Genomic DNA, 57,671 nt, shown 5'->3' on the forward strand with positions numbered 1-57,671 from the left:
GGCCTCCGCGACGACTTGCCGGCACACAGCCTCCGGCGTGTCGGCACGCGCGGCGATGTCCACCACCGCGTCGCCGGCACGTGCCACCGCAGACTCGGCCGCGGCCACGTAGGACCTGGCCGGTGGAGACTGGCGCAGCTCCGCGGTGTGACTGATGAACACCCGCCTGGGCGGTCCGCCCGCTCGGCCTACCGACACCTGACCATCACCCGTTCCCCATCCCGCCGAGCATCACCGAGTCGCTCACGGTCGTCGTGAACACCGCGAGGTGCGCTGACGACTTCTCCGCCGGTCATGGGTGTGGTGTTGATCCACACCCATATCGCGACGAGCACCGCACTCAGTACGCCGAGGCTCAGGAGATGTTGCCGGGCTCGTGACGTCGACCATGTTCGTACGTCGCCACACGCATGGCCCGTGCTACATCGTGACCACGTCGCCCAGCTGGGTCCAGCCCGACCTGGTCGGCGAGATCGTCTACCGACAATTCACCCGCGCCGGCCGCGTCCGCCACACCGCCTGGCGCGGCCTTTCGCGCCGACAAGAACCTGCCGACGTTCTCGCCCCTCGATCTGTCCACGCGCCCGCCGCGGCGTCAGCCGCAAAACCCGGTCCAGCCGAGTCAGCGTCCCAGGCACCGGTCGGCCGGCGCATCACCGTTCAAGCGGGCGATCGACGCCTCACCTCGTCCAACCTGGGCAAGCCGCTCTACCCAGACGGCTTCAGCAAGGGCGAGGTGATCGACTACTACTCCCACATCGCCAACGTTCTGCTGCCCCACCTGCCGGGCCGGCCGGCGACCTTCATCCGGTTCCCCGACGGCGTCGGCGGGGCAGCAGTTCGGTGAGGTCGCCGTGGGTGACCGCCGAGTGCGCCACCGCCCGCAAGGACAGGAGGTCGTCGAGGGTCAGCCGGCCGACGATCTGCCGGTATTCCGCCTGCTCTTCGAGCGTGTACAGGAGCTGGACGAGAATGGGCCCGAGGTGGCCGCGCTGGACCGGGCCGGCGAGCCGAGCCAGGAAATCCGTCCGGTCGGCGTCGGCCTCCGCCAAGTACCGCGCGATCACCCACTCGGCGAACGTCTGGTGGAAGAAGCGCGGCGGCAGCGAAGAACTTGTGCGCGACGCCGGCCACGGCCAGCTGGGGATGTTCTCGGGGTCGATCTCGTCGATCACTCCGGGAGTTTGACACTGATCAATCGTGTGACAATCAGATCGAAGAAATCTCCGAAGTAGTCGAACATGCGGCTGCTTGTGAGAATTTACGGTCGGTCGATGGCAGCGATAGCCAGCCGGCACCGAAACGGGTACCGCCGTTCGGCTGCTTACTCGGGCCGACAAGCCGGGTTACGTGAACTCCCTTTGTCGCATATCAAAGATGTGAACCTCACGCTCGGTACTCAATTACGACGAGTGGAGCAGCAGGCTAGACCAGTGGCAAGGCAGTGCTGCGCATCGCTCTCCTGCATGTTGATTTTGCCCGTTGTGAGCGAGCTGTCACCGCCTCTACAGTGGCCCGCGTGTCTCTGGAGATCGAGTCACACTTCCATCGGATTCGGTTGACGAACCGTCACCCCATTTCAAGGAGCAGGCTTTGCTTGGAAACGCCATGAGCAGCGGCCGGGTTGGCACTCGCCGCGCCGCGCTCGGGCTCGCCCTCACCGTCGTGGCCGCCGCAGCCCTCACCGGTTGCAGCGCGCTCGGCTCGGCCCCCTCGAACGCCTCGTCGGCCGGGGGCGGTGGTCCGGAGAAGGCGAAGATCAGGGTCGCGATCTTGCCCACCGTCGACACCGGACCGTTGTGGCTGGCCCAGGACAACGGCTATTTCAAGGCAGAGGGTCTCGAGGTCGAGGCGGTCATGGCGGCGAGTGGTCAGGCGGCCCTGACGAAAGTGGTTTCCGGCGAAGTCGACATTGCGATCTCGAGCTACTTTCCGTTCTTCCTCGCGAAGAGCACGGGCACGGCCGATATCCAGCTCGTTGCGGACGCGACCTCGGTCAGCCCCAAGTCCGTCGCGATCGTCGCCGCGCCGAATTCGCCGGTGAAGACGGTCAACGACCTGCAGGGCAAGCGGATAGCCATGACGGCCAGGAACACGGCGAGCGATCTGCTGGCCAAGTCCCTGATGAAGGACCACGGCGTCGATATCGACAAGGTGAACTGGGTCCAGAGCGCGTTCCCGAACACCACAGCGGCGCTGGCGTCGGGGCAGGTGGACGCAGCGTTGCTGCCCGAGCCGTTCCTTTCGCAGGCCGCCAAGACCCTCGGCGCGATCCCGGTGATCGACGTCAACTCCGGTGCCACCCAGGACTTCCCGCTTTCCGGTTATGGTGCCGTCACGAAGTGGGTGCAGGCGAACCCGAAGACCCTCACTGCCTTCCAGCGCGCGCTGCAGAAGGCCACCAGTGACACCAACAGCGACCGCTCCAAGATCGAGCCGCTGCTGGTCAAGTACGCGAAGATCGACGGAGACACGGCCAAGCTGCTCAGCTTGCCCAGCTTCAGCGCCAAGCTGGACGCCCGGCGCCTGCAGCGGGTGCCCGACCTGATGCTCCAGATGGGCGCGATCGCGAGCAAGGTCGACGCCGCGGCGATGATCGCGCCGCAGGCGAACAGCTGAGGAGCGGTCGCTGTTGCGCTGCCGGGTCGGCTCGCTCCCGCATTGAGAGAGTTCGCCTCCCGACCGAATCGGCCGGCAAGGCGTTCGTTCCCACCGGACGTGCGTGACGCCCGTGCCCGTCGTCAGCTGCAGCGGGTCCAGGACCTGATGCTGACGACGGGCGTCCCGGCGAAACCGGTGGTACCGGAGTGTCAGTACAGCGACTTTTCCGCAGATGTGACGCGGATGTGCACCAGTGTCGGACGTTTGTCGTCCAAGGCTGCCGTCAAACCCGGGGCGAGGCTCGACGGCTCCGTGATTGTCACACTGTGGCAACCCATGCCGGCGGCCAGCGCCGCGAAGTCGATGCCACCCAGTTCCGTGCCGGGTAGCTTCGCGCCGCCGATCGAGTCGCCGAAGATGCGGACCGCCGCGTACTCGGTGTTGTCGAGGATCAGGATCGTCACCGGGAGGTCATGCCGCGCGGCCGTCCACAGTGCCTGGATGCCGTACATGCTGGAGCCGTCGCCGATGACGCCGACCACCTTGCGGTCCGGGCGGCCCAGTGCCGCGCCGACCGCGCCGGGGACGCCGTATCCCAGCGTGCCGCTGGCGACCGTCAGGAAGCCCGTGTCGGTCGCCGTGATCGGCAGGTGGTCGTGCAGCACTCCGCGGTGGCTGGGCGCTTCTTCGACGACGATCGCGTTGTCCGGCAGCAGTTCCGCGAGCGTTGCGTAGACGAATGCTCCGGTGAGCGCCTGCCCGCTCGGCGTCGTGGGTCGCGTGCGTGGCGACGGCGCGGGCCGGTCGCTTCGGACGACCGCGTTGAGCAGGGCGCGGATGCCGAGCTTCGGGGTGGCGCGGATTCCGGTGCCGTCGAAGGCGCGCGCGAGGATCTGCTCGTCGTCGCTGACGATGAACAGCGGCGGCATCGCAGCATCGCCGCGTCCGCGGTCGACGTGGTAGGTGAAGGCCGGCGCCCCGAGGACGACGACGAGGTCGTGGCCCTTGAGGCGGTCGGAGACCGCGCCGCGTTCGGGCTCCAGGAAACCTTGGAACAGCGGGTGGTCTTCGGGGAACGAGCACCGGGACGACATCGGCGCGACGTACACGCCGGCGTTGGTGCGCTCGGCGAACGCGACGGTCTCTTCGACCGCGGCGTCCTGGTCGACGGCGCTCCCGACGACGATCGCCGGCCGTTCGGAGCTTGCGAGCGCGGTGGCGAGTTCGTCGACGGCTTCGGGATCCGGCGCGAAGCCGCGGACACGCGGCCGGGCAATGACGGGCCGCTCGGTGGTGGCGGTCCAGTCGTCGGCCGGGACGGACACGAAGACCGGACCGGGCGGCGCTTGCGTCGCGACGTGGTAGGCGCGCGCCAGTGCGGCCGGAACGTCCTCGGCGCACGCCGGCTCGATCGACCACTTCACGTACGGCTTGGGGAACTCGGGCGCGGCCACGGCGCCGAGGAACGGGTCGTGCGGCAGGAGTGCGCGGTTCTGCTGCCCGGCGAGGATGATCAACGGGGTTCGGTTGCGGTAGGCGGTGAAGAGGCTGCCGAGCCCGTGCCCGACACCGCCCGCGGAGTGCAGGTTGACCAAGACGGCTTGGCGGTTGGCCTGCGCGTAAGCGTCAGCCATCGCCACGACGGCGGATTCCTGCAGACCGAGGACGTAGTCGAAGTCGTCCGGCCAGTCGGTGAGGAACGGGACCTCGGTGGTGCCGGGGTTGCCGAATACTGTGGTGAGGCCGAGTTCGCGAAGGAGTTCGCGGGTGGCGTCCAGGACCGTGCGCTTGTTCATGTCCACAGAGTAATGCTTAGTTTTGCGAAGGAAATCCCCCAAAGGGCCGCCCGGACCTGCGACGGACACGGCGCGCCACTGGAAAAGAAGGACCCCGCGAGCCACCGTCAAGGACACACGGGGTCCGGCCGACCGCCGAGCTCAACACAATTGAGGGACGGCGAGCAGCCCACGGCCGCGGCGTTTCCGCCAGCAGGTTCGGCCGAGGGCACGAGAATAGCGATCATCCGGCGGGCGCGGAAGGGGTTCCGGCCGACTCACGAAGGAACGTGTACCGGCCGGATTCACCCGCGGCCGCCCGGCTTTGCGGCTCCTCGCGGTCAGCGTGCGCGCCGGGCCTGCTCAGCCGCGGCGGCCACGCGCCCCGACCGTCATCCAGCTGTAGTCCACAAAGGATGACGTCTCGTACGCCGCGTACGCCTCGTCGAGAACCTCCCTGGTGACCAAACCGGAGGTGAGTGCGTGCTCCTCGACGAGCTTCGTGGTGTTCTTGAGCCACGCCGCCAGCGGTTGCCCGCCTCGCGCCGGCAGGACCACACCCTCTGCGGCACAGTCGATCAGGCCGGCTGCCTCCAGTGGAACCGGCAGGGACCGGGCCCACTCCGGCGCAGTGCCGACCCGGTCCGTCATGACCTTCGCCAGAGCCGTCAGGGTCTGGCGGGTCGCCGGGTGCGAAGACAACCCGGGCAGCGGGGTGCCGATCTCGATGAGCAGCCACCCGCCGGGCGTGAGCCACGTCGCCAGCCGCTTGATCACGGCCTCGCGCTCGGGCAGGTGCTCCAGCACGAACCGGGTGTGGATGACGTCGAATTCTCCGGGCGCGTCGTCCGTGGTGACGTCGTGGTGCAGGACGGTCACCCCGAGGTCGGCGAGCGGGTCGAGGAACGTGAGGCTGAGGTCCGTCGCCACCACGTTCTCCGGGCCGGCCAGCTCGGCCATCCTGGCCGCCACCGAACCGGCTCCGGCACCGACCTCCAGGCAGCGCCATCCTTCCCGAACTCCCAGACTGTCGAGTTGCCGGAAGCTGAACGGATCGAAGGCTTCTTCGAGCAGGCGGAGCCGACGGTGCTCGGCCTGCGCGTGAGTGTCGACGAAGGTGTTCCAGCCGATGGTTTGTGACATCCGGTTTCCTCATTCGATCAGATCGGGCGACGACGCATCGTACGGGTCGCCACACCGCGTCCGACAGGGGCAAAACCCCACTTTTTTTCGCGGCGAACAACTCGACCACACGAACGCGCGGGACGTGATGGGCGTCACAATGTGTCCACTCTTTGCACAGTCCACGCCGGACGGTCAGACCGGAACGTCCTGTCGAGAGCTGCGACGAAGCCTGACATGAGACATTTTGCCGACCATCATTTGAAATGGTGTCAATCGTCAGCGAATCTGCCCGGCTCTGAGCTGATCGGGTTATCCACCCTGACGCGAATGGCCCAAATTCGTGCTCTTCCAACGCATTCGGAGCAGTGGCACGGGGGTGGAGCCCGGCGAGACGAACAAGGTCGATCACCTTCGAGCAGTATTGCTTCGGACGCGATCTCACCGTAACTTCTCCAGCGATCAGTCGCCCTTCCCGGCCTTGACGGTCAGCCCCCTTGTCGACGAACGCGCCGGGCCGCCCTTCGTCGGTTTCCTTGTCGCGTCCGAAAGAATGGATTCCAGCACGATGACGGATCTCGCGTTGCCGGTGAACGCCGCCCGGAGCAGGGGCATCGGGTTGCTGGAGGCCGTCGTCGAGCGGTGGGCGGCCGAGCGGCCCACGGCCACGGCGTGCTCCGCGCCGGACGGCGTCCTCGACTTCGCCGGTTTGGCCGAGCGGACGACGGCGATCGCCGGGGCGCTGGCGGCCGCCGGAGCGGGGCCCGGCACCACGGTCGCGCTGACCACCGGACGGACCCGGCTCGCCGTGGCGAGCCTGTTCGCCGTGTGGCGCCTCGGCGCCACGGCGGTGCCGCTCGACGAGCGGCACCCGGCTGCCCGAATCGCCGAGGTGCTCGACGACGCGCGTCCGTCCCTGATCCTCGGGCAGCGGCCGCCGGGCGCGCCGGCCGACCTGCCCGCACTCGACCCGGAGAGCGCCCGGGGCGAGCCGTTCGCCGCGGCCGGGGGTGAGATCGCCTACCTCATCCACACATCAGGCAGCGCGGGGCGGCCGAAGGGCGTCGAAGTCACCTACGCGGGTTTGGAAACGGCGCTGGACGCCATGCGCACCATCCACCTCGGACCGGGTGGCCTGGGGATCAATCCCCTGTCACCGGCGTTCGACGGCTGGCTCTGGTGCGTGCTGCTGCACCTGCTCAACGGTGTCGGCACGGCCATCCTGGACCTCGCCGACGATGGCGAGCACGTCGACCTCGCCGGCCGGATCGCCGCGGTCGCGCCGCGCACAGCCAGCCTCACTCCCTCACTGCTCGCCTCCTGCGCCGACGCGCTCGCCGGTGCCGAGGTCGTGGTGGTCGCCGGGGAACGCTGCCCCCGCGGGTTGCTCGAGGTGCTGCTGGCCCGGCACCGGGTCTTGAACGTCTACGGTCCCACCGAGGCCACGATCGCCGCGACCTGCGCCGACAGCGCCCGCGGCGACGACGTCACGACCATCGGGCGCCCGCTGCCCGGCTACCGGGCCCGAGTGCTCGACGACGACCTGCAGCCGGTGCCGCCGGGCATCAGCGGCGAGTTGTGCCTCGGCGGTCCCGCGCTCGCCAGGGGCTACCGCGGCGACCCCGCGCTCACCGCGCGCCGCTTCGTCACCGTCGATGGGGAGCGGCTGTTCCGCACCGGTGACGAGGTGCGCGCCCGTCCGGACGGACAGCTCGAGTTCCTCGGCCGGCTCGACACCCAGGTCAAGGTGCGCGGGTTCCGGATCGAGCTCGGCGAGCTCGAGCGGGTTGTGGAGCAGCTTCCGGCCGTGATCGCGGCCACCGCGTTCGTGCGAACCGCCGGCGGCACCCTCGGCATCGCCGCGGTACTCGCCGACGGGCACGACCCGGTCGCCGGAGCCCTGCTCGTGCGCGAGCACTGCCGGACGTTCCTGCCCGATCACATGCTGCCGTCCACTGTGGACTTCGTGCCCGTGCTGCCCTGCAACGACCGCGGCAAAATCGATCGGGAAGCGCTCGCGGTGGCCGCCGACGCGGCCCGGCCCGCCGGCCGCCCGCCGGCCACCGCCCGCGAACACGAGGTCTGCGCCGTCTTCGCAGAGGTGCTGGACCAGCCGGTGGCCGACGTGGCCGCCGACTTCTTCGAGCTCGGCGGCCACTCGCTGCTCGCCGCCCGGATGGTCGCGATGCTGCGCAAGAGGACCGGGCTGCGGGCGTCGATCCCGCTGCTGCTGGGCAATCCCAACCCGGCCGCCCTGGCCGCTGAGCTGGACCGGCTCGCGGAGGTGTCCGCTTGAGCGCCTGGGTGACGCCGTGGCACCCGGCGCCCGCCGGCCGCCCGACTCTGGTCTGCGCCCCGCCCGGTGGCGCCGGCTGCAGCCGTTTCCGTGGCTGGCAGGCTCGGCTCGGGCTCGCCGTCTCGGTGGTCGGCGTGCAGCTGCCCGGGCGGGAGAACCGGTTCGCCGAGGAACATCCGGCGACGTTCGCCGAAGCCGTCGCCGCCGTCGCCGCGGACCTCGCCGAGCTCCGGGCGGGCGCGCCGCTCGTCATCGTCGGCGAGAGCTTCGGCGGCCTGCTCGCCTACGAGCTCGCGCGGGCGGTGAGTCCGGACGCCCTGGTGCTCGCGGCGACCGAACCCCCGGGCAACCGGTCGGCCGCCGAGCACCTGATCATCGACGAGCAGATTCTGCGCGACCTGTTCGTCTCCGGGCCGCCCGAGCTCCGCGACCTGGACGAGGACAGCCAGGAGTTCCTGCTCGACGTGCTGCGCCGGGACGACAAGCTCGCCGACACCCACGTCCTCGCTGAACAGTTCCGGGTGGACTGTCCCATCCACGCCTGGTCCGGCGACCTGGACCCGGTGGTGCCCGGGCACCTGCTCGACGGCTGGGCCGGCTACAGCACCGCCGGCACCAGCCGCCGGTCCTTCGCCGGAAGCCACACCTTCCTGACCGACCTCGCCGACGAGACCGTGCCCGCACTGGGGAGCCTGCTGTGCTGATGGACCTGACCGACGACCTGAGCTTCGCCGGTACCGAGTTCTGGCCGCACTTCGCGTGGCTGCGCGAAAACGATCCGGTGAGCCGGCACCCCGACGCGAACGGCGGATTCTGGGTGGTCAGCCGGTACGCCGACGTACTGTCGGTCTACCGCGACGCGGCCGGGTTCAGCTCCCGCCACGGGATGCGACTGGGCACCAACGCCACCGCGGTGGACGCCGTGACCGGGCAGATGCTGATCGTCTCCGACCAGCCGGACCACGCGCAGCTGAAAACGGTTCTGGCCAAGGCATTCTCCCCCGCCGCGATCCCGCACGCGGAGGAACTGGTGCGAGCCGTGGTACGCGGCCTGCTCGACGATGCCCTCGCCGCGGGTGAGGTGGACATGGTGGAGACAGCGCGCCGGCTGCCGACTCGCGTGGTGTGTGCGCTGATGGGCGTGCCGCAGCAGGAGTGGGACTGGCTCGGCGGCACGATGAACGACGCTTTCGAAGGCGAGGACGAACAGAGCCGGCTCGGCGCGCACGCGGAGATCTTCCTGTACTTCTCGGAACTGGTGCTGGACCGCCGTGAGAACCCGGGCGACGACTTCGTCAGCCGCATCGCCACCGACCGGCGGTCCACTGCGGACGGGACGAAGCGGCCGCTGACCGACACCGAGATCGTGGTCAACTGCAACGGTGTCCTCGCCGGCGGCAACGAGACCACCCGCTACTCCGCAGCCGGCGCCGTGCTCGCTCTGGTCGAGCACCCGGACCAGTGGGCCGCACTGCGCACCGACCGCGCGCTGCTGCCGGGCGCGGTCGAGGAGGTCCTGCGCTGGACCACCCCCGGTGTGCACGTGCTTCGAACCGCGACCGCACCCACCACCATCGGCGGTGTCGACATCGCCGCCGGCGACCGGGTGACCCTGTGGAACGTCTCGGCCAACCGCGACGACGCCGAGTTCGGCGACGCCGGACGCTTCCGGGTGGACCGCACGCCCAACCGCCACCTCGCCTTCGGCGGCGGTCGCCACCAGTGCTTGGGGGCGCGCCTGGCCCGTCTGGAGCTGACCGTGTTCCTGGAGGAACTCCTGGACCGGGTGGCCGCGGTGGAGATCACGGGCAAGCCCCGCTACACGGCGTCGAACTTCACCTGGGGCGTACGCGAACTGCCCGTCCGCTTGCGCGGCGCCTGACCGTATTGCCGGCGCTACACCCGGCTGAACGGTTCAGCTGGTCGATGGGGCCGGGCAAGCCCGAGGAGGGGATGCGGGCCATGCGACAGCTCCCCGACGTGCTGCGCGAAAGGAGGCGCGGTCAAGTTCAGCGTAGCCGAGATCGACTGAGGCTGAACACGAGAAGACCCTCGGCAGCGGGCCAGTTACTCCGTAGTTCGGGAGAACTCCCACGTGTTTGTGTTCGAGGGGGAACTTGAACCCCACGCGTGGGATATCTCCCGTGTTCGGGGAGACCATCGCATAGGTGCCTAGCTCAGAGTCACAGCGTTTCGCATCCTACTTTCCGCGCACGACCGGCTGACCGCAGAAGTCGACCACGGGTCAGAGGCATCACCCGTCGCCTGTGCGACGACTGCCACAGTGGCCGGTTGGCTACAGCGCGAAGCGGAGTTCGGACACGAAGACGCCCCAGGTCGCTGGCCTAAATGACTGCTCCCCACAGGGACTCGCTCATGCGCTGATTCGGCGTCAATCGACGTCGATCATCGCCGTTTATGGAGCATAAATGCTCCCTCATTTGTGAATCATACGGCCGGCAGCAGGTTGCGATCCTCGCTGGTCGCGGACGATCAGCGCTGGCCCCTCCCCCCTCGCCCAGGCGCAGGTTAACGTCCCTCCGCGCCGTCGCTGTGGTTACCGCAGCGTCGTACATGCCGGCGGTACGCCGCGATGAAGGATCTTCATATTCTTCGGCGAAGGCGTGTGGCGGCCGCGTCGGCGTTTCTTGCTCCATTCAGGTAGATCTCCCGCTATCGCCGTTCATGTTTGCGCTGCCCGTGCTTCTCCTTGATCGAGGGTATCGTCGCGAGCGGTCGGAGGGCGGAACATGAATGGTCTCGACCCGCTGTTGCGGGAAGTGCGCGAGCTGATCGACCGCCCGCGCTGGAGGTGGTCCGAGAAACACCGGGACCTGCGCGGGGAACAGGCTCTGCCGTTGCTGTGCCTGATCGGCGAGCCGGGCGCCACCGAAGCCGTGGCCGAGGCACTGGCCGCCCGGCTCAACCCGGATCCGGCCCGGCTCGACCGGGTGCCGTCACGGCTGATCCCGTCCGCCTCGGTCGACGCCGCCTCGATCACCGTCGATGCCGGGGACGGCCGTCCCGTGCTGCCGTTGCTCAACCACCTGGTCAAAAACCTGAGCTCGGACCGGTTCGGAGCGGGCAAGGAGATCCCGTTCCACACCTTCCGCCTGGTGGACTGGCTGACCCGGCACCGCCAGTCCACGCTCGAACGCAACCAGCAGGCCCCGCTGCGCTCGAAGCTCCTCGAGTGGTACGCCCCGACCTCACCCGAGGGCGACGGCACCGAACTGCTCAGCCGCATGGTGACCGCGGTGGCGCCGGAGAAGGCGCTCGACCTGACCAGGCTGATGCCGCAGCTGCTGTCCCGCTTCGGGCGGTGGCTGTGGTTGCGGGGGCTTCGCGGCGGTGAGCCACGGTGGCTGATGCGGCAGCGGTTCATGGTGCCCAAGCATTCCGCCGATTTTCTGGGGTTCGCCCGGCGGCTCACCACCGACGCCCGCGAGAACGAGAATCCCGAACAACTGAAACTGCTCCTGGTCCGCGCCTTCCTGCGGGATCTGCGCCGGTTCTACGGCACTCGCACCTGGTGGCTGCGCCGGTGGCGGCGCACCGCCTACCTCACCGCCGTCCTCCACGGGATCACCGAGGCCAACGGCGGCTGGGAGCTCCTGCACCTGATCAACGACGTGCGCAACCAGACCGGCGAGCATGACCCGTTGCTGGTGATCGCGACCGCGACGGACCTGCCGGACAGCCTTGACGTCAAACCCGGCTCGGTTCGCACGATCGAGGAGGACGTGGCCAGCTGGAAGAAATACCTGCCACGGCGACGGCAGCAGTTCCGGCCGGCAGCCCGGTTCCTCGTCATCCAGCTCGGCAGCGAAGACCCGGCGTCCTGCCACGACGCGGACAGTGGCCAGCACTGGGAGCCGAGGAAGATCCCCTGGTTCGCTCGCAAACCGGCCGTGGTCGCCGCGGTGCTGCTGCTCCTGGCCGGGGCGGGCGTGAGCACGATGGCGATGCTGCCGGCGCCCGCCCCCGACCCGTGCGGGGTCGCCGGATTCCCCGAGGCCGGCGCCGTCCTCATGCCGGAGACCGGGGAATGCGTCGGGGTGAGTGCCGGGGGTTACGTCTTCGGCAGCACGGGCAAGCTGCGCAAGGCGCAGGAGGCGGTATTCGAGCAGAACGAGATCGCGGAGCATCTGCACGACACCAACCCCGACCGCTCGATCGTCACGCTGGTCTACTTCGCCGAACTGACCCATCCAGACACCCGGGAAGGCACCGACGACGCCGAGGCGGAGGAGATGACCGGGCTGCTGATCCAGCAGTCGCAGTACAACACGGTGGGCAACTCCACCGAGGACGCCCTGAACCCGCTGCTGCGGATCGTGGTCGCCAACGGCGGCTACCAGATGCGGCATGCGCGGCGCACGGTCGATCGGTTCATCGCGCCGCTCGCCGAGCGGGACCCGACGGTGATGGGTGTCGTGGGCGGTGGACGGAGTGTCACCCAGACCGAGAGCGCCATCGGCGCGCTCGGGGCGTTCGGCATTCCCATCGTGGCCACGACGCTGACCGGGGACTCGTTGCCCGCACTGTCACCGCTGTACTTCCAGATGGTCGCGGGCAACCGCCCGCAGGCACGGCTGGTCGCCGAGTACGCCGCGGCCACCCGGCGGACAGTGACCGTCTACCATCCCGACCTCGTCCAGGAGCCCGACCAGTACCTCAGCACGCTGCGCGACCGGTTCGCCGAACTCGCGCACGGACAATCGTCGATCCGGTTGCGCCAGTGGCGCACGCCGTCGACGGTGGAGGTCGACTGCCGCGCGGACGATGTCGCCTTCTACGCAGGCCGCGAGACCGGCTTCACCGACTTCCTCAACCACGTCCTCGACGACTGCCCGGCGACCGGCAAGCCCACCATCATCGGCGACGACGCGGTGACCCGGTTCATCGCCCAGGGTGAGAGCCGCCGGTCCGACCGGTTCTCCAACGTTTCGCTCGGATACGTGTCGCTGGCCAACCGGGTCGTGCTCGCCGGCAGTTCCTGCGTCTCCGAGGGAAAGCCCGCCGTGGGCAGCGACCCGGACAGTCAGCGGCCGCTGACCATCTTCTGCGCCGGGCTGAGAGGGCTGTACTCGCCGCGGGACGACCGGCCGGCCGGCTGGCAGGCTTTCGGGGCGGAACTCGCCGCGCACGGCGGTGACCGCCGCTGGACCGGGGAGCGCGTCGGGACCGCCTACGATGCGGCCGGGCTGTACCTCACCGCCGTGAACCGCAACAAGCTCCGGGCGGTCCCCGAGGCGGGCAAGCTCGCCCCGAACCGGGCGACGGTCGCCCAGGAGTTCCGCGAGTTCGACTGCTCCGACTCGATGAGCGCTGCCTGCTTCAAGGGCGTGTCGGGCCGGATCGACTTCCGGGCCGGCCGCGACGGGGCCGCCCGGCCGCTGGCCGTCGTCACCATCAACGACATCACCGCCGTCGACGCCAACCCCGTCTGCACCTTCCGCTTCCAAGACAGCGCGCCCTGCCCTTGAGCGCGTCCACAGCTCAGTTCGCCGTGGTCAGGGCGTCCTGGAGCAGGGCCGGCGCCTGCCTCGCGACGACGTTGAACAGGCCCATGGTCGTGTCCGGCCGGGCGAAAACGACCAGCAGGACGGAACCCTGCACGGGGGAGACGCAGATGTGGCCGCGCGAGCGCCAAGTAGTCGAACTGTGGCTCGACGAGTTGAGCTATAAGCCCACTGCCGCATCGAATGGTTCCCGAGTGATGTCCGGCGAGGCCGTTTCCTCGGTGGCGGGTGGGTGACGGTGTCCACCCGCGTCGCCGTCAGTGCACTGTCGTGCTCCTCGCGGTTGCGCGGCTGCCGGGCCGGGTCCGCTCCCATCGCAGTCTTCGCTCGGGACGAGAAGGCGCGGCGAGGCCGTTTCCACCGTCTCCGTCACCACCGCCGGAGGCGGTGGCCGGCGTCACCCCAAAGCGAAGCGAGCCGGACTCCGTCTTCGGCGAAGAAGAACATGGCTCCCAGGACCGCCGCGCCGAGACCGGATACGGTGGTCAGCAGCGGCAGCACGTAGAGCTGCGGAGGTGCGCCGCCGAGCGCGTCCAGCGCGCTCAGGCGGATGGTCGACGGCGTGGCAACCGCCGCCCCCAGCAGGAACAACCCGAACCAAGCCAGCTTCCGCCGCCGGCGCCCGGCGGGGCTGAACACCCGCACCGGCACTTGGCTCTCGCACGAGCCGCAGCTCACCGTGGCTTCGAGGAAGCCGGTGGCGGGCCGCGGAACCGGGATGTCGCTCAGCGAGTACCGGACGATGGTCGCGTACCTGACGAGGTATTCACGGTGCTGTTCACCGCGGATGCAGGCCAGACGCACCTGCGGATACTCGCCTGGCTTGGCCACGGCTCCCCTCACGACTCCCCTATGCTGCGTGACGCGTCCGCAGTATCAGGCGAGATTCCCGGGACCGGTCCCGGGAACGGGCCTCGCGGCCGGAGTTCTGGTACTTCTTCCTGGTCTACGTGCCGTTGGTGCTGGCCCTCGGGGGCATCGAGAGCGTCGTGGACGAAGACTGGCTCTACACCGCCGGCACGCTGCTCTACCTGCCGTGGCTGGTGCCGTTCGCCAGCGTCGGGGTCCGGCGGCTGCACGACCTCGGGCGGTCCGGCTGGTGGTGTGTCGGCGTCATCTCCTGCATCGGCTGGATCGTCCTGACCGTCCTTGGAGCGAGCAGGGCCAGCCGGGAGGGAACCGGTTCGGCCCGCCGCCGAGGTGACGCGGGGTTAGCGGTCCGACACGCAATTTCGTACACTCCCGGGGTGGCTAAGGGGAGGGTCGTGGCCAACCGTTACCGGTTGGAGGAGGAGCTCGGCCGGGGCGGCATGGGCGTCGTGTGGCGGGCCGTCGATCTCGAACTCGGCCGTCAGGTGACACTCAAGCGGGCGCTGGGCGAAGACGCCGGGCAGATCCGCCGTGAGGCGCGGATCGGCGCCGGGCTGCTGCACTCGAACGTCGTCACCGTCTTCGACACGGTCACTGACGGCGACGCCCGGTGGCTGGTCACGGAGTACCTGGCCGCCCGGAGCCTCGAGGAGCTCGTCGACGACGGCGGACCGTTGCCCGAAGACCGCGTCCGGCGGATCGGCGCGCAGCTCGGCGAGGCACTCGCCGACATGCATTCCCGTGGCATCGTCCACCGCGACGTCAAGCCGGGCAACGTCCTGGTGACCGCGGACGACGTCGCCAAGCTGACCGACCTGGGCATCGCGCGCTGGACCGAGGTCACCCGCACCGGCGGGGCCCAGCTCACCGGCACGCTGGGGTACGTCGCGCCGGAGGTGGCCGACGGCGCCGAAGCCGGACCCGCCTCGGACGTCTTCTCCCTGGGGGCCACGCTCTACGCCGCGATCGAAGGCCGCTCGCCGTGGGGCTCGGGTGAGGACGGCCCGTTCGCGCAGATGCGCCGCGCCGCCGGCGGACGGTACGCGGCCGCCGAGCGCGCCGGGCGGTTCGAGCCGGTGCTCGCCGCGCTCATGGCGCGGCACCCGGCCGACCGGCCCAGCGCCGCCGAAGCGGTCACGCTGCTCACGGCGGACGCGCCCACACCCCGGCGGCCGCGACGCCGGCTTCGCCGGCAGTTGCTCGCCGGGGCCGCGGTGGTGGCGGTGGCCGCGCTGGTGGCCGGGTTCGTCCTCGCCCGGCCGCTGTGGACCACCACCGGCGGCGCTCCGGCCGGGGCGAACACCCTCGGCGCCGACCCGGCCGCGACGGACCCGTGCGCGGCGATCTCGCTCAACTCGCTCACCGGGTTCGGAGAGCCGTTCGTGGATCCCGAGGTGGCGAACTTCGGCACCTGCGTCGTCACGACCACGCTGACCGGCAAGTCCGGGCAGGTGCAGACCCGGCTCGATCTGACCGGCCCGCTGCGGTACCCGCCCCGGCCGCCGGTGCCCGGCAAGATGGGCGAAATCGAGTATCCCGAGATTCACGACGGCTCGTGCGAGCGGGCCATCTCGCTGGCCGACGCCAACCGGATCGTCGTCACCTCGCGCGCGGTGACGGACGCGAAGGACGCGCCGGTGTGCTTCTACTCGGAGTCGGTGCTGTCCGGCGTGCTGGCCAAGCTCGCCAACGGACCCTTGCCACGGCGTGCCCCGCTCCCGGGCTGGTCACTGGCGCACATCGAGGCCTGCAGCCTGCTCGACGACGCGACGACGTCGGGCGTGCTGGGCAAGGTCAAGAAACCGGATCGCGGGTTCGGTGGCTGGGACTGCACCTGGGAACACGATCCGCGCACGATCACCGTCGAGTACAGCCGGGAATGGCCGATCGAGGCCGACGAGGACGTGCCGGGCAACCGGATCCGCATCGGAAACCGCAGCGCCGTCGTGGCGCCGGTGCCCGGCGGGCACCCGGAGTGCGCCGTCAAGGTCGTGCACCGCTCCTACACCGCGGCCCTGCAGATGATGAAGGGCACTCCGCAGACCCGGGAGGAAGTCGCTGTGGTCACCGTCGAGGACACCTCGGCAGCCGGTGGGGACGCGCTGTGCGCGACCGCGCGATCGCTGGCGGAGGTCCTCGTCCGGCGGCTGCCGTGAACCGGGGACCGGTCCCCGGCGGTCCCGGCTAGAAAGGGAGGGCCGAGGCCGGGTTCGCGGGCCGGAGGAGACGGGACGGGAAAGTGGCGATACGGGTGCTGGCCGGTGTGGCTCTCCTGGCGGTGGCCGTGGCCGGTCCGGCAGCCGAGGGGGCTGCCGGACCGGTGCCGCGGACCTGGCGCGTCGGCCCGCACGGGAAGTACGCCACGGTGCAGGCCGCTGCCGACCTCGCCCGTCCGGGTGACACGATCGCGATCGAGGCCGGCACGTACCCGGGCGGGCTGACCATCCGCCGCGACGGCGCACCCGGCCGCCCGATCCGGTTCGCCGGCATCGGCGGCACCGCGGTGCTGACGGGCGCCGGCGGCCTGGCGGTGGGCGGACACGGCTGGCTGGAGTTCACCGACGTGACCGTGTCCGGCTCGGCCCGCTTCGGCGTGTACGCCGAGGGCGCGCACGACCTCGTGTTCGACCGGTTCGGTGTCGACGGCTCCCGCGACGGCGGGCTCGTGCTGGTCGGCACCCGGCGGGTACGCGTGGCGAACTGCGACATCCGCGGCACCAACGCCCGCGGCACCGCGGCCGACCACGAAGCGCTGAGCATCGCCTCCGGCTCGTCGGAGGTCGAGGTGTCCGGCTGCCGCGTGCACGACAACGGCGAGGAAGGCATCGACGTCAAGTACGACGACGCCGCCCGGGTGAAGATCCACCACAACGTCGTCACCGGCAACCGCGGGCCGGACGTCTACGTCGACTCTTCGTCCACTGTGGACGTCTACGCCAACGTCGTCGGCGGCACCCGCGAGGCCACCAAGGCCGGGATCGGGCTCGCCGTCGAGGACTACTCGAAAAGCCGGCTGCTGTCGAAGATCCGGGTCTTCGACAACCTGTCCACCGGCAACGCGCAGGCCGGGCTGAGCCTCTGGGCAGAGTCGACCGGGACCATGCGGGACCTGACGATCGTCAACAACACCTTCGCCGGCAACGCCCGCGGCTCCCTGCTGATCGACGCCGACCGGTTCGCCGGGACGAACACCCTGCGGAACAACGTGTTCGGTGACGGGCCGGTCGACGCCGGACCGTTCGCTGCCGACCACAACTTCGCCGGGGAGCCGGGGTTCGCCGATCCGGCCTGCGGCGACTACCACCTTGCCGCAGGCTCGGTCGCGGTGGACGCCGGCAGTCCGGAGCACGCGCCCGCGTTCGATCTCGACGGCGTCGCCCGGCCTGCCGGCGCGGGCTTCGACATCGGCGCCTACGAACGGAGGTGGCCGTGACCACCGGACGCCTTGACCCGCACCGCCAGCGCAGCCTCCGGCACGGCGTCGCCGGCGCCGTGCCGGGGACGTTGAGCGCGCTCACCGTCACCGGCGGCGTCGCGGTGCCGCCGTCGCCCGGGAACCGGCTGACCTTCGGGCGCAACCGGCTGGAGGTCGACGTCTGTGTCGGCGAGGAAGACGTGCGGATCAGCCGGGTCCACGGGCTGCTCGTGCGCGAGGGAGACCGCTGGTGGCTCAGCAACACCGGCCGCTCGCCGATCCGGCTGTCCGACAACGTCCTGCTGCACCGCGACAGCGAACCGCTGCCGCTGGCCGACGGCTACACCGCGCTGTTCCTGCGCGGCGCCCGCGAGCACGTGCTGGAGCTGCTCGTCTCCGACGGCGAGCCCGGTGTCGCCACGCGTCGCCCCACGCACCCGACAGCGCCGCCGAAACGCTGGCGGCTGTCCCCGGAGGAGCACCTCGTGCTGGCGGTGCTCGGGCAGCGTTACCTCGGCTACGACCCCCACCCGCTGCCGCTGTCCCGTCAGCAGGCGGCCGCCGAGCTCGCCGAACGACGGCCGCGCGAGAACTGGACAGTCAAACGCGTCGAGCATCTCGTCTCCCGGGTCCGGCAACGGCTTTCCGACGCCGGGGTGTACGGGCTGCGACGGGAGGAGGTGGGCGAACCGGTGGGGCTGACCTTGACCGTGAACCTGCTGCGGGAGCTGGTGCTTTCGACGACGCTGGTGCCGATGGACCTCGAATGGCTCGAGCTTGCCGATCAACCGCTGTTCCCCGGATGAGGCCGCGCCACCCTGTGCGACGTCGGTCCGGCGTGGACACCGCCTGAGGAGAGATGATGTGGCTGAATCGGCTCACCGAAGCGCTAGCAGAAGATTCGTATATCCAAGCTTCGCAGCAATCCCATTACCGTATGCTGGCCGAAGCGATCCTCGACAATGAGCCTGGGTGGGTCGAAGCCCAGCGCCTGGTCGCCGTGTACGAGCAAGCGCTGTCGGTGGCTGATCAGCTTCGGAGGTTCACCGGCCAGGTCGCCCTGCATTCCGTGGACGTGCAGATCATGAACCTGCCCCGGCTGGGCCCCAGCGAATTCGGCCAAGGATATGCCGCGGGACTGCTTTCGGCACGTCGGCATCACCTGCTCGAGCGACTCGGATCTCCTCCGTCACCCCCCGCTCGCGTCCCGGACTATCTGCTGCAGCCCTATGACCACGATATTGAACTGCCCGATCCCGAAACAGCCGCAGCAGGGGTCACCGAATTGCTGTCAAGCTGGCTGCGCGGCGGTCGGCCGACGGACAGCGCCAAAGCGGCCGTACGACTGGCATCGGTGACCACCTCGGTGGCCCACAAGTCCCTCAGCGTCGCCCAAGCGCACATCAGTAGGGTCCAGACCGAGATCGCGGACTTGACCGGCGCGCTCCGGGCGCCCGGTGATCTTGTGGTTACGAACCGATCGGTCAGTTCGTTCCTCTGGAGCGAACTGACGACTTTGAGCACGGCCGTGAGCCGGTCTGCAACTCCCGGCAGCGGATTCGGCGGAGGCTTCTACACCGCCTGCGAACACGTGAGCCGGCTGCTTGACTCCCGTGCGGTCAGCCTCCGCTTTCCCCGCGCCGGGAACCGAGCGAGCATTGAGTGGTGACCGGTGGAACCGACCGAAGTCGACCACGACATCGCGGTCGGCAGCGTCCGACTGGCGCTGAGACTCAACCGGCATCGGCGCTTGGCGCTGCCCGGTTGGCTTGAGTATCAACCTGCCCGGCGGTTCCGATTCGCTCAGGTCGACGGGCAACGTCATTGCCGAAGGGCGACCGTGAGCAACAGGCCAACCGGCTCGTCGCCCACGCCACCATCCAGGTCGGCCGCGACGAATTCGTCGACGACATCGCGGCGTTCGCCGTCATCACTACGGGCCCATGTTCCTGCCTCCGGCTGATCTGGACCCCAGCGGGTGGAGCAGCTGTGGATGGCCCTCCGCCGAGGCAGCACCGATCCCCACGCTCGTTCCGGCCGGCCACGCTGATCGTCGCGAGTGCCCTGCGCCGCGGCGACCGCCATCTCACCGCCTGTGCCCTGGTCCACGCCCACGGCGCACCGGGCGACCACCATCGGACTGCTGATCCAGCAACACGCCGGCGCCGACACCCAGCTCGGCCGTCGCGTCCCGGACCTCCTGTTCCATGGACGGCACGCGCGGAAGCTGCCTAACCTGTTGTTTTCCAGCGCCACGTTGCCGCCCGACAACCGGCCGACGACCCATGCATTTGCCCACTTCCCCGCGGGGGCAACTCGCACTGTTGCTTCCGCGACACTCGAGGAAAAGACCTGCGCCGGCTCCGTCCGCGAGCCGCGCGGCGAGGCCGTGGTCACAGCTGCTGCCGCGCAATACGCCGCCGCGCGAGTTCGCATCAGGTAAAACCTTCACATTACCAAGAAGTCCTGGGGATCGGTCCCCGGACAAGCAAGGCATGATGGTTCCGAACGTGCTGGTATCGCACACAACCTCGGGGAGAGGTACTCAATGAAGGGCATCATCCGCGCAGTCACAATACTCACACTTGCCATCACCCTATCCGTCACCACGATCGCGACCGGCAGCGCCAGCAGCACCCTGATCACGCCCAAAGCTGCCGGCGTATACGCGAAGTTGATAAACAAGAACTCCGAAAAGTGCATGAACATCCCTGGCGGGAGCACGGAAGAGGGAGTCGGGGTAACACAGTTCACCTGCGGAGACTGGGAAGATCACAAATGGACGTTCGATCAGGTATCCGGTGGATGGTACTGGATTCGAAACGCCCATAGCAATCTGTGTCTCGCCATTGAAAGTGGATCGCGCGGCGAACAGCTCGTCCAGCTTCCATGCACAGCCATTCAATGGCGCTTATGGCGATTCGAAATTGCCCCGGATGGCCGATTCCAGTTGATCAACCAGTTCACCGGGATGTGCATAGGCGTAGCAGGTGGAAGCGAGGTCGACAATGCCGCCGTCATCCAGTGGCCTTGCGGAGACTGGGCAGATCACTTCTGGGGATACGTAGTCTGAACACACGAAGAGCACGAACCCTTTTGAGGCAGGGTCAGCGTCGAAGTCCCCGACAGCATCACCACCCCCGAAGGCCTGGAGTTCCAGCCCAACCGGCTGGCCTGCTCCAGCCACGACGGCAGTTTCAATATCGGCTTGCGTGAAGACGGCCAAGAAGTCGCCGTCGTCCACAAGCGCAACAGCACCCTACGGCTCCTCACGTCAGCCGACGGTACGGTCGATCGGTGGGCCGGTGGTGACCTCGGGCAGCAGCTTTCCGAGGGACAGGCGCCAGGCGGACCGGTAACGGCCGTCCTGGTAGCTGCGCTCGAGGATGTCGTCGATCCCGTCGGCCAATTCGTGCTGATCCTTCCGCACGGCGAGGCCATAATAGCTGTCGGCGAAGGCCGGTCCTACGAGCTTCGCCCGGGTACCGAGGGCGAGGAGGTAGCCGAGCAGGACCGAACGGTCGGCGCTCACCGCCGTTGTCCGGCCCTGCAGGAGCAGCTGGAGGCAGTCGGCGACGGTCCGGCGGGTGAGCAGCTGCCCGGGATTGTTCGAGTACGGTCGCAAGTTTTCCGCCGCCGAGCTGCCGTCGGCCGCGCAGACGGTCAAGGCCGGGTCGCGGAACGAGTCGCGGCTGTCGATCGACGTGGTAGCGCCGGCGGCCATGAGCGACTGGCTGGACTCTTCGTACGGACCGCCGAACCGGAGGCGCTGCCGACGGGAATCGGTGATCGCCATGCTCCCGGCCACGATGTCGACGCGGTACGTCTGCACGGCGGAGAGCCGTTCCCCGGCAGCCAGGTCCAGCCAATGGACCTGCTCGGGCGGATATCCGAGATCGGCGGCCACCAGCTGGCCAATCGCGACATCGAAGCCACGCAGAGTTCCGTCAGGACAGCGTTCCGCGAGACCGGGCCGTGCGAGCATCGTGCCGATGATCAACGTCGACCGGCCGGCCAGTGATGCCGTCGCCGCGGCGACGGCCGGGGTGCGGGTCAGCGGGCCGGCAGGCGGCGGGGCGAGCGGCTCGCTGCCTCGGCAAGCCACCATCGCGACCGGAGGCGAGAGTGCGGGGAGCGGCACAGTGTCGGCCGCGGTGAGCAAGGTGGTGGCCAGTACCGCGGCCGCCGTGACCCGGGCTTTCCGGCTGGGCCGGGCCGCCGGCGGAGGGGGCGGGCCGGCGAGGTTGCGGACGAGCGGGATCCGGGTGCCGGCGTTGCGGCTGCGCAGCTGCGGCAGCGGGCGTCCCTTGGCCCGCAAGCCGGCCCGCAGGTGCGCGTACACGGTGTCGATGTCGAGGATGGCCGGCCCGCCGGGGACACCGCGGGTCAGCGTCGTCAGCAGCTCGCCGGTGAACGCGGTGAAAGGTTCGCCGCGCAGGGCCAGCGCGGTCTTGGTTTCAGCGCTGGCGGTCAGCACGCAGACGCCGTCGACCGCGGCGTGGTCGGCAGCGTCCGCGGCCAGTGTCCCGCCGAGGGCGACGCCGCTGTAGCAGCAGTCGAGCACGATCAGCTTGCGTTTCGCCCGGACACCGGGGTGGCGCAGCGCGCGGCGGATCCAGTCGTACGGCAGCCCGGTCCACGGCCGGGTCCGGTCGGTGGTGGGCAGGGCGAGGAACAGTTCGTCGGACTCCAGGTCGATGAACCCGTGCCCGGCGAAGCAGAAGACGAACAGGTCCGTGGCCGCCGCCGCGCTGTCGCGGATGCGGTCGAGTACGTCCCCGGCCGATGCCGGGTCGGTCACGGTGGGACAGTGCGCCGACGGCAAACCCCACAGCCGGGGATCTGTCAACGCCGCCTGCAACCCCTGCACGCCTGCGGCGACGGCCGGTACGTCGCGCAGGTGCCGGTACTTGCCGCAGCCCACCAGGAGAGCGCGCGACGATCCCGGGTCCGCCAAGCTCAGCACCGGTCAGACCGCCTGATCGCCGTCCACATCCGCCGGTTCGGCGAGCGCGGCCGTGATCGCCGCGACGGTGTCCGGGGCCGGATCCCGGACGACGATGCTGACGCCGTTGTGCTCGATCCGGACCTCGTCCGTGCCGGTCGGGCGGTGCGAACGCCACGCGAGGACCGACAGGTCGAGGACGCTCTACATCCACGAGGACCATCTCATCGACTAGACCAAACTGCGCGCGGGTATGGAGCCGTCACCTCCAGATGGTCGCTGCCACGTTCAGCGGGTCGGCCGGGTCGAAGACCGTCTGCAGCGTGTAGATCGGGCTGGTCCCGAGGTCGCCGAACACCACCCCGAGCGCGCCGATCACGAGCCCGAGCCGGACCGTGTCCCGCGCGGACGACGTCTCCACCTCGGCCGTCCCGTCACTCACGCCTGCCTCCTCCAGCCGGACAGCCATCCGTCCGGCACACCGAAACCGGACCATATCGGCCCGCCGCACCGGGCTCGTTCCGGCGCGATCGTCAGCGCGGGTAGTCCCTCGTCGGAGCGGCAGAGCAGCGCATCCCAAGACCGGCCCGGATGTCGGCCGGCCCAGTTCGTCACCCTACGATCACCATGTGCATCTCGGGGAACACACTCAGTACACGATTTGCGTGCGACACAGCGGGTCCGAACGACGCTGCGTGGTCGTCTCCAGATCTTTCGGCGCAGCCGCCCCACCCTTTACGGGCCAGTGCCCCCGAACCCCCTGACGCGCCTCTCCTGCGTTGCTAAATTCGATCGGAGAAGTCGCGAAATCCGTGGAGGTAATGATGAGGAAACTGCCGTCCTTGGCTGCGGCAATTGTACTCTGTACGGTACCGGTCTTCGCGGGGCCGATGGCTTTCGCGGAGCCCACCACGGCGAATGGTCGAGTCGTCGTGTTTTCCACGGAATTACAGGAACTTGACCGGTGGGAAGACCCGGCGGGTTGCCAGAAGCTGCCGGCCGCCGCGCACGTGCTCATCAACGAAACCGACGAGGTGGTCAACACCTACAGCGATCCCCTGTGCCTAACGCCGAGCGTCTCGGTGCAACCCGAGTACGGCACGCACGTCGCGCCGGGCACCGGCTCGTTCTCGGTCGGCACGTGAGACCCGGCGTCGATCTGGTCGTGGTCGGGCTGGGCTACGCCGGCCTGCCACTCGCCGAGCTGGCCTGCCGCTCAGGGCTTCGCGCCGCCGGTTTCGACGTCGACGAAACCGTGGTCACCACGCTGGCCGCCGGCCGGTCACCCGTCTCGGGAGTTTCCGACGCCGACGTCTTCGCCATGCTCGGCTCCGGGTTCACCGCGAGCACTGACCCGGCGCAACTCGGCGCGGCGGACGTGGTCGCGATCTGCGTGCCGACCGGCCTGACCGGCGATCGTGCCCCGGACCTCGGCCCGCTTCGCACGGCGTCCGCCACCGTCGGCGACCGGCTGCGGCCGGGCACGCTGGTCGTGCTCGAGTCGACCAGCTTCCCCGGCACGACGGAGGAGGTGGTGCTGCCGATCCTCGAGCGGCGCAGCGGGCTGCGCGCGGGTGAGGACTTCTACCTGGCGTTCGCCCCGGAACGGATCGACCCGGGCAACACGCGATTCGGTCTCGCCGACACACCCAAAGTCATCGGCGGCCACACACCGCTGTGCGCGAAGTACTGCGCCACGTTCTACAGCCGGTTCGTCGACGCGGTGGTGGTGGCCAGGGGGACGCGGGAAGCCGAGCTGGCCAAGCTGCTCGAGAACACCTACCGGTTCGTGAACATCGCGCTGGTCAACGAGTTCGCCCGGTACTGCGACGCAGTCGGCATCGACGTGTGGGACGTGGTGCACTGCGCGGGCACGAAACCGTTCGGGTTCGCGTCGTTCAGCCCAGGCCCCGGCGTGGGCGGGCATTGCATTCCCGTCGACCCGGTGTACCTGACCACGCGGGCCGCCCAGGAGGGTTTCACGTTCACGCTGGTGGAAGCGGCCGCCCGCGTCAACGAACACCTGCCCACCCGTGTGGTGGACCGGGCGGAAGCGCTGCTCGGCAACCTGCGAGGCGCTTCCGTGTTACTCCTGGGGGTGACCTACAAACCGGACGTGCCGGACGTTCGCGAGTCCCCCGCCCGGGCGATCGCGGCGCAGCTGCTCGCGCGGGGGGCGGACGTCAGCTACCACGATCCGCACGCAGCCGACGTCGGCGTGGGCGACCGGCCGCTGCGCCGGGAAACCGATCTCCGCACCGCCGCGGCGGCCGCGGACCTGACCATTCTGCTGCAGGACCACCGCGATTACGACCTCGTCCTGCTCGCGAACGCGTCCCGGCTGCTGCTGGACACCAGGGGAAAGATTTCCGGCAGCTCCGTCCGGCATTTGTGATTCTTCCCGGTCCACACCGGGCCGGGCTGTTTTCCATCCGAAAGAGAGGATTCCACCGGCATGACGACCGCAATCACCACCGACCGGCTCCGCCAGCGATTCGCCAAGTGGGACGTCGACGGCAGCGGCACGCTGGAACGCGCCGACTTCGAACGCGAGGCGGAGCGGGTCGCGGGCGCGTTCGGCGCCCAGCCCGGGTCCAAGGAGGCCACCGCGCTGCGCGACGCCTTCCGCAATCTGTTCGACTTCCACGCCCGGGAGGCGGGCGTTCCGCCGAACGGGTCGGTCAGCGAGGACCAGTTCATCCGGATCAACGAGAAGCTCATGTTCTCCGAGGGAGAAGCGAGCTTCAACCGGGTCCTGCGGCCGGTCATGCAGGCGATCGTCGGCCTGTGCGACCGCAACGCCGACGGCATGATCAACCAGGAGGAGTTCATCGCGTACCTCCAGGGCGTCGGGGTCGACCAGTCCACCGCGCAGGACGCCTTCCGGCAGATCGACACCGACAACAGCGGTGAGCTGACCGTCGACGAGTTGCTGGCCGCGGTGCGGAACTTCCACTACGGCAAACTGGACGTACCGCTGCTCGGCTGAGAGCCCGCGACGAAGCGGGGTGGCCCGAGGACGAGCCACCCCGCTTTCGCGCGGGCCGCTTCAGGTCACCGGCCGGAAGGTGACGGGCAGCTCGGGGGCCAGCGCGAGGTCACCGCCCGAAACCGGCGCCGGGGCGGCGATGAGGATGTTGTAGTGGTTCGGGAAGTGGCAGGCGTCGAACCCGTGCACGGTCCCGACCAGCCGGCCGCCGATCCAGACTTCGTCGCCGCGGTCGATCACGCCCGCGTTGTGCAGTTCGGCGAACCCGAGGAAGCCCACCCGGTCGATCCGCGCGCCCGGCGCCGTCTCGGTGTGGTCGGTGGTCACCAGTTCATGCACCTCCCCTTCGCGCACGCACCGGCTCGCGTGCGGTTCGAGGGTCATGCCGCGCTCCTCGCGCCGGTGCAGCAGGACCTTCACCAGCGCACCCCGGATGGTCCGCTTCGCGCCGTTCTCGTTCGTCACGCGCGGGTCACCCGGCTTTCCTCGCGGTAGCAGGACTCCACGAGCTCAAGTGCCGCGACACCGTCGCCCGGGGCGCTCCCGCCGGTCCGGACGAGTTCAGCGAACTCCGCGACTACGCCGCGGTATTCGTGTTCCAGCGACTGCTTGAACCCGGGGTGGCCGGCGAGCAGATCCGCGTACCGGACGGCACCGCCCGCCGACTCGATCCGCACGTCCTTGACCTCGCCGGGGAACGACCAGTCGAGCTCCACCCGCGCGGTCGCGCCGCCGGGCGCCCGCAAGGCGATCACGGCCTGCCGGTCCACCCCGCCGGTCCGCGCGATCTCGACGCCGGTGACGGCGACGTCGCCGAGGAACGACCGGACGAGGTCGAAGGCGTTCGGCCCGTTGTCGGCCACGCACCCGCCGCCGCACCGCACCGGGTCGAGGTACCAGGCGTCCACCCCGACGTGGTCCTCGATCCGTTCGAGGTAGCGCACGGTCACGTGCCGGACCGGCTGGTCCACCGTGGATCGCAGAGCACGCAGGTTGTCGTTGTACCGGCGGTGGAACGCAGTGAACAACGGCGTTCCCGACGCACGCGCCAGCCGACCGAGGGCAACGGCGTCGGACAGCGTGGTGGCCAGCGGCTTCTCGACGCACACCGCGGCTCCGGCGGCGAGCGCGTCCCGGCACACGGCGGCGTGCGCGTCGTTGGGCACCGTGACCACCACCGCGTCCAAGCCGGCTTCGGCGAGCATCCGGCGATGGTCGGTGTAGCAGGCGGCAGGCTCGTACCCCTCGAGCAGCTCGGGCCGCAAGTCGCACACCGCGGTGAGGCGGGTGTCCGGCCGGGCGGTGATCGCGGCGCGGTAGAACGCCCCGATCACGCCGAGGCCGACGAGACCGATCCGGATCACCGCGGCAGTCCCGTCGCGACCAGGTCTTCGTAGACGTCCCGGGCGAGCGGCACGCCGGACTTGCGGTGGGCCGCGGCCCGTTCGGCCTCCAGCCACCCGGGGTAGCGGACCGCGGCCACCCCGGCCGCGGGCGGGCAGTCCAGCAGCGTGCCGAACATCGTGGCGGCGACCGCGGCGAACCCACCGCCGGGCCGCAGGGTTTCCGGGGCAATGGCGAGCACCAGGTAGCCGATGTCGTCGTCGGTGCCGTGCGGTCCGCCGTCGCCGGCCAGCGCGGCGGGCGCGGGCCCGAGCGCGGCGCCGGACAGAGCCGCGGCGAGCAGCTCCACCGCCAGCGCGAGCCCGAAGCCCTTGTAGGCGCCGGTTTCCGGGGCGCCGCCGAGCCACCGCAGGTGGGCCTCGCCGCGGTCGAACGCCGCCGGGTCGGTGACCGGATGACCCCGCTCGTCGGCGAGCCAGCCACTGGGGATCGCCTCGCCGGCCCGCGCGGCGGCCCGGATGCGGCCGGTCGGCACGACGGTCGTGCTCATGTCGAGGACGAACGGCCGGTCCGGCAGCGCCGGCGCCGCGACGCTCAGCGGATTGGTGCCCAGCATCGCCACCGCTCCCCCCGGCGGCCGCGCGATCCGCTGGCCGCCGCAGTTGCTCGCGACCACCCCGATCATGCCGCGCCCGGCGGCGACGGCCGCGTGGTGCCCGGCGCAGCCGAAGTGCGTGCCGCCCCGGACCGACACGAGCCCGACGCCGTGGTCACGCGCCTTGTCCGCCGCGAGGTCCACGGCCTCCGTGGCCGCCCACAGGCCGAGCGCGGTTCCGGCGTCCACCACGGCGGCGCAGCCGGTGTCGCGGATCACTTCCGGTTCGGCCGCGGGGTCACACCGTCCGGTGTCGAACAGCGGCAGGTACAGCCGGCCCAAGTTCGCGAGGCCGTGGGAACCGAGCCCGTGCAGGTCGCCGTACAGCAGGGCGGTCGCGGCGGTCTCCGCCCGGGCGGCGGGCACGCCACGATCGTGGAACACGCGGGTGGTGAACGCCAGCAGATCCGCGTACGGCACGCGAATGCCGGTGTCAGGGAGCGTCAGGGACATGGTCCTCCTCGTGGCGCGCCGCGAACTCGGTGAGCACGCGGGTGACGGTGCCGGCGAAGGCGTCGAGCTGGGTCAGTTCGGCGAACTCGCCCGCGGCGTGGGCGTTGTTGCCCGCGAGATCACCCGGTCCGAGGACGACGGTGGCCGCCCCCGGCACGTCGTGCATCCAGATGGCGTCGCAGGTGAACGCGGGCCGGGTCGCGGGCCAGGCGGCGACGTCCGCCGCGTCGAGCAGTTCGGCGGCCCACCGGTCGCGGCAGTCCAGGGCGGGCAGGCCCCGTTTGTGCCATCGCAGGGACACGATCCGCTCGGCGTGCCCGGCGGTGCGGTGCAGTTCCCTGGTCGCGCGGAAGCGGTCGCGGAACTCGGCGAGCCCGGCGTTCAGGGCGTGCGTCACGTGTGCCTCGAGGCGCCGGCCCGCGGCGAGCGAGGGGTACGACAGGTTGAGCAGCAGGCGGCCGGTGCCGTACACACGGTTGTGGGCCGTGCCGGTGTGCAGTCCGGCGACACACACCCGCCCGCCCGGTTCCGCGCCGTCGAGCGCCGTGGCGAAGTGCTGGGCGAGGAAGCCGAGCAGCACCGTCGCGTTGTGCCCGGCGCCGGGGTCGTCGTCGATGCTGCCGGTGCCGTCGACGGTCACGCACGCCGTCATCGCCGCGGTCGACCTGGTCAGGTAGCGCAGGCCGGTGGGCTCGCAGAACACGTTGAGCCGCCCCACGTGCCCGGCCTCGACGAGCGGCCGGGTCCCGTAGACGCCCATCGCGCCGCCTTCCTCCCCCGCGACCGCCTGCACCAGCACCGCGACGCGGTCGCCGAGCACGCCTCGGGCGGCCCGCACCCCGGCGAGCAGCGCCACCGCGGGACCTTTGGCGTCGATGGCGCCGCGGCCGGTGAACCGGACGCCGTCGAACCCGGCGGGCTCGGCGCCGGCGACGGTGTCGAGGTGGACGTTGAACATGACGGCCGGTGCGCCGGCGGGGCCGCGGCGGAGCACCACGCTCGGCTGCGCGGCGAGGAACCCCGGTTCGCGGGCCCGGTCACGCACGATCGAGGGCACGTCGTCGCGATCGAGCACCGCCGGCTCCGGCGCGGCGTGGTGGACGGTGGTGAACCCGGCGTCGGCGGCCGCGGCGGCGAAGATCCGCTGCGCCGCCGGTAGGTCGGTGTCCTCTTCGGCCGCCTCGAGCGGGTTGACCGTGGGAATGCGCAACAGTTCGAGGAGCAGGTCGTGGTCGGCGGCGCTCAGCACGGCGTGTCCCCGGCAAGTTCCGCCAGCCGGCGGCCGGCGGCGATGAACGACACTGTGCCGGTCACGTCCGCCCACCAGCCCTCGTGCGGGCGGGTGGCGAGGTGGGGCTCGATCGACAGCGCGCCGGAGTAGCCGCCCGCACGGAGGAGCCGCAGGCATTCGGCCACGCCGGCCTTGCCGTCGCCCGGCAGCGTGTAGGTCGTGCCGGCCCCGCCGCCGACCGCGTCCTTGACGTGGACGTGGGCCACGAACGGGACCAGCTCGGCCAGCAGCGACGGCGCGTCGTAACCGTGCGCGACGCCGTTGCCGACGTCGAACAGCAGCCGCAGGGCCGGGCTGCCGACCGCGTCGAGCAGGTCGAGCGTGCGCTCGGCACTCGTCGCGGCCCAGCCCGCGCAGTTCTCGTGCAGCAGGGTGATCCCGGCCGCCGCCGCGAGGTCGGCGAGCACGCGGATCCGGTCGACGACCGCCCGCCGCCATGCGGCGCCCGGCAGCCCGGCGTTGGGGTAGGACATGATCCGTACCAGCCGGGTGCCCAGCTCGGCGGCCAGTTCGGCGAGCGCCGCCAGCTCGCCGATGTCCCGATCCGGCGGGTCGGCGATCGTGCCCGCCCAGCCGCCGATCCGGGAGTCGAGGCACACCACCCGGATCCCGGCCGCATGCACCGCGCGGACCAGCCGGTCGCGCGCGGCGCGGTCGAGGTCGGCGACCGCGAGCCCGTCGACGGTGCGCAGCTCCACCGCGTCCCAGCCGAGGGCCCGCACGGCGGCGAGCTGGCCGTCGACGTCCGGCGCCGCCTCGTCACCGATCCCGGCCAGGCCGCCGGGCGGCCACGCCTCAGCCGGCATGAGCGGGCAGGTTCTCGGGCGAGCGGGCGGCGTCACGGGCCGCGGCCAGCAACCGCACCACCGCCGCGTGCACGGCGAATTCGCCGGGCGGTGCGCCCGCCGCGCCCGCGAAGTAGCGGTAGGCAGCGAGCAGGAAGGCACCGAGCGCCTCGTCTTCGAACACCTCGCGCGGAGCGGCACCGACCCGCAGCTGGGCGTGGTGGTCGTCGGCGGAGACCGGGTAGTGGCCCACCACGGTCGTGTCCCGCAGGCGCAGGGTGATTTCGCGGCGGCGCACCGGTGAGGTGAGGTCGGAGTGGATCGTCGTGCGCGGGCCGTCGCGGTGCTGCACCGAAATCCACGCCCCGGCCAAGGGCCCGGCGTGCGGATCGGTCCACCCGGCACCGATCAGCTCGGCCGGTCCGGCGAGGGTGAGCGCGACCGCCAGCGCGTGCGGGATCTCCACGTCGAACGCATCGGCGTGCGCCGGTTCGCCCGCACGGGCGAACCTCGGCTTGTCCTGGCGCACCGCGATCGTCGCGAGCGGACCGTGCTCTCCGGACCGCACCAGCCGCTCGAGCCGCCGGGTGAGGACGGAGGCGAGCCAGTGCGTCACGACGACCACGTCGAGGCCGTGGCGGTCCCGCAGCCGCTCGATCGCCGCGAGCGCGGCGAGGTCCCCGGCGACCGGCTTCTCGACCACCAGCCGCCGAAACCCCTGCCGGGCAAGGGAGGTGAGCACGTCCACCCGGGTGGCGGGTGGCGTGCACACGTGCACGACCGCGTCGCCGGGCGGAACCAGCGCGGCGAGCCGGTCGAGCGAGTCCGCGACGAATTCCACACCGCCGTCACGCAGAGCCATTCCGGCACGGATGTCGAATCCCACGATCGACTGAGATCCGAGCAATTCCGGAAATTCCGCGCGCAAGCGCGTCAGCACCGGCACGTGCAGGCCCGCGCCCGACCGCCCGAGCCCTACGACCACCGTGTGCGGCATCGCCGTCCCTTCTTCTTGGCGTGGTTTTCGCCATGCGTGGCAACGAGAACACGGTCGACCGTAGCGAAACGACCGCCCGGCTGCGAACCTCAGGTCCGGCGGACCCGGCATCCGTCTTCGCGCTGCGTCGCCGGGCGTTGGTCCATTGAGTCATGCCCCCACCTCGACCGGATGATTCCGGTCCGAAGTCCTCGCCGCCCTCGCTCGGGGCGGGCTACGTTCGAAGGTGTCCACCCGCGGCAGACGAGGAGCCATGTCCGTAACCTCCCTTCCCCACAAGGGAAACGAGCCCATCGTCGAGCCGGCGCCGATCCCGTTCTTCACCCAGGCGGCCGGCTTCCGGCGGCTGTGGCCGGAAATCGAGGCGCGGCTGCACGAAGTCGCCGACAGCGGGAAGTTCTCCCACGGTCCACAGGTCGCCCGGCTGGAACACCGGCTGGCCGAGTACACCGGAGCGGCCCACGTCGTCGGTGTCAACAGCGGCACCGACGCCCTGATCCTGTTGCTGCGCGCGTGCGGGCTGGGCGACGGCGCGGGCGTACTCGTGCCGGCGTTCACGTTCGTGGCCACCGCGACCTCGGTCGTGCACGCGGGCGGGCGGCCCCAGTTCACCGACATCGATCCGGCGACCTGCCAGATGTGCCCGGAATCGGCGGCGCAGGCGATCACGCCTCGCACGCGCGCGGTCATGCCGGTGCACCTGTTCGACCGGATGGCCGACGTCGCCGCGTTCAGCACCCTCGCATCCCGGCACGGGCTCACCCTGCTGGAGGACAGCGCCGAAGCGATCGGCATGCGGCGGCACGGCAAGCACGCCGGGCTGCACGGTGTGGGCGGCGTGCTGTCGTTCTTCCCCAGCAAGACGCTCGGAGCCCTCGGCGACGCCGGCGCAGTGCTCACCGACGACGCCGGAATCGCCGCGAGCGTCGCCGCGCTACGCCACCACGGCCGCCCCGGCGCGACCATCGGTGACTTCCCCGCCATCAAGACCGGCAGCGAACTGGTCGGCGTGAACAGCAAGATGGACGACGTCCAGGCCGCCGTGCTGCTCGCCAAGCTATCCACTTTGGACCGAGACATCGCCCGGCGCGCGAAGCTGGCCGCCGCTTACACCGAGCGGCTGGCCGGCGTCCCCGGCGTGCGCCGCGTACCCGGTCCACTGACCGACGGCGGGGACGACCGCGACGTCTGCTACGTCTACGTCATCGAGGCCGAGGACCGCGACCGCCTCGCGACCGCTTTGACCGCCGCGGGCATCGGCACCGAGGTCTACTACCCGGTTCCGCTGCACCTGCAGCCGTGCTTCGCCGACCTCGGCCACCGGCCGGGCGACTTCCCGCACGCGGAGGAGGCCTGTCGCCACACGATCGCGTTGCCGCTGCACCCTGACCTCACGATCGCCGAGGTCGACCGGGTCTGCGCGGAAATCCGGCGCCACTACACGGGCAGCACGTCATGACCGCGACGCTGCCGTTCTTCCCGCCGGACCTGTTCGAGGCCGACCGGGACACCCTGATCGAAATCGTCCGCGACGTCGGCACGGCGCTCGATCAGCGGTTCATCCTGGGTGAACACACCGCACGCTTCGAACACGCGCTGCGCGAAACGGTCGCCGGCGCCGACGTGGTGGCCTGCGGCAGCGGCACGTCCGCCCTGTCGCTCGTGCTCGCCGCACTGGGCATCGGCCCCGGCGACGAAGTGGTGGTGCCCGCGTTCGGCTGTGCCCCGATCGCCGCGACCGTCGTCACCGCGGGCGCCACGCCGGTGTTCGCCGACGTGCGGCCGGACACCATGACCCTGGATCCGGGGCTCGCCGAAGCGGCGATCACCTCGCGCACCAAAGCGATCGTGCCCGCGCACCAGTTCTCGGTCATGGCCGACATGCCCGCCTTCGAGGACATCGCCGCGCGGCACAGGCTGCGTCTCGTCGAGGACTCCGCCGTCGCCCAGGGCGCCACCCTGCGCGGCCGGCCCGCGGGAACGTGGGGCGACGCGGGCGTCTTCTCGTTCGTCCAGGTGAAGTCGTTCGGGATGCCGGGCGAAGGCGGCGTCGTGGTCACCGGGAACCCCGAGCTCGCCGCGACCGTGCGCATGCTGCGCAACCACGGGCAGGACGGCAGGCGGCGCTTCGTCCACCACGTCGTCGGGTACAACAGCCGGTTCGACGAAGTGCAGGCCGCCTTCCAGCTGCGGCGCCTCCCCGGCCTCGCCGCCCGGCTCGCCCGCCGCGCCGACATCGCCGCGTACTACACCGAACGGTTCACTCCCCTGGCCGACCGGGGCATCACACCGCCACCGCCCGGCCGGGACGGGCGCTGTTACTACGTCTACTGCCTGCGGGCCGAGCGCCGCGACGAGCTGGCCGCGCACCTCGCCGCGCTCGGGATCGGCACGCACGTGTACTACCCGGCCCCGCTGCCCGCGCAGCCCGCGTTCGCCCGCTACGCCCCGCCCGGGGCGGCGTGGCCGAACGCGGCGGCCGCCGGCGAGACCATCCTCGCCCTCCCCGTCTACCCCCACCTGAGCGACGCCCAGGTCGAGCACATCGCCACCGCGGTGTGCTCGTTCGCCGACCGGAAGGATCCCCGCCCGTGAACACGACGGCAGGCGACATCGAGACCGTCACCGAGGACGAGATCGCCGGGCAGTGGCGCGAGCGCGCGCGGCGAACCGGCCTGAGCCGGGTCATGCGGGCCTCTCAGCCGGACAGCCTGAACGCCGGCGTCACCGAGCGGACCCGCGCCGTCGTGGCCGGACAGCTCGCGCTCGTCGCGGACCGCCTCGGCCGGCGGCCGCGCCGCGCCCTGGAGATCGGCTGCGGCATCGGACGGCTCACCCCGACCGTCGCGGCGCACGCCGACCGGGTGCACGCGATCGACATGACACCGGCGATGCTGGAGCAGGCCCGGGCCGCCTGCGCCCGGCTGCCCGCCGTGGAGTTCGAGTGCGTCCGGGCGGACCGGATGTCCCCGCCCCGCGAACGGTACGACGCCGCGGTGTGCGTGTGGGTCCTCATGCACGTGCTCGACGAGGGCCGGCTCGCCGAGGCCTGCCGGGTGATCGCGGCGTCCACGCGGTACCTCACGCTCGTCGAGTACGAGCACGCGAGCGTCCCGGTCAGCAGGTGGTCGCGGTTGCGCCCGCTCGAAGACTACGTCCGGCTGCTGCCGGGCGCCGAGGTCGTCGACGAGCAGGTGATCGACTACGGTGGCGACCACTCGTTCGCCGCGCTCATCGCGATCGGCGAGCAGGCCGGCCGATGACCGGCAGCACCGTCCGGGCGGTACCGTCCACCGCGGGCGAGCCCAAGCTCGTCAGTTACGCGCGGCTGGCGAAGCTCGACGTCTTCGACTACTACCTCAGCTTGCCGATCGTCCTGTCCGCCGTCGTCCTGCCGATCGGCGCCTTCGACCCCGCGGCCCTGGGCACGCTCGGCCTGTTCGGGCTCGGCGCCGTCCTGATGACCGCCTCGCTGGTCGCGTTCGACGACCTCACCGGCTACCGCGATGGCAGCGATCCCGCCAACTACCGCGCCGACCCGTCCCTGCGCCGGGCCCGGCGCAAGCCCCTGGTGACCGGCGCACTGACCGAGCGCGAGGTCGTGCGCTTCGGCTGGCTCACGGCCTTCGCGGGCGCCGCCGTCTTCATCGTCACGGTGGCGGCCGCGCCGCACGCTCCACAGTGGACGGTTTGGCTGATCGTGACCAACTTCGTCTTCGGAATCCAGTACTCCTACGGCCTGAAGATCAGCTACCACGGCTTCCAGGAGGCGTACATCGCCGCATTGGGGTGGGTCATGGTGCTCGCGCCCTACGGCCTGATCACCGGCCGCTTCGACGGATTCGTGCTCGTGCAGGCGCTGCTGTTCGGGCTCGGGCCGCTGCTGTTCGGCGTGTACTCGAACACCAACGACATCGCGGGCGACCGCTCGGTCGGGCGGCCGACGGTGGCCGCGCTGACGACGCCCCGCGGCAACCGGCGGTTCGTCGCGGCCCTGTCGGTGGCGGAGTTCCTGCTCGGCGCGGCGGCGTCGGCGACCGGCGTGGCCCCGTGGTGGTTCGTCCTGCTGATGCTGCCCGTCACCGTCCTGCGGGCCCGCCAGTTCGGCATCGGGTTCGGGCCGCGCGGCGACATCCTGCGCGCCCGGGCGATCGGGTTCACCGCCCACCGGGTGGGCGCCGGGCTGCTCGTGGCCGCGAACCTGCTCCTGGCGGTGACGAAGTGAGCGGCCGGGAGACCGACGTCGACGTCGCGGTGGTGGGCGCCGGGATCGCCGGGCTGACCGCCGCGCACGAACTGGTCCGGTCGGGCCTTTCAGTGCGGGTCTTCGAAACGCGGGACCGGGTCGGCGGCCGGATGGCGAGCCACCGCCACGCCGGCTACACGATGGACGAGGGCGCGGAGCAGATCCCGTCGAGCGGGTACCGCGCGACGTGGGAACTGCTGCGCCGGGCCGGGCTGTCCGAGGCGGACTTGCCGCGGATCGGCGGCCCCATCGCGATGTGGCGCGACGGCGCGGCGCACAGCGGGGTCTCCGACCCCCGCGGCCTCGTCGGCGGCGCCGGGCTCGGCCTGCGGGCCCGGGTCGACCTGGCCCGGTTCCTGGCCTGGGCGGCCCGGCACCGGCGGCGGTTCGACCCCGACGTACCCGAGGCGAGTCCGCTGGGCGCCACCACCGTCGCCGACCTCGCCCGCCGGTACCACCCCGACCTGCACGACTACCTGTTCCAGCCGGTGGTGGGCAGCTTCTTCGGCTGGCGGCCGGAACGCTCGGCCGCCGCACCGTTCGTCAGCCTCATGCTCGACGTCGGGCCGCCCTCGACGTGGTGCACCTACCGCGACGGCATGGACACCCTCGCCCGCGAGCTCGCCGAGCGCCTCGACGTGCACACCGGCACCACGATCACGCGGGTGGCCGCCGACACCGGGATCGCCGTGCTCACCACCGACCACGGCCCGGTCACCGCCAAGGCTGCCCTGCTGTGCGTCCCGGCCCCCGTCGCCGCGCGGCTGCACACAGACGAGCGCGAACCCGTACGGCGCTTCATCGACGCGTGCACGTTCACCCCGACGCTGAAGGTCAGCTGCCTGCTCGACCGCCCGCTGCGGCTCCCCGCCCGCAAGCGGCTCTACACGCTGCTGACTCCGGCCGCCGAGGAACCGGTGCTCGCCGGGATCATCGCCGACCACGTCAAACACCCCGGCCGCGCACCGGCCGGCCGCGGCCTGCTCACGCTGATGACCCACCCCTCGGCGATCCCGAAGCTGCTGGACGCCCCGGACGACACCGTCGCCGCCGCTCTCGTCGAGCCCGCGTCGCGGTACGTGCCCGGATTGGCCGACGCGGTCACGGCGACGTTCCCCCACCGGTTTCGCCACGGGTTGCCTGAGGCCACCCCGGAGGCGCTGCGCCTGCGTGCGGGATTCGCCGCGAGGGACGGCCGGTACCCGGTGGACTACGCGGGTGACTGGGAATTCCTGCGGCCCAGCAGCGAAGGCGCGGTGCGCTCGGCGGCCCGCACCGCGTCCCGGGTGCTCGCCCGCCTCCGGACGCCGGTTCGCGCGAAGGAGCGGGTGTGAAGCCCTACGACATGGGCGTGCTGCTCGACGAGTGCGCCGACCGGGGCGTGCTATCGGTCGTGCACCTGGACCGCCCGTTCGACATCGCCCCGGACGCCGGCACGACCCACGACGTGCCCGCCCTCGCCCGGCTCGTGCAGACCGCGGCGGGCTGGCTCGCCGCGGCCGGAGCGCGACGCGGCGACCGCGTCGCGATCGTCAAGGACAACCACTGGGACTACGACCTGCTCGCCTGCGCGGCGGTGCGGATCGGTGCCGTACCGGCGAAGCTGTCCGGAACCCTGCCGCCCGAGCCGCTCGCCGTCCTCCTCGGCCGGCTCGCCCCCGCAGTCCTGGTCACGACCGCGGACGTGCTGGCCAGGGGGCACGCGGTCGGAGTCGACCTGGCCGCCGCCTGCCGGGTGACGGTCACCCTCGACGGCGAACACCCGGGCGCGACCCACGTCGGCGAATTCCGCGACGCCGCTGCGCCGCCCCCGGTCCGGCCCCGCGCGGACGACCCGCTGGTGATCATGCACACCTCCGGCACGACCGGGCTGCCCAAGCTGGTGGCCCACTCCACGCGCACCATCATCGGGGCCCTGGCCCGGGTGGAGGCCGGCCGGATCCCGGTGATCGGCGTGCAGCGCAGCGATACCGTGACGACCGTCAGCGCGTACGCGCACGGCCGGACGTTCTGCTGGACGGCAAGCGTGGTGTGCCTCGCCCCGCGGAAGATCGTGGTGCTGACCGACGCCGACCCCGACGGGGCCGACCCCGTGTTGCGCGCGCACCCGCCGACGGTGGTCGAAGGGCTCCCCGCGAGCTACGTGCGGCTCCAGCCGCTGACCACCCGGCTGGACAACCCCTTCCGGGACGTCCGGCTGTTCGTGAGCACGTACGACGCCGTGCACCCGCCGACCGTGCGCGGCTACCTCGCCGCGTCGGCGCGCCGGCGTCCACTGTGGATGCAGGGGTGGGGGCAGAGCGAGACCGGGCCGATCACCTTCCGCTTCCTCGGCCGGAAGTCGGCCTCCTGGCGCAACGCCGGCCACCCCATGCCGCTGCGCACGCGGCTGCGGGTCGTCGACCCGGCCACGCTGCGTCCGGTCCCCCGCGGGCGGCCAGGCGTCGTGCAGGTCCGCACCCCGGCCCGCTGCCTCGGCTACGTCGGCGAGGACGAACGGTTCGCGGGCAAGTGCGCGGACGCGTGGTGGAACACCGGCGACTTCGGGGTGCTGACCCGCACCGGATCCGTGCGGCTGCTCGACCGCGAGGTCGACACCGTGCCGGGGATGAGCTGCCTCGCGGTGGAAGACGCGGTCGAAGACCGCCTCGGGAGCGTGGTCGAGTGCGTCGTGCTCGGCCGGCCGGGCGCGCCACCGCTGCCGGTGGTCGTCGCCGCCGACGGCACGCTGGACCCCGCGGCCTGGTCGGCGGCGGTCGCGGACCTGCCGCCCATGGCCGAGCCCCTGGTCCTGGCGCGGGAAGACGTCCCCCGCACCGGCACCGGGAAAGTCCGCCGCACCGCCCTGCTCGCCGCGCTCACCGGGAACACCGCACCCGCGGGTTCCGGGCGCTGGACCTGAAGGAGCCCGATGACCCTCGCCGGCCGGCGCTACGTCTTCGACAACGACAACACCCACAGCGACGAGCAGCACCGCTGCCTGGCCGCGGCCTACGACCCGGCCACCACCAGCTCACTCGCCGCCACCGGCGTGGGTCCGGGATGGCAGTGCCTCGAGGTCGGCGCGGGCGGCGGCAGCATCGCGCACTGGCTCGCCGGCCGGGTCGCCCCCACCGGCGGTGTCCTCGCGACCGACATCAACCCCCGGCACGTCCACGCGGCCCCCGGCCTCGGCGTCGAACGGCACGACGTCGTCCACGATCCCCTGCCGGAGCGGCGGTTCGACCTGATCCACGCCCGGCTGGTCCTGCTCCACCTGCCCGAACGCCGCGCGGTGCTCGACAAGCTGGTGCAGGCGTTGAAGCCGGGCGGCTGGCTCCAGCTCGACGAGTTCGACATCGCCTACGGTCCTGCCCTGGCCGGGCCGGACATCGAGCTGTACGAACGGTTCCTCGACGCCAAGGCGGAGCTGATGCGCAGCGCGGGGGCGCTGGGCACCTGGGGACGTTCGGTGGGGGCGGCGATGACCGCCGCCGGGCTGGAGCGGGTCGAGGCGCGGCCGCACGTCTCGCTGTGGGACCGGGATTCGCCCGGGCTGCAGCTTCTCGTGCACCACACCCGGCACCTGCGGGACAAGTTCGTCGCGGCCGGGTTCTCCGACGACGACCTCGCCCGCGTGCGGGACGTCATGACGCACGCGGACTTCCGCGCCTGTTCCTGCCTGTTCTACACCGTGCGCGGGCGGCGTCCGGCATGACCGCGACCCTGCCCGCCACCCACCCGGCGGCCCGCCTCGCCCGTGACCACCTCGCCGCGCTCGGCGCGGGCGGCACCACCGTCGAACCGGACGTCGGCTGGGCCGGCCCGGTGGACCTGCCGCTCACCGACGAGGTGCTCGTGCAGGCGGCCTGCGGGATCATGCACGTCCACGGCCGCGCCCGGGGCGGCCCCGAACCCCTGAGCATCGACTACGCGACCGCGGCGGCCGGGGTCCTCGCCACCGCCGGGGTGCTCGCCGCCGAGTTCGCGCGAGCCCGCGGCGTGCCGGTGGGAGCCGTGCGCACCTCCGTCGCCCAAGCCGCGCTGCTGTCGGTCGGCCAGTACCTGGCGTGCGGGCCGGACGAGCCACCTCCCGCCGTCGGCACACCGCCGCCGTTCGTGTCGGCCGACGGAGTCCGGTTCGAACTCGAGACCCTGCGCGCCGAGGACTGGCAACGCTTTTGGCGGACGGTAGGGGCTCCGGAACCGGCTTTGCGGCAAGGCTGGCCGCCGTTCCTGCACCGGTTCGCGACCGCGATCTGTCCCCTGCCCGTCGCACTGCACGAAGTGCTCGCCGCGCACCCGTTCACGGCGATCGACCGCGCCGGGACCGCGTGCGGAGTGAGCGTCGTCCCGATCGGTGACGCATCACCGGTACCGGTATGGGCCTTCACCCCTCTGCCGAACGGTCCCGGCCTTTCGGCGGCCGATCCCGGCATCGACGCGCCACTGCGGGGAGTGCGGGTGGTGGAGTCGGCGCGCCGGGTCCAGGGCCCGCTGGCGGGGCACGTGCTCGCTCTGCTCGGCGCGGACGTGCTGCGCATCGAGCCGCCGGGCGGCGACCCGGCCCGCGGGGTGCCGCCCCTGGTCGGCGGGGTGTCGGCGCGGTTCGCGGCGCTGAACGCCGGCAAAGACGTGGCCGAACTGGACCTCACCGAGCCTTCCGGACGGGCGGCGGCGAAGGACCTGGTAGCCGGCGCGGACGTGTTCCTGCACAACTGGGCACCGGGCCGGGCCGAGGCGTGGGGCCTGGACGCACCCGACCTCGCGGCGGTACGTCCCGGGCTGGTGTACGCGGCGGCGTCCGGCTGGGGCCCGCACCTGGGCTCGCACCCACCGCTCGGCACGGACTACGTCGTCCAGGCGCACAGCGGGCTCGCCGCCGCGCTGCGGCCGCCCGGCGAGCCACCCGCGCCCTCCCTGATGACGATCACCGACGTCCTCGGCGGGCTGGTGTGTGCGGTGGGCGTGCTCACCGGGCTGCACCGCAGGGAACGCAGCGCTGCCGGCTGTCGCATCGACACGTCCCTGCTGTCCGCGGCGAGCACCGTCCCGCGGGAGCACCGGAAGTTTCACCGTCCATTGCGGACCGCGGACGGTTATGTCGCGGTGTCCGGCCCGTTTCCCGGGGACACCGGCCGGTGGTCGACCGAGGAGGTGCTGACCCGCGTGCGCGAGCGAGACATCCCCGCGGTGGCCGTGACGACCGACCTCGGCGCCCTCCGGAGCGACCCCCGCTTCACCGCCGCGCTGCACCGGAAACCGTGGGAGTTCCGGTGAGCGCCGTGTGGACGTCGACGACGGGCATCGCGATCCCTGACCTGGTACCCGGGCAACTGCGGCGCGCGTGGGTGACGCGCGGGCTGTACCCCGGCAAGGACGTCCACCGGTCGTTCACCGAACACGTGGACGCGCATCCGGGACGGCAGGCGGTCATCGACGACACCGGTCCCGTCACCTACGCCGAACTCGACCACGCCGTCTCCGCGACCGCGGCCGGGTTGCTCACCGCCGGGCTGGGCCCCCGCGACATCATCGGCATCCGGATGGTCGCCAGCAGGCACGCCGTCGCCGCCGAGCTGGCCGTGGCCGCCATCGGCGCGGTATCCATGCCGTTCCCGACCGGGCGCGGCAGCAGGGACGCGCTGAGCCTCCTGCGCCGCGCCAGGGCGACCGGTTTGCTCGTCGACCAGGGGTCCGACGGCGAGCTGCGCACCGGTGACCTGCCCCATCTGCGGGCGACGATCGCCCCCGAGCAGTTCGCCACCCGAGGAGCCGCTCGGCCCGCACCCGCGGTCGCACCCGGCGACCCGGCGCGCATCCTCGTGTCCTCGGGCTCCGAGACCGAACCGAAGATGGTGGCCTATTCGCACGACGCGTTCCTGGGCGGGCGCGCAAGGTACGTACGCGCGCTCCACGGAGCCGACGACACCCCGATGCGGAACCTGGTGCTGGTGCCGCTGTCTTCGTCGTTCGGCTCGTGCGGGGTCCCGGTCACCGTGGCGGCGCTGGGCGGGACGCTCCTCGTGTCGCGGCGGTTCGATCCCGGCGCTGCGCTACGCACGATCGACGAGCACGAACCGACCCACGTGTTCGGCGTGCCCACGATGCTGAGCCGCCTCGCCGAGCGTCATCGCACGGGCCGCCCGCGCGGGCTCCGCGCACTGGTGTCGAGCGGCGCCCCCATGTCCCCGGCGGCCGAGCAGCGGATCCGAACCCGGTTCCGCACCCCGGTCATCCTCGTCTACGGCTCGACCGACGGCGTGAACTGCCACAACGCCGTCGACGGCCGTCCCGACCCAGCGGTCGCCACCATCACCGTCACCGGCGAATCAGGCCGGCCGCTCCCTCCCGGCACGTCCGGCGAAATCCGCGCCCGCGGCCCCATGACGCCGATGTCCTATGTGGCCGACCCCGAACTGAACACCCGCTACCGCACCGCCGACGGCTGGGTCCGCACAGGCGATCAAGGCTTCCTCGACGACGGCGGCATGCTCCACGTAACCGGCCGACGCGGCGATACCGTCCTCCGCGGCGGCCGCACGATCAGCCCGGCCGAGGTCGAGACGTACCTGTCCGGCCATCCCGCCGTGGCCGAGGTCAGCTGCGTAGGAGTTCCGGACCCGGACCTGGGGGAACGGCTGTGTGCCTGCGTCGTGCCCCACCCCGGTCACCCTCCACCCGGTCTGGCCGAACTGACCGGCTACCTCCGCACCCGCCACGACCTCGAACCGGTCAAGCTCCCGGAACACCTCGTCATCCTGCCCACCCTGCCGCTGGGTCCAACCGGCAAAGTTTGCCGGACCACACTCACCCGCCTGGCTACGGCCCCGGCATTGTCCGACCCTTGACGTTCGATATCGGCCAACGCACGAACAGGCCTACCGATTCGTAACCTCACCACCGCAACGGTTGCGGATGGACGTGTTCGCGGCGCTGTGCGACATCCTGGCCTGCCGGCCCAACGACCTCATCGAGGTCAAGCCGGCAGCCGGTGACCAGCGCAAGGCCACAGGCGGCTCCAGCGCGGCGCCGACCGTGCGGCGGAACACGATCCGTCGCCCCGGGGCCCACATGACCGCGACGCGATCACCTCATCACCGTCGGCGGCAAGGCCGCTCTTGGCTGCAACCTGCCGAAGGTCACGGGCTGAGGTTCGCGTCACCGCGCCGGCCTGCGCCTCACGCGCGCCACCGTCCCGCACGCTCAGCCGAGGCCGGCCGAGCTGCCGCCCGGGCAGCGCAACTGGGGGCGGCTGATCTTCCTCTCCCCGCCGCCCGGGCTGCGGCACCCGCTCGTGAGCTGCAAGTCGAGTACGCGACGTGAGAAACGGACGCGCCGGCCCCAACGAGACCGGCGGACGCTGACCTACCCCACTTCGAACGCGCCGATGTCCGGTTTGCCGGTGTACAGCGGAGTGCCGGCATAGTCCCGGCCGCCGTTGCCGCTGATCACGACGCCCCGGTTCACCGCGGGTGAGCCGGCCCGGACTCGCAGGCCGTACGCCGCGGTAAGCCGCGGGCCGGAGGCCGGTGTGCCCACGGTGTAGTCGGGCGTCCCGGTGAACTGCGGGTCCGCGCGGGCGGCGTGGGCGTCCCCGGACGGCACCGGCAGGGTCGCGCCGCCGTAGAGGTTGCTGTCGTAGCGGATCGTCGAGCTGGTGGTGAGCGACGCTCCAGCCGTCGTCGAGTACAGGATGTTGTCCGTGATGGCGTAGGACGAGGTCAGCGACGTGCCGTAGCCGTAGACCAGGTTCTTGCCGCGGTCGTTGTAGAGCGTGTTGCCGTACACCGTGGCCTTCGAGGCCTTGTCGGAGTGCAAGTACAGCGGGTACCGCGTGTTGCCCGCGAGCACGTTGTAGCGCAGCACCACGTCACCGAAGACGAACTGGCAGAGCAGGATGCCGTCGCCGTTGCCGTGCGACCAGTTGTACTGGACGACGACCTTGGTGGTCGCCTTGTCCGCGTCGATGCCGTTGGAGTCCGCACCGCGGGCCTTCGGCACCGTCTCGGCGACCTCGTTGGACTGGATGGTCACGTCGTCGGCGAAGTAGGTCTCGATGCCTGACGTCCCGGCCCGGTACACCACGTCCTGCTCGACCACGGCATGCTGGACGCCGGTGACGTACACGCCGTTGCACCCGTAGGCCGTGCCCGGCTGGCGATGTGGTTGCCGCGGATGACCACGTTCGTGTGCGGGGTGAACCGGGTGTCGCCGGCGCTGGTGCGGCTGCCCCAGCCGGTGGCCACGGCGCCGGGGGCGTCCCCGGAGTACTGCTTGACCACGATGCCGGCGAAGGACGTGTTGGCGATGACCGAGTTCTGGATGGTGACGCCGTCGAGCACGGTTGGCGTCGTCGGTGGCGCGCCGGGGTTCGCCACGGTGGAATCGAAGACGATGCCGCCGGTCTTCTTCGACCGGTCCCAGCCCATCTTGAAGTGGATGCCGGGCGCGTTGCCCGCCGTGTCGCCGCCGATCCAGTTCACCTCGCCGGTGACGTCGTGGACGTTGACGCTCTCGACCACAAAACCGTGCAGCGTCCGGTCGCGGGTGCCGGTGACGTGGATGCCCCGCAAGTCCTTGAGGTTTGCCCCCGGCGTTCCCGTCGCGGGAGCTTGGTTGGTCACCTCGAGGTGGCGGATCGTCCAGAACTCCTGGTCGGCGAGACGCACGGTGTCCGCGACCGCGCCACCGCCGTCGATCCGCGGGTTCGCGCCATCGCCGTACCGGTCCACGGTGATCGGCGCGCCCCAGGCACCGGAACCCTTCGGCCACAGCTGCCCGCTCCATCGGCTCCCGGCCTTCAGCAGGATCTGGTCCCCCGCGTGGAACGTGGTCTGGTTGACGCGGGCGAGGCTGCGCCACGCGTGGGCGCTGTCCGTGCCGGCCGCGCTGTCGTTGCCCTGCGCGGCATCGACATAGTAGGTGACAGCGGCGGCCGGTGCGGCGGGTGAAGCGAAAACAGCGGAGGCGGCGAGCAGCGCGGCCGCCAGCAATCCGGGGAAGGGTCGGAACACGTGCCACTCCTCACGCAGGGGGAGGACCGCGTCCGGCGGACGAGCTCGCCCGCCGGGCGCGTCCGGGGATCAGCCGTTCTGCACCAGGCTGAAGTCGTCGATGTTCACCCAGTTGCCCGCGTTCGCGTCCGAGGACACGCCCACCTGGATCGACCCGTTCGTCACCGTGATGCCGGAAACGCTGACCTTCGTCCAGCTCCCGAGGGCCTGGCTGATCGACGTGGACAGGTCACTGCCGCCGAAATTCTTCGCGTAGATCGTCGCCTTCTTCTGCCCGCCGCTGCTCTTCACCCACGCCGACAGCGTGTACGTGCCGTTGGGCAGCGAGATGTTCTGGTACCTGCTGGCGTTGTACGCCGACGACGAACTCTGCGCGAACGCCCACCTGCCGGTGTGCCCACCCTGTTTGTTGCTGTTCACCGCACCGCCGGTCGTGGTCCACCCCGCGAGGTCGTTCTGCGCCACGCGATCGGCCTCGGCGCCCGGGTTGAGGACGTAGTTGTTGCCACGCCCCACCGCCCACGTTCCCGCGACCGCGTCGACGGTCCACTGGCTCAGCGAGTGGAACACCGGCGTCGACCCATTGAACGTCACCGGCAGCCACTGGTTGTAGCCGATGCCGTTGCCGGCGAAGTCGCTCCAGCGGTCGCCGCCGAACATCACGAAAGAGCCTTGGGAGCCAGTCACCGTGAACGCCAGGCCGGTCTGGGTCACGTGCGAGAAGTCGGCGTCCGTGCCCTGCAGCACGAACTCGCCGGAGTACGGGCCCATGATGTTCTTCGCGCTGATGCAGTAGGTGTGGGAAGCGTTCCAGCCGTGCAGGTCCGAGGAACAGAAGTAGTACGTCCCGCCGTACTTGAACATGATGTTGCCTTCACGGCCGCCCGCCGAGCTGTTGTAGACGTTCTTCGCCGCCTCCACCTGCAGGAAGTCCGACGCCCGCAACGCCGAGACGTACAGGTGCGAACGGCCGCTCTTGTTGCTGTAGACCAGGTACGCCTTGCCGTCGTCGTCGGTGAACACCGACTGGTCGCCCGACATGCCGGTGGACACACCTCCGATGCTGGACTGCGTCCCCGCCTTGGTGAACTTGCCGTTCGGCGTGCTGCTCGTGGCGAACACCAGCCCGCCGCCCAGCTGCGAGACCAGCACGTACTTGCCCGTGTTCGGGTTGCGCGCGACGCCGATCCGGCCGACCCAGCCGCCGCCCAGGTCGGAGCCGGTCAGCGCGTTGCCTTCGAACTTCCAGTTCGCCAGATCGGTCGACGAGTAGATGGTGATCGCGCTCAGCGATACGTCGCCGTTCTTCCCGCCGCCCGGGTTGTTGTAGTAGCTGACCGCGCCGTTGTACTTGGCCCCGTACCAGTAGTAGGTGGAGCCGACCTTCAGCACGCCCCCGCCCTGGGAGTAGATCGGGTTCCCCGAGGTGTCCTTCCAGAACACGTCGTTCTGGATCGTCGCCGCGGCGGCCGCCGGGGCGGCCGTGGCCGGCGCGCCGGTGGAAACCAGCGCCACGGCCAGGGAAAGGAAACCCGAAACGAGCGTTCGCCGAATGTTCTTCCTCAGCACTTCGACCTCCGTGTGGAGTACTTCCGAATGATTCGTCCGGCTGTCCGCGCTCCCGGAAACCGCCGGGTTCAGGACTCGAACGCGCCGAGGTCCGGAGCTTGGCCGGTGTAGGGCAGGCCGACGTTCGTGCCCTTGCCGATCAGGCCGCGTCCCACCCGGACGTCGAAAGACTCCTCTATCCGATGTGGATCGTTCGGTAGCCGGCTTCACCCTGGCCCCTGGAACGAAACTCGACTGGACCGGTAGTGTGGGAGCGCTCCCAGGATAACATGCCGGACGGCTCGCCGATACCTTGGTAAGCGCTTTCTTAGGGCCGGGCCCAAACGGCAGCCCAGCGCCGTGACGGCGTCCTTGTCGAGGACGACCATCGCGTACGCGGTACCTGCTTCGGCGTTCAGCTGCGCCGCACCCGCAGGGGTATAGGGGCTGACGACTTGTTTCACCCCCGGCAGTGCCGAGATGTCGCCGAGCACCGCATCGACCCGGTCGCGGACGGGTTCGGCACCGACGTCGCCGGTGTGCCAGACGATCGTGCCACGGACGACGTTCGCCGAGCCCGCCCCGCCGAGCAGGTGGGAGGCGGTGGCCGACTCGCTGTCCGGCAGGTCGGCGGTGTCGGTGAACGCCGTACCGGCGCCGAACACCAGCAGGGCCAGCGCGACGAGGCCGCCCACCCAGCCGGCGAGGACGACACCTCGCCTCCGGAAGCACCAGCGTGCGAGAGAACTCACGGGGTAACGCCTTTCGGGGAGGAGGACGGTCGACGACCAGCCTCCCCGCCCGGACCCGCGACGGCGTCAGCCTCCCGCGGTGATCGGCGTACCGCATCCGTAGTAGCCCGTTCAGTAGGGCGCGGTCGCAGGCCAGACGATCGCGCTGGTGGGGATGGTGGCGGTGAGCTGCCGGAAGTCGGCGGCGGGCACGGCGCTCTGGTCACGCAGGGCGGTCGCGACCAGCCGCGCGACCTCGATCGCACCGGCAGCCTGGAAGTGCGTGTTGTCCGAGCTGCCACTGGGGTAGTTCGGGTACTTCCCGGCCGGGAAGATCATGAAGTACTTCTTGGTCCCTTCGACGCCCGCGCGGTTCCACAAAGCAGTGCTCAACGCGGTCAGGTCGACCAGGGGCACCCGCTTGGCCGCCGCGAGTTCCCGCATCGCCGCCGGATAGGCACCGTGCGACGGGGTGATCACGCCCGCGCTGCCGAAGTGGCGGCGCTCCACCGGCGTGAGCAGGATCGGGATCGCACCCTTGGCGCGGCTCTTGTCGACGTACTGCGAAAGGTACTGCTTGTAGGTCGTCGACGGTTCGGTGTACCGGGTGGGGTCGTCGGCCTTCTCGTCGTTGTGCCCGAACGAGATCAGCAGGTAGTCGCCCTTCTTGATCAGCCCGAGGATGTGGTCGAGCCGGCCGAGGTCGATGAAGCTCTTGGAGCTGGCGCCCGACTTGGCGACGTTCACCGCCACGGCGTTCGAAGTCAGGAACACCGGCACGGCCTGGGCCCACCCGGCCCGGGGAGCCTGCGCCGAGGTGTAGGTCGACGCCGTGGAGTCGCCCGCGATGTAGACATGGGTCACGGTCGCGGCCGAAGCACTCACCCCGACGCCGGCCAAGGCGGCCAGCACCCCGATCACGGTGGCACGGGCGGCGATCCGGTGCCGCAACCCTGGTTTTCGCGACATGCGCTGCCTTCCTTCCCGCAGAGCTACCGCGTGCTGCCGCCGAGGTTGGAGCTGTTGCCCCAGGCGTGCTCGAGGCGGTCGCGGCCGGAGGCGTTGACCGTCGTCAACGTCAGGTTGGTGCCGGTTCCGTGCAGCTGCTCCATGGACCAGGCGTCGCCGTTGCGCAGCCCGGGCCAGTAGACGGAGCCGATGCCCTGGTCGTGCATCGTGTCGGTCATGGCCCAGAAGTAGGACCTGTTGTTGTCGCCGTCGCGCGCGCCGTTGTAGTTCACGCCCGTGCTCATCGGGACGCCGAACTCGGTCACGATCGTGCGGGAGCCGTATCCCTTCAGGTGGTTCTTGAATTCGGTGATCCAGGCGGCCTCGGTGTTGTGGGAAATGCCGAAGACGCTGTAGAGGTGCAGGGACAGCAGGGTGCCGTTCAGGCGCGAGTCGGCTCCGACGGGCCCGAGGTTGGTGTCGGTTCCGGTGCCGGCCACCACGATGCGTCCGCGGGGCACGTTGGGATAGTGGGCGACGAAGCTCGCGGCGAAGTTGACCCAAGCGGTGCTGCTGAATCCGCCGGGCTCGTTGTAGATGTCGAAGTACACGCCCGGCTTGCCGAGGTACCGGTTGATCACGGTGTCCCACATCTTGTAGAACGCCGTGGTGTCCTTGACGCAGCTGCACTGGCCGGGATAGGCCCAGGGCGCGATCATGACGCTCATACCCTTGGCGAGCGCCGCGTCGATGGCGCCGATGTAGCTGTTCCACCAGGCCGACGACGTGGTCTTGTCGTTCATGCCGAGCCGGATCATGTTGGCGCCCAGATTGGCCTGGAAGCCGCTGACGATCGCCGAGGCCTTGGCGTAGGTGGTGGCATAGTTGTCCGATGTGGACAGCCCGGACGGGATGACCGGGCCGTTGACGAAGTTGTCCCGGGGATCGGCCCAGTTCACGCCCTTGAACTGGCTCGTGCCGGCGGCGGCTTGAGCGGGGGTTGCTTGGGCGGGTGCGGAGAGCGGTCCGGTGACCAGCGCGGCGGCGAGCGCCGCGGCGGCCAGGACCGGCTTCAGAGTGCGCATGGATGACCCTTCTTCCTTCGACGAAGTCCGTATCGCTACTGCGCGCCTGCCACGACGACGGTGGCCGTGTCGATGCTCACCCGGGGGTACCAGCTCATCGTCATCGTGGTCGCCGTCGGGAACGCCAGCGGGAGCCACACGTACTGCGACTCGTTCACCGGCCGGTTCCACGCACCCGCCCAGCGATCACCGAGGTAGAGGTACGACGTGGTCTGCGAGCCCTGGACCGCCACGACGTACGCCGTCTGCGAGCTGTACCCGCTGCTGTTGCCCACATTGGACAACCCGGTCCACGAGCCCGTGATGCTGCTCGCCGTCGCGTACTTCTGCTGGTTCGGCTGCCAGTACGTGGCCCCCGACGTCAGCATGAAGTACTTGCCGCCGCGCTTGAACAGAGCCGGAGCCTCCCGGGACGATCCCGGCCACAGCGTACGCACCCGGCTCGCCACACCGAGGTAGTCGCTGGTGAGCTTGTAAAGGTTCAAGTCCGCGTTGTTGCGCGCGGCGGAGACCATGTACGCGGTGCCGTCGTCGTCGCGGAACAGCGTGATGTCCCGGGACATGTTCCCCAGCGGCTGGAAACTGCCTCGCCAGGTGTAGTTGCCGTCCACGGTGGACGAGGTCGCCACGGCCGCCCGAGCCTGGCTGTAGTCCTTGCCGTTCTCCTTGTGCATCCACATCACGAACTGCCGGGTGGAACTGTTGTAGATCACCTTGGGTCGTTCGATGCCGGCGACCTTCAGCTCCGAGCTCGACGACTGGGTGAGCACGTTGTTCCGGAACTCCCAGTTCTTCAGATCCGTCGAGCGGTAGACCGACACCGCGCGGAAGGTGTCGTCCGCGTTGCGGTTCTCCCCGAACCAGTAGTAGTAGCCGTCGACCTTGAGCATGCCACCGCCGTGGGCGTGCACGACCGCACCGGAGATGTCCTTGAACTGCGTACCGTTGGTCACCGTCACGGGAGCCGCGTCGGCCGGAGCGGCGGTCAGCAAACCGAGTACGACAAGCATCGTCGTGAGTGAAGCTCTGAGAGCAGTGGGCGAGGTCATCACAGCTGGGCTTCCCACTTGGTCTTGGAACCGGAGGCGTCGCCGGCGAGGCGGTCACGTGCGGCGGTGTCGCCGTACATGGTCCAGCGGGCCCAGTCGACGACGGTCTTGGGGAAGCGCTGGTCGCTCCAGAAGCTGGTGTGGCCGCCGCCGATGAAGGTGAGGAACGCCTTGGGCCACTTGATTTCGCTGTAGGCCTGACGGGCCGAGGAGTAGGCGCAGGTGGTGTCCTTGTCACCGTGGACGAACAGCACCTTGGCCGTGACCGAGCTCGACGGGTTGCCCATGTCGACGCAGGACTGGGGGTTGGCGGAGACGATGCGGCTGTCGGGCCAGGAGGTGAGCAGGCCGTGGGTGATCATGCCGCCGAGGGAGTGGCCGGAGACGCCGACGCCGATGCCGGTGTTGATGTGCCCGGCCAGTGGCCCGCTGGTGTTGAGGGCGAGGGTGTTGGTGAGGATCTGCGAGACGTCCTTGGATTCGTTGCCGTTGTTGACGTCGGTGAAGTTGTGGTTGAAGTAGGGGGCGGGGACGACGAAGCCGGCTGCGGCGAGAGCCTTGATGATGAACAGGGAGTTCTGTGGGCTGCTGCCGTAGCCGTGGGTGAAGTTATAGATCGGGAAACACCATTGGCCACCGGGGCATTCGTCAGCGGATTGCCGCCGGCGGTGCCGGTGGCGGGGTAATAGACGTAGGTGGTGCAGGGACGGCTGCCGCGTTTCCAGTCGTACTTGCGCACACCGACCGCGAACGGGGTGGCCGGCGCCGGGGCCAGTGGCGCGAGGGTGGCCAGTGCCGGTCCGGCACCGAGCAGGGCCAGGCCCGCGCCGGCCGCGCCGACCGCGGTCATGCTGAGGAACTTGCGACGTTGCATGGTCATCGATGACTCCTGGGGTAGGGAGTGGGATGAGCGTCCGGCCACCGGCTACCTGAGGTAGCCGGCCAGGCCGATCTTCTGATCGCGCAGCGCCTTCGCCACGACCCGCGCGATCTGGTCCGCGCCCGCGGCCTCGAAGTGCGTGTGGTCGTTGCAGAAGAATGCCCCTACGGCACCCTTGCTGTAGTCGCCGTTGTTGGGGCACAGCTTGAGGGTGTTGTAGAGGGTGTAGCTCAGCTTGTGCAGGTCGATCACGGGCACGCCGGTGGCGGCGCCCGCCGCCGTCGTCGGGGAAAGGAAGCCCCGGTTTCCGACCGCCGTGCTTCCGCTGCACGTGATCGCCGCGACCGGGGTCAGCAGGACCGGGTGCGCACCTCGGCTCTTCGCCGCATTGACCATCGTGGTGAGCAGGCTCTGATAGCGGGCTGTGCCGACGTGTCGTGGGCAGTTCGCATCGCTGTCATTGATGCCGAACTGGATGAGCAGGTAGTCGCCCGAGTGCATCCCTTTCGTGGGATCGAGCATGTCGAGCCAGCGTTGGGCGTAAGTGTTCGGGTTCACCACGCATTCGCCCGCGGAGTTCTTGGCGCCGGTCACGTTCGACTCGTACAGCCACGTTTGGATGCTGCGACCCGACACGGCTTTGTTGACCACGGTCACCTGGTCGTTGAACAGCGCGTCGAACCGGCTGCCCCAGCCGACCGGACAGGAGGACTTCGGATCCGCCATGGTCGAGTCACCGGCGAGCCACACCTTGACCGTGGCAGCCGCCGCGGCATTCGACAGTGCCGGGCGCGCCGCGCAATTCGGTGCGGCGGCCGCCGGCATCCGCAGGAACGCCGCCGCGGGCAGGTGCGCATCGGTCATGCCCTTGGTCACGAGGCCGGCGATGACTGTTCCGCCGTACTCGGAGAAGTGCGTCGAGTCCTGGACTCCGTCGTGCTGGGCCGTCAGGTACAGCGGCCAGGAAGCGCTTTCTCCAAGCTGCTCGAGCAGGGCCTTGCTGCGTGCGGTGAGGTCGATCAACGGCGTGCCCTGCTTGCCGGCGACGTCGCGGATGACCGCGGGCAGGTCGACGCCGAGGGTGTTGACCACCAGGCCGGTCGGGGTGAGCTTGCCGTTCGTCCCGAACAGGTGCCGCACCGGCGGGGTGACCAGGACGGGCAGGCCACCGCGCGAGCGGACGCCGTCGACGAGCTTGCCCAGGTTGGCCCGGAACGTGCTCTCGGTCGTCGTCTTGTCGTTGTGCGACAGCTGGATCAGCACTTCGTCGCCGGGCTGGACCAACGGCTTGACGGTGGCGAACAGCCGGGGGTTGCTCAGCCAGCTCACGGTGCTCTCCCCCGAGTCCGCGTAGTTGGCGACGACGATTCCCGGCTGGAGCAGCTGGGGCAGTTCCTGTGCCCAGCCTCGCTTGGGGCCCTTGAGCCAGTCCGACGCGGTGGAGTCGCTCACCACGAACAGCCGCGGCCGGCGCACGGGTGCCACGGAGACGTTCAGCGCGGCCGGATGACTTCCGGTGAGGTGGACCTGCAGGCCGGGCGTTCCCGGTCCTTCCTCGCCGGTGGGCATGCTTTCCGGGCTGCGCACGTTGACGTCGAACACCTCCCGGCGGAACTCCCCGGCGCGGGTGATCACGGGCGCCAGCACCGTGCGGCGCGCCTCGACCTGGACACCGGTCAGCGCGGCTTGGCTCGCGCTGCCCAAGGTCACCGTGACCTCGTAGTCTCCGGGAGCGACGTCGAAGGAGTAATCCACGGCCGCCGTCGTCGCATCGGCCGCGCCTCCGCTCGTGACGAGCCCGGCCACGAGCAGCGCGGCGGCTCCGGCGGTGAGCCGGACCCGGCTCACCGGAACCCGTCCATGATGGCGGTGGGCTTGCGGGTGGCGGAATCCCAGGCGACGTTCGCGTAGCCGGTGAACGGCGAATAGCCCTCCGGTTCCCAGTAAAACAGACCCTGGCCGCCGGTGCTCTTGAGGGCGTCCAGGTACGCGACCAGTGAAGCCTTGGTCGAGGAGACCTTGCTCACCGGGCCGCCGAACTCGCTCTGCAGGAACGGTTTGCCGTACTGGTCGGAGATCTTCTTCATGTTCGCCACGATGCCGGCGGCCAGGCTCGCGCTGCCGTAGGAGGAGAAGACCGACATGTCCCACTTGCCGCCGTTGCCGGCGTAACGGCTGAAGAAGGTCTGCATCGGGTCCCACTTCTGCGGCTGGGCCAGGTGGATGCAGACGACGGTGCTCGGCGACACCTGCTTGACCTGGTTGTACGCGGCGTTGAGCAGGCCGGTCATCTGCGCGCCGTTGGAGACGCTGCCGACCGGGCGGCAGATGCCGCTGTTGATCTCGTTGCCGATCTGGACCCAGGTGGGCAGGACGTCGTTGCTCTTCATGACGTTCATCGTCTGGTTGACGTAGGAGTTCATGGCGCTCAACATCTGGCTGTAGCTCATGTTCTTCCACGCCGCGGGCGGGTTCTGCACGCCGACGGAGTTCCAGGTGTCGCCGAACATGTAGTCCAGCATGATGGACATCCCTGCGGCCTTGACCCGCTTGGCGAAGGCGGCAACCTCGGAGATGCTGCAGTGACCGTTGGCCGGGTCACCGTTCGGGTTGACGAACGTGCGCAGCCGGACGGCGTTGATGCCGTATCCCTTGAGGATGGTCAGCAGGTCCTGGCTCTGCCCGGCGGCGTTCTTCCAGGTGTAGCCGTGGGCTTCCATCTGCGGCGCCCAGCTGATGTCGGCACCCTTGAAGAAGGCGGCCGCCGCATTCGCCGATGTCATGACCCCCAAGGCGAGGGCGCCCACACCCGCAGCCGCGCCGAGCAGCACACTACGGCGCCCGAGCCGGGTCGAGGCGAATTCGAGCTGGTCGCTCAGAGGAGTTTTTCCATATTCGGTCATTCGATCTCCCTTGATCGACGACGAGCCGCGCGGGGGCCGGAATTGAACGTTCACAAACGCGTGCGCGGTACTGGTGAAGATGGAACCGCATATCCGTGGTTCTGACAAGACCTCAACTGATACGATTAATCCGCCTTTGTTCGTCGAAGCAGTCGAATCACGCCGGAGGACCAGCGGGAATGGTCGTCCACAGAGGACTCGATGTTCGTCAGTGCAGATTCGAGCGAAATTGCCCGGCCCGATGAAGCTTCGACGGCGGGACCGGAAGGCCGCGTTGTTGTTCCGCCGGGAGGACCGCGCCGCAGCCGCGAAGTCCACGGAGCTCGACGAGAGGACTCAAGCCCCCGACTCGCCGGCGAGTCTCGGAAAACGCATTCCTGAAGTGTGGCGCGCGCCACCCCCCACCGTCAAGAGCCGGTCAACCGGCCCGTTCGGAGGTGCTGTCCCGGACCACCAGACGGCCTTCGACGATCACGTGGGTGACTGCGCCGGGTTCGCCCAGGGCGAGGCGGATCGCCTCCGCGCCGGCGTAGGCGAGCGGCAGCGCGACGGTGGTGAGCCTCGGCGTGACGTTGACCGCCAGCCGGATGTCGTCGAACCCGGTCAGCGATACGTCCCCGGGCACCGCCACGCCGCCCTCGCGGAAGGCCCGGAGCACACCGACCGCGATCAGGTCGTTCGCCGCCACCACGGCGTCTGTCCCCTCGAGCCCGTCGGCGACCAGCCGCCGTCCCGCCTCGAGGCCGCCCTCCCGGCTCACCGCGCAGTGCACGATCCGCACATCGGCCTCCGCGACACCGCCGGCACGGAGACCGTCGACGAAGCCTGCGGTCCGGGCAGCCGGGGCGGCCTGCTCCCGGGCGCCCGCGACGATCGTGACGCGCCGGTGCCCCGTCTCGGCCACGAACTCGCCGAGCCGGCGAGCGGCTCCCCGGTTGTCGAACCCGACCGAGTGAAACGGCAGGTCCGTGTCGCCGACGACCACCACCCGTCCCCCGTCACGCTCGTAGGCGCGCAGTTCTTCGAGAAGCCGTCCGGACAGCGCGTCGGCGGCGACCCGGCCGGAGGTGAGGACCAGCGCACGCGGCCGCAGCGCCCGGACGTGGCGGATGGTCTCGAGCTGGCGCCCGGGATCGCCGTGGGTGGTCGACACCGTGACGAACGCGCCGGTGGACCTGGCCGCCAGCTCCATGGCGGACACCATGATGGCCATCGACGGCGTGGTGAGGTCGTCGGCGACGAGAGCCAGCGACCCGCTGGTCCCCCGCATCGCCCGCGCGGCCGCGTCCGCGGTGTAACGCAGCCGCTCGGCCGCGGCCAGCACGCGCTCCCGGTACTCGGGCGCAACGGTCCGCGAGCCGGCCCCCAGCACCCGCGAGGCGGTCGCCAGCGACACCCCGGCGGCCGCCGCCACGTCGTGCAACGTCACGGTGTCCCGTGCTGGATGCGGCATCCCACCCCACTTCGAACGCGCCGGCGCCCGGACACCATAAGCTCCGGAGAGCCGGCTGGGAGCGGCGAGTCAGCGCTCAGCCTCTGTCGGAAAACGTATTCCATCACCTATCGTCCGGAGGCACAAGCACCTCGCGGATCCAGGGAAGTGAGTTCGCCCCGCATGACCGAGCAAGGCACCGGCTCCTCCCCCACCCTGCTGGACGTCGCCAGGGAAGCGGGCGTTTCGGCGGCCACGGCCTCGCGCGCGCTCAACGGCAGTACCCGCACCGTCAGCGCGGAGAAGCAGGCCCTCGTGCTCGAGGCCGCGAAGCGGCTCGGCTACGCGCCGAACCTTTCCGCGCAGGCCACCGCCCGAGGATCGACGAAGACGGTCGCGCTGATCGTGCACGACATCGCCGACCCGTACTTCTCCTCCATCGCCGCCGGGATCGTCGAAGGCGCCGAAGCCGCGGGGCTGACCGTGACCATGGCGGTCACCGGCCGGTCGCCGGAGCGGGAGCTGGAGATCGTCTCGATCCTGCGCGGCCACCGGCCCCACGCCATCGTGCTCGCCGGCAGCCGCATCGGCGACGACCAGGAGACGCTGGCCGGGGAACTGCGGGCGTACCAGGCCGCGGGCGGGCGCGTGGCGGTGGTGAGCCAGCCGGGGTTGCCATGCGGGACCGTCACGATCGACAACCGCGGAGGCGCCCAGGCACTCGCGGACGCGCTGGTCGCGCGCGGGTACCGGCGATTCGCCGTCCTACGGGGACCGGACGTCCTCCACACGTCCCGCGACCGAGCCGACGGGTTCGCCGCCGGGCTGGCCCACGCCGGGATCGAGGTGATCGACACGGTCGAAACCGACTTCACCGAAGACGGCGGCCACGCCGCTATGACCGCACTGCTCGGCGGGGACGACATCGAGCTGGTGTTCGCGGTCAACGATGTCATGGCGATCGGCGCCATGCGAGCACTGCGCGACGCGGGCCTGGTTCCCGGACGAGACCTCGCCGTGGCGGGTTTCGACGACATCAGCGCGGCCATCGACGTCACCCCCGCCCTGACCACCGTCGCCGTGCCCACGAGAGCGATGGGCTTGCGCGCGATCGAGCTCGCCCTGGCCGGGACGGGCGAGCCCGAGCTCGTGCGGCTGCCGACGAACGTCGTCCTGCGGGAGAGCACCCCTCGACGCGGCTAAGCCTTGCGGTAGGCCCGGAAGTAGTCCACGACGAATTCCTTCGGCCTCGGATCCGCGGGATCCACGGTCCCCGTCCAGCCCGCGTTCTCGTAGATGCCGAGCAGGAACACCGAGGCGTAGGCCGGGGACGCGTTGATCGTCTGCGTGAGCTTGTTGTCGACGTAGAGCTTGAGCTGCGTCGCCGTCCACTCGAGCCCGTAGATGTGCATCCCGCCCGCCAGATCGAAGCCCGTCCCGATCGAGTGGCCGACCTCCGGGACCTTCGGATCGGACCACTTGTGCAGGCTGAAGTTGAAGTTGCGCGGTGTCCGGCCGGGGTTCTCCATGATGTCCACTTCGGCGTTCTGGGTCGCCGAGTCCTGCTTACCGACCGTCCAGAACGCGGCGTGGAGACCGCTTCTCGCGGACGTCTTCCCGCGGATTTCGAAGTACCCGTACTGGGGGGCGTACTTCCAGACGGCGGGGATGGTGTGGTCTTGCGGGGAAGTCTTGTGCAGGCCGGTCCGCTGCCCGGTCTGGATGCTGGACACCTTCATCGGATCGCCGGCGTAGTAGGTCGGCTGGTCGTCGTCGATCCGCAGCACGAGGGCACCGTCGCGGAACCCGTACCGCGCGCGCGAGCGCGACTCCGGCGTGCGCGATTCCAGGTAGTTCGTGATCCACAGGTTCGGATCGAGACTGCCGTTGAACTCGTCGTGCCGATCGAGCACCCACCCCGGCTTGTCCAGCGGGTTCGGCGGCGTGTCCGCCGCCTGGGCGGCCGGGGCGAAACCGACGCAGGCGAGCACCGCGCCTGCCAGAGCCGGCCAAACCCGGGCCCTTCCGGTGAACCTTCGCACGCTCGTCATAGTTTGCTCGCCCTTCCGGTCAGCGCGCAGCCTCGGAAAGCGTTTTCCAATCCTTCCGGCCATGATGCCGCAGAACACCGCCCGCCGATACCCGTCCGCTCGATCCGCCTGATGCAGACTCGGATTCGCCTCGCCAGACCGTCGGAACACGTTTTCCGGCCGTACTGGTCGACAGAGGCCGTGCGGCCATCCGCGTTGCCCCGTACGATGCGGGAGCAAGATCGACACCGCGGGAAAGGCTGGGCTCATGACCGAGGCGCTCTTCGTGGTCACCGGAGCAGACCACTGGACCTTGACCGACGGCACGGAACACCCGACCGGCTACTGGGCGGAGGAGCTGGTGGAGCCGCACCGGATCTTCCGCGAAGCGGGCTTCACAATCACGATCGCCACCCCCGGCGGCGTGACCCCGACCGTGGACCGCACCAGCCTGTCCGCGGCGGCCAACGGTGGCGACGAGCAGCGCGCCCGCCGGATCGGCGAGTACCTCGACGGCATCAAGGCCGAACTCGACCACCCCGCCCAGCTGGAACAGGTGCGCCCGGAGGACTACGACCTGGTGTTCGTCCCCGGCGGACACGGCCCCATGGAAGACCTTGCCGTCTCCCCCACCGCCGGGCGGATCCTGACCTCGACCCTCGAGGCCGGCAAGATCCTCGGAGTCCTCTGCCACGCGCACGCCGCCCTGCTCGCAGCCGAGCAGCCGGACGGCTCGTGGCCGTTCGCGGGCTACCGCATG

The 57,671-nt window shown here is 70.4% G+C and carries 51 protein-coding genes and 1 pseudogene (2 of these 52 running past the window's edge); 27 read left to right on the forward strand and 25 right to left on the reverse strand.

Going from position 1 to position 57,671, the window contains the following annotated elements; all coding sequences use genetic code 11:
* Positions 1–198, reverse strand: partial view of a DUF4062 domain-containing protein gene (locus AB0M93_RS08290; protein ID WP_364269744.1) — the 5' portion only. 2,247 nt of this gene lie to the left of the window's left edge; the window shows 198 of its 2,445 coding nt (coding positions 1–198); it begins with the start codon at positions 196–198; the stop codon falls past the left edge of the window.
* Positions 199–376: 178 nt separating this feature from the next.
* Here AB0M93_RS08290 and AB0M93_RS08295 point away from each other — a divergent pair, with 178 nt between their 5' ends.
* Positions 377–847 carry a hypothetical protein gene (locus AB0M93_RS08295; protein WP_364269746.1) on the forward strand — a complete coding sequence of 157 codons (471 nt, stop codon included), beginning with the start codon at positions 377–379 and terminating at the stop codon, positions 845–847.
* On the opposite strand, the gene AB0M93_RS08300 is transcribed toward AB0M93_RS08295, so the two are convergent.
* On the reverse strand, positions 804–1,175 hold the full coding sequence (locus AB0M93_RS08300; RefSeq protein WP_364269748.1) for a hypothetical protein: 372 nt from the start codon (positions 1,173–1,175) through the stop codon (positions 804–806). The two genes, AB0M93_RS08295 and AB0M93_RS08300, sit on opposite strands and share 44 nt — an antisense overlap.
* 433 nt (positions 1,176–1,608) lie before the next feature.
* Here AB0M93_RS08300 and AB0M93_RS08305 point away from each other — a divergent pair, with 433 nt between their 5' ends.
* Positions 1,609–2,619, forward strand: a complete 1,011-nt coding sequence (locus AB0M93_RS08305) for an ABC transporter substrate-binding protein (protein ID WP_364269750.1) — start codon at positions 1,609–1,611, stop codon at positions 2,617–2,619.
* Between the two features lie 191 nt (positions 2,620–2,810).
* Here the strand turns inward: AB0M93_RS08305 and mdlC are convergent, their stop codons facing one another.
* Positions 2,811–4,397 carry a benzoylformate decarboxylase gene (gene mdlC, locus AB0M93_RS08310; protein ID WP_364269752.1) on the reverse strand — a complete coding sequence of 529 codons (1,587 nt, stop codon included), beginning with the start codon at positions 4,395–4,397 and terminating at the stop codon, positions 2,811–2,813.
* 342 nt (positions 4,398–4,739) lie between these two features.
* Positions 4,740–5,519: a methyltransferase domain-containing protein gene (locus AB0M93_RS08315; protein ID WP_364269754.1), complete on the reverse strand. Its 780-nt coding sequence runs from the start codon at positions 5,517–5,519 to the stop codon at positions 4,740–4,742.
* Positions 5,520–6,066: 547 nt separating this feature from the next.
* Here AB0M93_RS08315 and AB0M93_RS08320 point away from each other — a divergent pair.
* The 4 genes from AB0M93_RS08320 (at position 6,067) to AB0M93_RS08335 (ending at position 13,283) form a co-directional block, all read left to right on the forward strand.
* Positions 6,067–7,794, forward strand: a complete 1,728-nt coding sequence (locus AB0M93_RS08320) for a non-ribosomal peptide synthetase (protein WP_364269756.1) — start codon at positions 6,067–6,069, stop codon at positions 7,792–7,794.
* On the forward strand, positions 7,791–8,498 hold the full coding sequence (locus tag AB0M93_RS08325; RefSeq protein WP_364269758.1) for an alpha/beta fold hydrolase: 708 nt from the start codon (positions 7,791–7,793) through the stop codon (positions 8,496–8,498). The genes AB0M93_RS08320 and AB0M93_RS08325 overlap by 4 nt, the downstream gene beginning before the upstream one ends.
* Positions 8,498–9,676 carry a cytochrome P450 gene (locus AB0M93_RS08330; RefSeq protein ID WP_364270695.1) on the forward strand — a complete coding sequence of 393 codons (1,179 nt, stop codon included), beginning with the start codon at positions 8,498–8,500 and terminating at the stop codon, positions 9,674–9,676. The genes AB0M93_RS08325 and AB0M93_RS08330 overlap by 1 nt, the downstream gene beginning before the upstream one ends.
* Before the next feature lie 868 nt (positions 9,677–10,544).
* Positions 10,545–13,283, forward strand: coding sequence for a hypothetical protein (locus AB0M93_RS08335; protein WP_364269760.1), 2,739 nt, complete (start codon positions 10,545–10,547; stop codon positions 13,281–13,283).
* Between the two features lie 405 nt (positions 13,284–13,688).
* Here the strand turns inward: AB0M93_RS08335 and AB0M93_RS08340 are convergent, their stop codons facing one another.
* The gene (locus tag AB0M93_RS08340; protein WP_364269761.1) at positions 13,689–14,123 is read right to left on the reverse strand and encodes a hypothetical protein; all 435 of its coding nucleotides are present in this window, start codon (positions 14,121–14,123) and stop codon (positions 13,689–13,691) included.
* Positions 14,124–14,194: 71 nt separating this feature from the next.
* Here AB0M93_RS08340 and AB0M93_RS08345 point away from each other — a divergent pair, with 71 nt between their 5' ends.
* The 5 genes from AB0M93_RS08345 (at position 14,195) to AB0M93_RS08365 (ending at position 20,677) form a co-directional block, all read left to right on the forward strand.
* Positions 14,195–16,345 carry a protein kinase gene (locus AB0M93_RS08345; protein WP_364270698.1) on the forward strand — a complete coding sequence of 717 codons (2,151 nt, stop codon included), beginning with the start codon at positions 14,195–14,197 and terminating at the stop codon, positions 16,343–16,345.
* 83 nt (positions 16,346–16,428) lie between these two features.
* The gene (locus tag AB0M93_RS08350) at positions 16,429–17,622 is read left to right on the forward strand and encodes a right-handed parallel beta-helix repeat-containing protein (RefSeq protein ID WP_364269763.1); all 1,194 of its coding nucleotides are present in this window, start codon (positions 16,429–16,431) and stop codon (positions 17,620–17,622) included.
* Positions 17,619–18,410: an FHA domain-containing protein gene (locus AB0M93_RS08355; RefSeq protein ID WP_364269765.1), complete on the forward strand. Its 792-nt coding sequence runs from the start codon at positions 17,619–17,621 to the stop codon at positions 18,408–18,410. Before AB0M93_RS08350 ends, AB0M93_RS08355 begins: the two co-directional genes overlap by 4 nt.
* Before the next feature lie 53 nt (positions 18,411–18,463).
* Positions 18,464–19,273, forward strand: a complete 810-nt coding sequence (locus AB0M93_RS08360; RefSeq protein WP_364269767.1) for a hypothetical protein — start codon at positions 18,464–18,466, stop codon at positions 19,271–19,273.
* Positions 19,274–20,152: 879 nt separating this feature from the next.
* The gene (locus AB0M93_RS08365; protein ID WP_364269769.1) at positions 20,153–20,677 is read left to right on the forward strand and encodes an RICIN domain-containing protein; all 525 of its coding nucleotides are present in this window, start codon (positions 20,153–20,155) and stop codon (positions 20,675–20,677) included.
* Positions 20,678–20,878: 201 nt separating this feature from the next.
* Here AB0M93_RS08365 and AB0M93_RS08370 read toward each other — a convergent pair whose 3' ends face one another.
* Entirely contained in the window at positions 20,879–22,561 is a 1,683-nt protein-coding gene (locus AB0M93_RS08370) for a transporter substrate-binding domain-containing protein (protein ID WP_364269771.1), read from the reverse strand.
* Between the two features lie 250 nt (positions 22,562–22,811).
* A complete protein-coding gene (locus AB0M93_RS08375) occupies positions 22,812–22,991 on the reverse strand; it encodes a KUP/HAK/KT family potassium transporter (protein WP_364269773.1) in 180 nt (59 codons plus the stop codon).
* Positions 22,992–23,373: 382 nt separating this feature from the next.
* Between AB0M93_RS08375 and AB0M93_RS08380 the strand changes: the two genes are divergently transcribed.
* Genes AB0M93_RS08380 through AB0M93_RS08390 form a run of 3 tightly spaced genes read left to right on the forward strand, consistent with a single transcriptional unit; the run spans position 23,374 to position 25,538 of the window.
* Positions 23,374–23,694, forward strand: a complete 321-nt coding sequence (locus AB0M93_RS08380) for a hypothetical protein (RefSeq protein WP_364269775.1) — start codon at positions 23,374–23,376, stop codon at positions 23,692–23,694.
* Entirely contained in the window at positions 23,691–24,944 is a 1,254-nt protein-coding gene (locus tag AB0M93_RS08385; RefSeq protein ID WP_364269777.1) for a nucleotide sugar dehydrogenase, read from the forward strand. Before AB0M93_RS08380 ends, AB0M93_RS08385 begins: the two co-directional genes overlap by 4 nt.
* Before the next feature lie 60 nt (positions 24,945–25,004).
* Positions 25,005–25,538, forward strand: coding sequence for an EF-hand domain-containing protein (locus AB0M93_RS08390; protein WP_364269779.1), 534 nt, complete (start codon positions 25,005–25,007; stop codon positions 25,536–25,538).
* Positions 25,539–25,598: 60 nt separating this feature from the next.
* Here AB0M93_RS08390 and AB0M93_RS08395 read toward each other — a convergent pair whose 3' ends face one another.
* The 6 genes from AB0M93_RS08395 to AB0M93_RS08420 are packed head-to-tail and all read right to left on the reverse strand — an operon-like array spanning position 25,599 to position 30,928.
* Positions 25,599–26,003: a hypothetical protein gene (locus AB0M93_RS08395; protein ID WP_364269781.1), complete on the reverse strand. Its 405-nt coding sequence runs from the start codon at positions 26,001–26,003 to the stop codon at positions 25,599–25,601.
* Positions 26,000–26,902 (reverse strand): Gfo/Idh/MocA family oxidoreductase, encoded by a 903-nt coding sequence (locus AB0M93_RS08400; protein WP_364269783.1) that lies wholly within the window; start codon positions 26,900–26,902, stop codon positions 26,000–26,002. The genes AB0M93_RS08395 and AB0M93_RS08400 overlap by 4 nt, the downstream gene beginning before the upstream one ends.
* Positions 26,899–27,990: an Ldh family oxidoreductase gene (locus AB0M93_RS08405; RefSeq protein ID WP_364269785.1), complete on the reverse strand. Its 1,092-nt coding sequence runs from the start codon at positions 27,988–27,990 to the stop codon at positions 26,899–26,901. Before AB0M93_RS08405 ends, AB0M93_RS08400 begins: the two co-directional genes overlap by 4 nt.
* Positions 27,971–29,239 (reverse strand): M20/M25/M40 family metallo-hydrolase, encoded by a 1,269-nt coding sequence (locus AB0M93_RS08410; protein ID WP_364269787.1) that lies wholly within the window; start codon positions 29,237–29,239, stop codon positions 27,971–27,973. The genes AB0M93_RS08405 and AB0M93_RS08410 overlap by 20 nt, the downstream gene beginning before the upstream one ends.
* Entirely contained in the window at positions 29,233–30,087 is an 855-nt protein-coding gene (locus tag AB0M93_RS08415) for a sugar phosphate isomerase/epimerase family protein (protein WP_364269789.1), read from the reverse strand. The genes AB0M93_RS08410 and AB0M93_RS08415 overlap by 7 nt, the downstream gene beginning before the upstream one ends.
* A complete protein-coding gene (locus tag AB0M93_RS08420; protein WP_364269791.1) occupies positions 30,077–30,928 on the reverse strand; it encodes a hypothetical protein in 852 nt (283 codons plus the stop codon). Before AB0M93_RS08420 ends, AB0M93_RS08415 begins: the two co-directional genes overlap by 11 nt.
* Positions 30,929–31,316: 388 nt before the next feature.
* On the opposite strand from AB0M93_RS08420, the gene AB0M93_RS08425 reads away from it, so the two are divergent.
* The 10 genes and pseudogenes from AB0M93_RS08425 to AB0M93_RS08470 all read left to right on the forward strand — a co-directional run.
* The gene (locus AB0M93_RS08425) at positions 31,317–32,522 is read left to right on the forward strand and encodes a DegT/DnrJ/EryC1/StrS family aminotransferase (protein ID WP_364269793.1); all 1,206 of its coding nucleotides are present in this window, start codon (positions 31,317–31,319) and stop codon (positions 32,520–32,522) included.
* Positions 32,519–33,658, forward strand: coding sequence for a DegT/DnrJ/EryC1/StrS family aminotransferase (locus AB0M93_RS08430; RefSeq protein WP_364269795.1), 1,140 nt, complete (start codon positions 32,519–32,521; stop codon positions 33,656–33,658). The genes AB0M93_RS08425 and AB0M93_RS08430 overlap by 4 nt, the downstream gene beginning before the upstream one ends.
* Positions 33,655–34,326: a methyltransferase domain-containing protein gene (locus AB0M93_RS08435; RefSeq protein ID WP_364269797.1), complete on the forward strand. Its 672-nt coding sequence runs from the start codon at positions 33,655–33,657 to the stop codon at positions 34,324–34,326. The genes AB0M93_RS08430 and AB0M93_RS08435 overlap by 4 nt, the downstream gene beginning before the upstream one ends.
* A complete protein-coding gene (locus tag AB0M93_RS08440) occupies positions 34,323–35,288 on the forward strand; it encodes a UbiA family prenyltransferase (RefSeq protein ID WP_364269799.1) in 966 nt (321 codons plus the stop codon). The genes AB0M93_RS08435 and AB0M93_RS08440 overlap by 4 nt, the downstream gene beginning before the upstream one ends.
* Positions 35,285–36,643 carry an NAD(P)/FAD-dependent oxidoreductase gene (locus AB0M93_RS08445; protein WP_364269801.1) on the forward strand — a complete coding sequence of 453 codons (1,359 nt, stop codon included), beginning with the start codon at positions 35,285–35,287 and terminating at the stop codon, positions 36,641–36,643. The genes AB0M93_RS08440 and AB0M93_RS08445 overlap by 4 nt, the downstream gene beginning before the upstream one ends.
* Before the next feature lie 11 nt (positions 36,644–36,654).
* Positions 36,655–38,211, forward strand: a complete 1,557-nt coding sequence (locus AB0M93_RS08450) for an AMP-binding protein (protein WP_364270700.1) — start codon at positions 36,655–36,657, stop codon at positions 38,209–38,211.
* 9 nt (positions 38,212–38,220) lie between these two features.
* Positions 38,221–39,006, forward strand: coding sequence for a methyltransferase (locus AB0M93_RS08455; protein ID WP_364269803.1), 786 nt, complete (start codon positions 38,221–38,223; stop codon positions 39,004–39,006).
* Complete coding sequence (locus AB0M93_RS08460) at positions 39,003–40,568, forward strand: CoA transferase (protein ID WP_364269805.1); 1,566 nt, start codon at positions 39,003–39,005, stop codon at positions 40,566–40,568. Before AB0M93_RS08455 ends, AB0M93_RS08460 begins: the two co-directional genes overlap by 4 nt.
* Positions 40,565–42,139, forward strand: coding sequence for a class I adenylate-forming enzyme family protein (locus AB0M93_RS08465; RefSeq protein WP_364269807.1), 1,575 nt, complete (start codon positions 40,565–40,567; stop codon positions 42,137–42,139). Before AB0M93_RS08460 ends, AB0M93_RS08465 begins: the two co-directional genes overlap by 4 nt.
* A 34-nt stretch (positions 42,140–42,173) precedes the next feature.
* A pseudogene (locus AB0M93_RS08470) lies at positions 42,174–42,614 on the forward strand (helix-turn-helix transcriptional regulator); the annotation flags it as partial.
* A gap of 42 nt (positions 42,615–42,656) precedes the next feature.
* On the opposite strand, the gene AB0M93_RS08475 reads toward AB0M93_RS08470, so the two are convergent.
* From AB0M93_RS08475 to AB0M93_RS08510, 8 genes are all read right to left on the reverse strand, one after another.
* A complete protein-coding gene (locus AB0M93_RS08475; protein ID WP_364269809.1) occupies positions 42,657–43,391 on the reverse strand; it encodes a right-handed parallel beta-helix repeat-containing protein in 735 nt (244 codons plus the stop codon).
* Positions 43,322–44,305: a hypothetical protein gene (locus tag AB0M93_RS08480; protein WP_364269811.1), complete on the reverse strand. Its 984-nt coding sequence runs from the start codon at positions 44,303–44,305 to the stop codon at positions 43,322–43,324. Before AB0M93_RS08480 ends, AB0M93_RS08475 begins: the two co-directional genes overlap by 70 nt.
* A 69-nt stretch (positions 44,306–44,374) precedes the next feature.
* Positions 44,375–45,874: a family 43 glycosylhydrolase gene (locus tag AB0M93_RS08485; RefSeq protein WP_364269813.1), complete on the reverse strand. Its 1,500-nt coding sequence runs from the start codon at positions 45,872–45,874 to the stop codon at positions 44,375–44,377.
* A 206-nt stretch (positions 45,875–46,080) separates the two neighbouring features.
* Positions 46,081–46,605, reverse strand: coding sequence for a hypothetical protein (locus AB0M93_RS08490; RefSeq protein ID WP_364269815.1), 525 nt, complete (start codon positions 46,603–46,605; stop codon positions 46,081–46,083).
* A 111-nt stretch (positions 46,606–46,716) separates the two neighbouring features.
* The gene (locus AB0M93_RS08495) at positions 46,717–47,553 is read right to left on the reverse strand and encodes a rhamnogalacturonan acetylesterase (RefSeq protein ID WP_364269817.1); all 837 of its coding nucleotides are present in this window, start codon (positions 47,551–47,553) and stop codon (positions 46,717–46,719) included.
* Between the two features lie 23 nt (positions 47,554–47,576).
* A complete protein-coding gene (locus AB0M93_RS08500; RefSeq protein ID WP_364269819.1) occupies positions 47,577–48,617 on the reverse strand; it encodes a cellulase family glycosylhydrolase in 1,041 nt (346 codons plus the stop codon).
* Positions 48,618–48,652: 35 nt separating this feature from the next.
* Positions 48,653–49,627, reverse strand: a complete 975-nt coding sequence (locus AB0M93_RS08505) for a family 43 glycosylhydrolase (protein ID WP_364269821.1) — start codon at positions 49,625–49,627, stop codon at positions 48,653–48,655.
* A 38-nt stretch (positions 49,628–49,665) separates the two neighbouring features.
* Entirely contained in the window at positions 49,666–50,028 is a 363-nt protein-coding gene (locus tag AB0M93_RS08510; RefSeq protein ID WP_364269823.1) for an alpha/beta hydrolase, read from the reverse strand.
* On the opposite strand from AB0M93_RS08510, the gene AB0M93_RS08515 reads away from it, so the two are divergent.
* Entirely contained in the window at positions 50,017–50,352 is a 336-nt protein-coding gene (locus tag AB0M93_RS08515) for a hypothetical protein (protein WP_364269825.1), read from the forward strand. The two genes, AB0M93_RS08510 and AB0M93_RS08515, sit on opposite strands and share 12 nt — an antisense overlap.
* Positions 50,353–50,591: 239 nt before the next feature.
* Here AB0M93_RS08515 and AB0M93_RS08520 read toward each other — a convergent pair whose 3' ends face one another.
* From AB0M93_RS08520 to AB0M93_RS08530, 3 genes are all read right to left on the reverse strand, one after another.
* Positions 50,592–52,394, reverse strand: a complete 1,803-nt coding sequence (locus AB0M93_RS08520; protein ID WP_364269827.1) for a GDSL-type esterase/lipase family protein — start codon at positions 52,392–52,394, stop codon at positions 50,592–50,594.
* Positions 52,391–53,449 carry a glycosyl hydrolase 53 family protein gene (locus tag AB0M93_RS08525; protein WP_364269829.1) on the reverse strand — a complete coding sequence of 353 codons (1,059 nt, stop codon included), beginning with the start codon at positions 53,447–53,449 and terminating at the stop codon, positions 52,391–52,393. The genes AB0M93_RS08520 and AB0M93_RS08525 overlap by 4 nt, the downstream gene beginning before the upstream one ends.
* Before the next feature lie 418 nt (positions 53,450–53,867).
* Positions 53,868–54,902 carry a LacI family DNA-binding transcriptional regulator gene (locus AB0M93_RS08530; protein WP_364269831.1) on the reverse strand — a complete coding sequence of 345 codons (1,035 nt, stop codon included), beginning with the start codon at positions 54,900–54,902 and terminating at the stop codon, positions 53,868–53,870.
* Positions 54,903–55,064: 162 nt separating this feature from the next.
* On the opposite strand from AB0M93_RS08530, the gene AB0M93_RS08535 reads away from it, so the two are divergent.
* Entirely contained in the window at positions 55,065–56,084 is a 1,020-nt protein-coding gene (locus AB0M93_RS08535) for a LacI family DNA-binding transcriptional regulator (RefSeq protein ID WP_364269833.1), read from the forward strand.
* Here the strand turns inward: AB0M93_RS08535 and AB0M93_RS08540 are convergent.
* Positions 56,081–56,872, reverse strand: a complete 792-nt coding sequence (locus tag AB0M93_RS08540) for a glycoside hydrolase family 16 protein (protein ID WP_364269835.1) — start codon at positions 56,870–56,872, stop codon at positions 56,081–56,083. The two genes, AB0M93_RS08535 and AB0M93_RS08540, sit on opposite strands and share 4 nt — an antisense overlap.
* 307 nt (positions 56,873–57,179) lie before the next feature.
* On the opposite strand from AB0M93_RS08540, the gene AB0M93_RS08545 reads away from it, so the two are divergent.
* Positions 57,180–57,671 carry the 5' portion of a type 1 glutamine amidotransferase domain-containing protein gene (locus AB0M93_RS08545; RefSeq protein ID WP_364269837.1) on the forward strand. It continues 213 nt past the right edge of the window, so the window shows 492 of its 705 coding nt (coding positions 1–492); it begins with the start codon at positions 57,180–57,182; its stop codon lies off the right edge, out of view.

The sequence above is a fragment of the Amycolatopsis sp. NPDC051102 genome (assembly GCF_040682815.1).
Classification (GTDB): Bacteria; Actinomycetota; Actinomycetes; order Mycobacteriales; family Pseudonocardiaceae; genus Amycolatopsis.

Excerpts from the sequence above, each read along its gene's own strand:
- AB0M93_RS08305 (WP_364269750.1), top strand. The coding sequence starts at position 1,609 with ATGAGCAGCGGCCGGGTTGGCACTCGCCGCGCCGCGCTCGGGCTCGCC.
- mdlC (WP_364269752.1), bottom strand. The coding sequence starts at position 4,397 with ATGAACAAGCGCACGGTCCTGGACGCCACCCGCGAACTCCTTCGCGAA.
- AB0M93_RS08315 (WP_364269754.1), bottom strand. The coding sequence starts at position 5,519 with ATGTCACAAACCATCGGCTGGAACACCTTCGTCGACACTCACGCGCAG.
- AB0M93_RS08320 (WP_364269756.1), top strand. The coding sequence starts at position 6,067 with ATGACGGATCTCGCGTTGCCGGTGAACGCCGCCCGGAGCAGGGGCATC.
- AB0M93_RS08330 (WP_364270695.1), top strand. The coding sequence starts at position 8,498 with ATGGACCTGACCGACGACCTGAGCTTCGCCGGTACCGAGTTCTGGCCG.
- AB0M93_RS08335 (WP_364269760.1), top strand. The coding sequence starts at position 10,545 with ATGAATGGTCTCGACCCGCTGTTGCGGGAAGTGCGCGAGCTGATCGAC.
- AB0M93_RS08360 (WP_364269767.1), top strand. The coding sequence starts at position 18,464 with ATGATGTGGCTGAATCGGCTCACCGAAGCGCTAGCAGAAGATTCGTAT.
- AB0M93_RS08365 (WP_364269769.1), top strand. The coding sequence starts at position 20,153 with ATGAAGGGCATCATCCGCGCAGTCACAATACTCACACTTGCCATCACC.
- AB0M93_RS08380 (WP_364269775.1), top strand. The coding sequence starts at position 23,374 with ATGAGGAAACTGCCGTCCTTGGCTGCGGCAATTGTACTCTGTACGGTA.
- AB0M93_RS08390 (WP_364269779.1), top strand. The coding sequence starts at position 25,005 with ATGACGACCGCAATCACCACCGACCGGCTCCGCCAGCGATTCGCCAAG.
- AB0M93_RS08405 (WP_364269785.1), bottom strand. The coding sequence starts at position 27,990 with ATGTCCCTGACGCTCCCTGACACCGGCATTCGCGTGCCGTACGCGGAT.
- AB0M93_RS08415 (WP_364269789.1), bottom strand. The coding sequence starts at position 30,087 with ATGCCGGCTGAGGCGTGGCCGCCCGGCGGCCTGGCCGGGATCGGTGAC.
- AB0M93_RS08420 (WP_364269791.1), bottom strand. The coding sequence starts at position 30,928 with ATGGCTCTGCGTGACGGCGGTGTGGAATTCGTCGCGGACTCGCTCGAC.
- AB0M93_RS08425 (WP_364269793.1), top strand. The coding sequence starts at position 31,317 with ATGTCCGTAACCTCCCTTCCCCACAAGGGAAACGAGCCCATCGTCGAG.
- AB0M93_RS08430 (WP_364269795.1), top strand. The coding sequence starts at position 32,519 with ATGACCGCGACGCTGCCGTTCTTCCCGCCGGACCTGTTCGAGGCCGAC.
- AB0M93_RS08440 (WP_364269799.1), top strand. The coding sequence starts at position 34,323 with ATGACCGGCAGCACCGTCCGGGCGGTACCGTCCACCGCGGGCGAGCCC.
- AB0M93_RS08450 (WP_364270700.1), top strand. The coding sequence starts at position 36,655 with ATGGGCGTGCTGCTCGACGAGTGCGCCGACCGGGGCGTGCTATCGGTC.
- AB0M93_RS08455 (WP_364269803.1), top strand. The coding sequence starts at position 38,221 with ATGACCCTCGCCGGCCGGCGCTACGTCTTCGACAACGACAACACCCAC.
- AB0M93_RS08460 (WP_364269805.1), top strand. The coding sequence starts at position 39,003 with ATGACCGCGACCCTGCCCGCCACCCACCCGGCGGCCCGCCTCGCCCGT.
- AB0M93_RS08495 (WP_364269817.1), bottom strand. The coding sequence starts at position 47,553 with ATGTCGCGAAAACCAGGGTTGCGGCACCGGATCGCCGCCCGTGCCACC.
- AB0M93_RS08500 (WP_364269819.1), bottom strand. The coding sequence starts at position 48,617 with ATGCGCACTCTGAAGCCGGTCCTGGCCGCCGCGGCGCTCGCCGCCGCG.
- AB0M93_RS08505 (WP_364269821.1), bottom strand. The coding sequence starts at position 49,627 with ATGCTTGTCGTACTCGGTTTGCTGACCGCCGCTCCGGCCGACGCGGCT.
- AB0M93_RS08510 (WP_364269823.1), bottom strand. The coding sequence starts at position 50,028 with ATGATCACCCACGGCCTGCTCACCTCCTGGCCCGACAGCCGCATCGTC.
- AB0M93_RS08525 (WP_364269829.1), bottom strand. The coding sequence starts at position 53,449 with ATGACCGAATATGGAAAAACTCCTCTGAGCGACCAGCTCGAATTCGCC.
- AB0M93_RS08530 (WP_364269831.1), bottom strand. The coding sequence starts at position 54,902 with ATGCCGCATCCAGCACGGGACACCGTGACGTTGCACGACGTGGCGGCG.
- AB0M93_RS08535 (WP_364269833.1), top strand. The coding sequence starts at position 55,065 with ATGACCGAGCAAGGCACCGGCTCCTCCCCCACCCTGCTGGACGTCGCC.